The 46,747-nt window shown below is 73.2% G+C and carries 41 protein-coding genes and 1 pseudogene; 33 read left to right on the top strand and 9 right to left on the bottom strand.

Annotated elements, in window-relative coordinates; all coding sequences use genetic code 11:
• From F9B16_RS21790 to F9B16_RS21765, 6 genes and pseudogenes are all read left to right on the top strand, one after another.
• A pseudogene (locus F9B16_RS21790) lies at positions 1–419 on the top strand (ABC transporter); the annotation flags it as partial.
• A complete protein-coding gene (locus F9B16_RS21785) occupies positions 416–1,189 on the top strand; it encodes an ABC transporter permease (RefSeq protein WP_151541953.1) in 774 nt (257 codons plus the stop codon). The pseudogene F9B16_RS21790 and the gene F9B16_RS21785, both read left to right, overlap by 4 nt.
• A 164-nt stretch (positions 1,190–1,353) precedes the next feature.
• Entirely contained in the window at positions 1,354–2,112 is a 759-nt protein-coding gene (locus F9B16_RS21780) for an SDR family oxidoreductase (protein ID WP_151541952.1), read from the top strand.
• A gap of 67 nt (positions 2,113–2,179) precedes the next feature.
• Complete coding sequence (locus tag F9B16_RS21775; RefSeq protein WP_151541951.1) at positions 2,180–4,171, top strand: ferritin-like domain-containing protein; 1,992 nt, start codon at positions 2,180–2,182, stop codon at positions 4,169–4,171.
• A 47-nt stretch (positions 4,172–4,218) separates the two neighbouring features.
• The gene (locus F9B16_RS21770) at positions 4,219–5,166 is read left to right on the top strand and encodes an RNA polymerase sigma-70 factor (RefSeq protein ID WP_151541950.1); all 948 of its coding nucleotides are present in this window, start codon (positions 4,219–4,221) and stop codon (positions 5,164–5,166) included.
• Positions 5,163–5,906, top strand: coding sequence for a nuclear transport factor 2 family protein (locus F9B16_RS21765; RefSeq protein WP_151541949.1), 744 nt, complete (start codon positions 5,163–5,165; stop codon positions 5,904–5,906). Before F9B16_RS21770 ends, F9B16_RS21765 begins: the two co-directional genes overlap by 4 nt.
• Here F9B16_RS21765 and F9B16_RS21760 read toward each other — a convergent pair.
• On the bottom strand, positions 5,884–7,470 hold the full coding sequence (locus F9B16_RS21760; protein ID WP_225991834.1) for a serine/threonine-protein kinase: 1,587 nt from the start codon (positions 7,468–7,470) through the stop codon (positions 5,884–5,886). The two genes, F9B16_RS21765 and F9B16_RS21760, sit on opposite strands and share 23 nt — an antisense overlap.
• Before the next feature lie 139 nt (positions 7,471–7,609).
• On the opposite strand from F9B16_RS21760, the gene F9B16_RS21755 reads away from it, so the two are divergent.
• A complete protein-coding gene (locus tag F9B16_RS21755) occupies positions 7,610–8,419 on the top strand; it encodes a class I SAM-dependent methyltransferase (RefSeq protein WP_151541947.1) in 810 nt (269 codons plus the stop codon).
• Here F9B16_RS21755 and F9B16_RS21750 read toward each other — a convergent pair.
• Together F9B16_RS21750 and F9B16_RS21745 are read right to left on the bottom strand one after the other, a co-directional pair.
• On the bottom strand, positions 8,416–9,435 hold the full coding sequence (locus F9B16_RS21750; RefSeq protein WP_151541946.1) for an NADPH:quinone reductase: 1,020 nt from the start codon (positions 9,433–9,435) through the stop codon (positions 8,416–8,418). The two genes, F9B16_RS21755 and F9B16_RS21750, sit on opposite strands and share 4 nt — an antisense overlap.
• Entirely contained in the window at positions 9,432–10,316 is an 885-nt protein-coding gene (locus F9B16_RS21745; protein WP_225991833.1) for an aldo/keto reductase, read from the bottom strand. The genes F9B16_RS21750 and F9B16_RS21745 overlap by 4 nt, the downstream gene beginning before the upstream one ends.
• A gap of 264 nt (positions 10,317–10,580) precedes the next feature.
• On the opposite strand from F9B16_RS21745, the gene F9B16_RS21740 reads away from it, so the two are divergent.
• The 3 genes from F9B16_RS21740 to F9B16_RS21730 all read left to right on the top strand — a co-directional run bounded on the left by F9B16_RS21740 (position 10,581) and on the right by F9B16_RS21730 (position 12,821).
• Positions 10,581–11,168 carry a TetR family transcriptional regulator gene (locus F9B16_RS21740; RefSeq protein WP_151541945.1) on the top strand — a complete coding sequence of 196 codons (588 nt, stop codon included), beginning with the start codon at positions 10,581–10,583 and terminating at the stop codon, positions 11,166–11,168.
• A 48-nt stretch (positions 11,169–11,216) separates the two neighbouring features.
• Positions 11,217–11,459 carry a hypothetical protein gene (locus tag F9B16_RS21735; RefSeq protein WP_151541944.1) on the top strand — a complete coding sequence of 81 codons (243 nt, stop codon included), beginning with the start codon at positions 11,217–11,219 and terminating at the stop codon, positions 11,457–11,459.
• A 174-nt stretch (positions 11,460–11,633) separates the two neighbouring features.
• On the top strand, positions 11,634–12,821 hold the full coding sequence (locus F9B16_RS21730; protein ID WP_151541943.1) for a beta-1,3-glucanase family protein: 1,188 nt from the start codon (positions 11,634–11,636) through the stop codon (positions 12,819–12,821).
• Here the strand turns inward: F9B16_RS21730 and F9B16_RS21725 are convergent.
• Positions 12,808–13,752 carry a LysR family transcriptional regulator gene (locus tag F9B16_RS21725; protein WP_151541942.1) on the bottom strand — a complete coding sequence of 315 codons (945 nt, stop codon included), beginning with the start codon at positions 13,750–13,752 and terminating at the stop codon, positions 12,808–12,810. The two genes, F9B16_RS21730 and F9B16_RS21725, sit on opposite strands and share 14 nt — an antisense overlap.
• Before the next feature lie 24 nt (positions 13,753–13,776).
• Here F9B16_RS21725 and F9B16_RS21720 point away from each other — a divergent pair, with 24 nt between their 5' ends.
• From F9B16_RS21720 to F9B16_RS21710, 3 genes are all read left to right on the top strand, one after another.
• Positions 13,777–14,181: a tetratricopeptide repeat protein gene (locus tag F9B16_RS21720; protein ID WP_151541955.1), complete on the top strand. Its 405-nt coding sequence runs from the start codon at positions 13,777–13,779 to the stop codon at positions 14,179–14,181.
• Positions 14,182–14,253: 72 nt separating this feature from the next.
• Positions 14,254–14,694 (top strand): SRPBCC family protein, encoded by a 441-nt coding sequence (locus F9B16_RS21715; RefSeq protein WP_151541941.1) that lies wholly within the window; start codon positions 14,254–14,256, stop codon positions 14,692–14,694.
• Between the two features lie 960 nt (positions 14,695–15,654).
• Positions 15,655–16,626 carry a ParB/RepB/Spo0J family partition protein gene (locus F9B16_RS21710; RefSeq protein WP_151541940.1) on the top strand — a complete coding sequence of 324 codons (972 nt, stop codon included), beginning with the start codon at positions 15,655–15,657 and terminating at the stop codon, positions 16,624–16,626.
• Positions 16,627–16,725: 99 nt separating this feature from the next.
• Here F9B16_RS21710 and F9B16_RS21705 read toward each other — a convergent pair whose 3' ends face one another.
• The gene (locus tag F9B16_RS21705; RefSeq protein WP_151541939.1) at positions 16,726–18,882 is read right to left on the bottom strand and encodes an MMPL family transporter; all 2,157 of its coding nucleotides are present in this window, start codon (positions 18,880–18,882) and stop codon (positions 16,726–16,728) included.
• 155 nt (positions 18,883–19,037) lie between these two features.
• On the opposite strand from F9B16_RS21705, the gene F9B16_RS21700 reads away from it, so the two are divergent.
• The 6 genes from F9B16_RS21700 (at position 19,038) to F9B16_RS21675 (ending at position 26,231) form a co-directional block, all read left to right on the top strand.
• Positions 19,038–19,652, top strand: a complete 615-nt coding sequence (locus tag F9B16_RS21700) for a TetR/AcrR family transcriptional regulator (protein ID WP_151541938.1) — start codon at positions 19,038–19,040, stop codon at positions 19,650–19,652.
• A gap of 344 nt (positions 19,653–19,996) precedes the next feature.
• On the top strand, positions 19,997–21,244 hold the full coding sequence (locus F9B16_RS21695; protein ID WP_151541937.1) for a cation:proton antiporter: 1,248 nt from the start codon (positions 19,997–19,999) through the stop codon (positions 21,242–21,244).
• Positions 21,245–21,707: 463 nt separating this feature from the next.
• Positions 21,708–22,307 (top strand): DJ-1/PfpI family protein, encoded by a 600-nt coding sequence (locus F9B16_RS21690; RefSeq protein ID WP_151541936.1) that lies wholly within the window; start codon positions 21,708–21,710, stop codon positions 22,305–22,307.
• Between the two features lie 80 nt (positions 22,308–22,387).
• A complete protein-coding gene (locus F9B16_RS21685; protein ID WP_151541935.1) occupies positions 22,388–23,119 on the top strand; it encodes an antibiotic biosynthesis monooxygenase family protein in 732 nt (243 codons plus the stop codon).
• Positions 23,120–23,203: 84 nt separating this feature from the next.
• Positions 23,204–24,436 carry an NAD(P)/FAD-dependent oxidoreductase gene (locus F9B16_RS21680; protein ID WP_151541934.1) on the top strand — a complete coding sequence of 411 codons (1,233 nt, stop codon included), beginning with the start codon at positions 23,204–23,206 and terminating at the stop codon, positions 24,434–24,436.
• 130 nt (positions 24,437–24,566) lie between these two features.
• Positions 24,567–26,231: an FAD-dependent oxidoreductase gene (locus F9B16_RS21675; RefSeq protein ID WP_151541933.1), complete on the top strand. Its 1,665-nt coding sequence runs from the start codon at positions 24,567–24,569 to the stop codon at positions 26,229–26,231.
• Positions 26,232–26,326: 95 nt separating this feature from the next.
• Here the strand turns inward: F9B16_RS21675 and F9B16_RS21670 are convergent, their stop codons facing one another.
• Together F9B16_RS21670 and F9B16_RS21665 are read right to left on the bottom strand one after the other, a co-directional pair.
• Positions 26,327–27,814 carry an MFS transporter gene (locus tag F9B16_RS21670; protein WP_225991832.1) on the bottom strand — a complete coding sequence of 496 codons (1,488 nt, stop codon included), beginning with the start codon at positions 27,812–27,814 and terminating at the stop codon, positions 26,327–26,329.
• A 207-nt stretch (positions 27,815–28,021) separates the two neighbouring features.
• The gene (locus F9B16_RS21665) at positions 28,022–28,279 is read right to left on the bottom strand and encodes a hypothetical protein (RefSeq protein WP_151541932.1); all 258 of its coding nucleotides are present in this window, start codon (positions 28,277–28,279) and stop codon (positions 28,022–28,024) included.
• Positions 28,280–28,601: 322 nt separating this feature from the next.
• Between F9B16_RS21665 and F9B16_RS21660 the strand changes: the two genes are divergently transcribed.
• Genes F9B16_RS21660 through F9B16_RS21600 form a run of 13 tightly spaced genes read left to right on the top strand, consistent with a single transcriptional unit; the run spans position 28,602 to position 41,666 of the window.
• Positions 28,602–30,065 (top strand): FAD-dependent monooxygenase, encoded by a 1,464-nt coding sequence (locus F9B16_RS21660; RefSeq protein WP_151541931.1) that lies wholly within the window; start codon positions 28,602–28,604, stop codon positions 30,063–30,065.
• Between the two features lie 14 nt (positions 30,066–30,079).
• Positions 30,080–30,400: a TcmI family type II polyketide cyclase gene (locus F9B16_RS21655; RefSeq protein ID WP_151541930.1), complete on the top strand. Its 321-nt coding sequence runs from the start codon at positions 30,080–30,082 to the stop codon at positions 30,398–30,400.
• The gene (locus tag F9B16_RS21650) at positions 30,388–31,779 is read left to right on the top strand and encodes an FAD-dependent monooxygenase (RefSeq protein ID WP_151541929.1); all 1,392 of its coding nucleotides are present in this window, start codon (positions 30,388–30,390) and stop codon (positions 31,777–31,779) included. The genes F9B16_RS21655 and F9B16_RS21650 overlap by 13 nt, the downstream gene beginning before the upstream one ends.
• Entirely contained in the window at positions 31,772–33,046 is a 1,275-nt protein-coding gene (locus F9B16_RS21645; RefSeq protein WP_225991831.1) for a beta-ketoacyl-[acyl-carrier-protein] synthase family protein, read from the top strand. The genes F9B16_RS21650 and F9B16_RS21645 overlap by 8 nt, the downstream gene beginning before the upstream one ends.
• Positions 33,043–34,323, top strand: coding sequence for a ketosynthase chain-length factor (locus F9B16_RS21640; protein ID WP_151541927.1), 1,281 nt, complete (start codon positions 33,043–33,045; stop codon positions 34,321–34,323). The genes F9B16_RS21645 and F9B16_RS21640 overlap by 4 nt, the downstream gene beginning before the upstream one ends.
• The gene (locus F9B16_RS21635) at positions 34,320–34,574 is read left to right on the top strand and encodes an acyl carrier protein (protein ID WP_151541926.1); all 255 of its coding nucleotides are present in this window, start codon (positions 34,320–34,322) and stop codon (positions 34,572–34,574) included. The genes F9B16_RS21640 and F9B16_RS21635 overlap by 4 nt, the downstream gene beginning before the upstream one ends.
• Positions 34,571–35,554, top strand: a complete 984-nt coding sequence (locus tag F9B16_RS21630; protein WP_151541925.1) for a beta-ketoacyl-ACP synthase 3 — start codon at positions 34,571–34,573, stop codon at positions 35,552–35,554. The genes F9B16_RS21635 and F9B16_RS21630 overlap by 4 nt, the downstream gene beginning before the upstream one ends.
• A 9-nt stretch (positions 35,555–35,563) precedes the next feature.
• Positions 35,564–36,349, top strand: a complete 786-nt coding sequence (locus tag F9B16_RS21625) for an SDR family NAD(P)-dependent oxidoreductase (RefSeq protein WP_151541924.1) — start codon at positions 35,564–35,566, stop codon at positions 36,347–36,349.
• A 9-nt stretch (positions 36,350–36,358) separates the two neighbouring features.
• A complete protein-coding gene (locus tag F9B16_RS21620) occupies positions 36,359–37,276 on the top strand; it encodes an aromatase/cyclase (protein ID WP_151541923.1) in 918 nt (305 codons plus the stop codon).
• Entirely contained in the window at positions 37,273–38,046 is a 774-nt protein-coding gene (gene fabI, locus F9B16_RS21615; RefSeq protein WP_151541922.1) for an enoyl-ACP reductase FabI, read from the top strand. Before F9B16_RS21620 ends, fabI begins: the two co-directional genes overlap by 4 nt.
• A gap of 22 nt (positions 38,047–38,068) precedes the next feature.
• The gene (gene accD, locus F9B16_RS21610; RefSeq protein ID WP_151541921.1) at positions 38,069–39,781 is read left to right on the top strand and encodes an acetyl-CoA carboxylase, carboxyltransferase subunit beta; all 1,713 of its coding nucleotides are present in this window, start codon (positions 38,069–38,071) and stop codon (positions 39,779–39,781) included.
• Complete coding sequence (locus F9B16_RS21605; RefSeq protein WP_151541920.1) at positions 39,778–40,317, top strand: acetyl-CoA carboxylase biotin carboxyl carrier protein; 540 nt, start codon at positions 39,778–39,780, stop codon at positions 40,315–40,317. The genes accD and F9B16_RS21605 overlap by 4 nt, the downstream gene beginning before the upstream one ends.
• A gap of 2 nt (positions 40,318–40,319) precedes the next feature.
• The gene (locus F9B16_RS21600) at positions 40,320–41,666 is read left to right on the top strand and encodes an acetyl-CoA carboxylase biotin carboxylase subunit (protein ID WP_151541919.1); all 1,347 of its coding nucleotides are present in this window, start codon (positions 40,320–40,322) and stop codon (positions 41,664–41,666) included.
• 214 nt (positions 41,667–41,880) lie between these two features.
• Here F9B16_RS21600 and F9B16_RS21595 read toward each other — a convergent pair whose 3' ends face one another.
• Positions 41,881–42,768 (bottom strand): TauD/TfdA family dioxygenase, encoded by an 888-nt coding sequence (locus F9B16_RS21595; RefSeq protein WP_151541918.1) that lies wholly within the window; start codon positions 42,766–42,768, stop codon positions 41,881–41,883.
• A gap of 495 nt (positions 42,769–43,263) precedes the next feature.
• On the opposite strand from F9B16_RS21595, the gene F9B16_RS21590 reads away from it, so the two are divergent.
• A complete protein-coding gene (locus F9B16_RS21590) occupies positions 43,264–44,103 on the top strand; it encodes a nitroreductase/quinone reductase family protein (protein ID WP_151541917.1) in 840 nt (279 codons plus the stop codon).
• Between the two features lie 21 nt (positions 44,104–44,124).
• On the opposite strand, the gene F9B16_RS21585 is transcribed toward F9B16_RS21590, so the two are convergent.
• Positions 44,125–46,587, bottom strand: coding sequence for a BTAD domain-containing putative transcriptional regulator (locus F9B16_RS21585; RefSeq protein WP_151541916.1), 2,463 nt, complete (start codon positions 46,585–46,587; stop codon positions 44,125–44,127).
• Positions 46,588–46,747: the final 160 nt, after the last annotated feature.

Raw genomic sequence — 46,747 nt, 5'->3', positions numbered from 1 at the left:
CCATCTTCCTCACCACCCAATACCTCGAAGAAGCCGACGAACTCGCCGACCACATCGCCCTCCTCGACCACGGCCACCTCATCGCCGAAGGCACCGCCGACGACCTCAAACGCCTCATCCCCGGCGGGCACGTGTCGCTGCGCTTCACCGACGACGACACCCTCAAGGGCGCCCTCACCGCGCTCGGCCAGGGCTTCATCGACCCCTGCGACGACGACCGGCTCACCCTGCAGGTCCCCTCCGACGGCGGCGTCGCCTCCCTGCGTGATCTGCTCACCCGCCTCGACACCGCCGGCATCGAACCCGCCGACCTCAGCGTCCACACCCCCGACCTCGACGACGTCTTCCTCACCCTCACCGGCCAACCCCACCACCACCACGACGACCGCGACGAGCAGAAGCAGGAGACCGCGCGATGAACACCCTCTCCCTCGCGGCGCGCGATTCGCGCACCATGGTCCGCCGGCAGCTCAAGCGCCTGATCCGCTACCCGTCCATGACCGTCCAGCTGATCGTCACCCCGGTGATCATCCTGCTGCTGTTCGTCTACGTCCTCGGCGGCACCCTCGGCAGCGGGCTCGGCGGTGGACGCGACGCCTACATCGACTACGTCCTGCCCGGCATCCTGCTCATGGCGGTCGCCACCGGCGCCACCGGAACCGCCGTGATGGTCGCCACCGACATGACCGAAGGCATCATCGCCCGGTTCCGCACCATGCGGATCTCCCGCGCCTCCGTCCTGACCGGCCACGTCGTCGCCGCCGTCATCCAGCAGATCATCGGCATGGCCGTCGTGACCGCCATCGCCCTGGCGATCGGGTTCCGGCCCCACGCCACCGCGCTGGACTGGGTCGCCGCCGTCGCCATGCTGACTCTGTTCGCCCTGGCCATCACCTGGCTGTCGGTCGCGCTCGGCCTGAAGTCCTCCACCCCCGAGGCCGCCAGCAACGCCCCCATGCCCCTGGTGCTGCTGCCCTTCCTGGGCAGCGGGTTCGTCCCCACCGACTCCATGCCCACCGCCCTGCGCTGGTTCGCCGAATACCAGCCCTTCACCCCCATCATGCAAACCCTCCGCGGACTCCTCCTCGACACCCCCATCGGCAACAACGCCGCCATCGCCACCGCCTGGTGCGCCGGCATCGCCGTCGTGTCCTACCTGTGGGCCAAGCACACCTTCAACAAGGCATAACCCCCGATGAACCGGCCGAACAGGGCCGCCAGACCACCCGGTCCGGCGGCCCTACGCCATTTCCGGAAAATCTTTCGCGGGGCTGTCACAGGTGGATGGGGTGGCGTGTCTTAGCTGGCGACCGGGTGGTGACCGACGGCCCGGCGGACGAGAGGGGCTTTGTGATGAAGGTCGTGGTGATCGGTGGTACGGGGCTGATCGGGTCGAAGGCGGTGCGGCTGCTGCGCGAGCACGGGCATGAGGCGGTGCCGGCGGCGCCGAACACGGGGGTGAACACCCTGACCGGTGAGGGGCTGGCGGAGGTGCTGGAGGGCGCGTCGGTGGTGGTGGACGTGTCCAACTCGCCGTCGTTCGAGGACGAGGCGGTGCTGAACTTCTTCACCACCTCGACCGGCAACCTGCTGGCGGCCGAGCGCAAGGCGGGTGTGGGTCATCACGTGGCGTTGACGATCGTGAACACCGATCGGCGGCCCGACATCGGCTACTTCCGGGCCAAGGTCGCCCAGGAGCGGTTGATCGAGGCGTCGCCGGTCCCGTTCTCGCTGGTACACGCGACGCAGTTCTTCGAGTTCGGGCGGCGGATCGCCGACGAGGCGGCGGCCGGGGGCGGCACCGTTCCGATGCCGCCGGTGCTGTTCCAGCCGATCGCGGGCGAGGAGGTGTCGGCGGTGGTGGCGCGGACGGCGGCGGGCGCGCCGCTGAACGGGCGGATCCAGATCGCCGGTCCGGAGGTGTCGCGGATGGATGAGTTCTTCCGCAAGGCGCTGGCGGCGTGGGGGGATCCGCGCGAGGTGGTCACCGACCCGCACGCGCACTACTTCGGCGCCGAGATGCACGAGCGCGACCTCGTCCCGGACGAGGGCGCCGCGACCCTCGGTGAGATCACCTACGCCGACTGGCTGGCGGCCAACCCCGCCAAGTGACACCCCGCCGGCGCCGCGACGGCGTCCGGCCGGGCGGCCATCCCGACGAACCGTGTGCGGAGGACAGATGAGCACGCCGACCGGCGACGAGTTCGAGATCGAGTTCGAGGCGGAGGTCGAGGCCGAGCTCGACCTGGCCGAGTCGAGCGACCCGGGCCGGGCGGCGGAGCTGCCGGCCGAGGAGTGGCTGTTCGACCCGGCCGACGTCGAGCGGGAGGAGGTCGAGCTCCGCAACCTCCTCGGCGCCGCCCGCGTGCCCGGGCGGCGGCGGGACACTGCTGCCGTCCCGCCGCCAAGGATCGCCACGATCGGCGATCTCCGCGAGCACCTGCAGTGGGCGGTCGAGCTGGAGCACGCGACCCTGCCGCCGTACCTGTGTGCGCTCTATTCGCTCGACCCGGAGCGCAACCCTGAGGCCGTCGAGGCGGTGGCGGGTGTGTTCATCGAGGAGATGCTGCATCTGACGCTGGCGGCGAATCTGCTCAATGCCGTCGGCGGGAGCCCGCGGCTGGACGCGCCGGAGCTGCTGCCGCCGCATCCCCGGCGGTTGCCGCACGCGGCGCCGTCGCTGGAGCTGTCGCTGCTGCCGTTCGGTGACGAGGCACTGGACATGTTCCTGCGTCTGGAGCGGCCGGCGCCGCCCGGCGCCCCCGCCGAGGACACCGGCTACGAGACGATCGGGCAGTTCTACGACGCGATCGAGGCGGGGCTGCGCGGCCTGTGCGCCCGGCTCGGCGAGGCGGAGATCTTCACCGGCGACCCGGCCCGCCAGATCGGCGCCGCGCATTTCCAGCACACCGCCGGACGGATGATCGCCGTCACCGGCCTGGCCTCGGCGCTGGCCGCGCTGGAGGAGATCGTCGAGGAGGGCGAGGGCACGTCCCGCGGCGCGGTCTGGGACGGCGACCCCGACGTCCACCACCCCGACCGGGACGAGGTCGCCCACTACTACCGCTTCCAGGAGCTGCGGGCCGGCCGCCGCTACCGTCGCGGCGACACCCCGCGGTCGGGGCCGACCGGCGAGCCGGTCGGGGTGGACTTCGGCGGCGTTCTGCCGATGCGGCCCAACCCGAGGATTGCCGACCATGCGCCGGGCAGCGCGATCCGGACCGCGCAGGAGGAGTTCAACCGGACGTACTGCACCCTGCTGCACCTGCTGGAGCAGGCGTTCAACGGCAGCCCGCGGCTGCTCGCGGTCGCCGTCGCCACGATGTACAAGCTCAAGGCGCAGGCTCAGGCGCTGATGCGCATGCCCGACGGCGAGGGCACCACGGCCGGTCCGACGTTCGAGTACGTCCCGCTGCAGGAGCGCGGATGGAGCATCGGTGACGAGCCGCAGCGCGTCAACGTGCTGCCCGACGGCCCGTACCTGGTCTACGGCGGCGTCCCGCTCCGCCGCAAACGCAAGATCGTCTCCTCCGACAACAATGCCGCGCTCACCTGGCAGACCGGCGACGCCCTGCCGACCGAGCCCGTCTACGCGCTGTGCCGCTGCGGCCATTCGCGGTCCAAGCCGTTCTGCGACGGGACGCACGGCCGGATCGGGTTCGACGGTACCGAGACCGCCGACGTCCGGCCCTACAAGGAGCTGCAGCACGTGCATGACGGGGTGGACATCTCGGCGCAGCGGGTCGGTGAGCTGTGCATTCACGCCGCGTTCTGCATCGGGCGCACCCGGCCGATCGCGGAGATGCTCGCCGAGACCGGCGACAGCGACGTCCGCTCCAACGTCATGGGACGGATCGATCACTGCCCGTCCGGCTCCTACAGCTACGCCCTGCGGCGCGGCGGCGAGACCATCGAGCCCGACCTGCCGCCTGCCATCTCCGTCCTCGAAGAGGAGGACGGCCTGGCCAGCGCCCTGTGGGTGACCGGCGGCGTGCCGGTCCACCGCGCCGACGGGCGGCCCCTGGAGACCCGCAACCGCATGACCCTGTGCCGCTGCGGGCATTCCTCCGGCAAGCCGCTCTGCGACGGGACCCACCGCAAGATCGACTTCCGCGAGGAGGCGTCCGGCCCGGCCGGGACCGCCCCGCTCGCGGGACGCGGCGACGCATGATGGGCGGGCGCGACCGGACCGCCCCGCGATCCGGAACGGGGGCGAGCATGGTGGCGGACGGCGGACCGGCGGGCGACGCGGAGGCCCCTGGCGACGTGCAGGCGGCGGGCGATCTCGAGTGCGCCGCGGCGGTCTTCGCCGAGGTGCGGCCGCGCCTGTTCGGCATCGCGTACCGGATGCTCGGCAGCGTCGCCGAGGCCGAGGACCTGGTGCAGGACGTCTGGCTGCGCTGGCAGACCTACGACCGCGCCGCCGTGGCCGACCCCGCGGCGTTCCTCGCCACGACGGCGACGCGGCTGGCGATCAACGTCCTGCGGTCCGCGCGGGTCCGGCGCGAGACCTACATCGGACCCTGGCTGCCCGAGCCCGTCGACACCGGCGCCGACCCGCACCTCGGCGCCGAGCGGGGCGAGGCGCTCAACCTCGCGGTGCTGATGCTGCTGGAGCGGCTGTCGCCGACGGAGCGCGCCGCCTACGTCCTGCGGGAGGCGTTCGACTACCCGTACCCGCAGATCGCCGCCATCGTGCAGGTGGGTGAGGCGGCGGCGCGGCAGCTCGTCAGCCGGGCCCGCAAGCACCTGCGGTCCGAGCGGCGGGCGCCGGTGACGGGCGCGGAGCAGCGGCGGCTGCTGGCCGCCTTCGTCGCCGCCGCGCGCGCCGGCGACCTCGCCGCCCTGGAGGACCTCCTTGCGGCGGACGCGGTCAGCTACTCCGACGGCGGCGGCGCGGCCCGGGCGTCCCGCTTCCCCGTGGTGGGGGCGTTCCGCGTCGCCAAGTACGTCAGGGCGTTCGCGGACCGGTTCTGGGACGGCGTCGAGGTGGAATGGGCCACCGTCAACGGGCAGGCCGCCGCCCTGCTCCGGCGCGACGGCGCGACCTTCACCGTCCTGACCGTCGACGCGTCCGAGCAGGGCATCGGCCGGATCCTGTGGATGATGAACCCCGCCAAGATCACCGCCGCGTCCGGCGGCCGCTCCCCGGACGGGCGGCGGTGACCGGCCCGGACGGGACGGTGTCGCTGGCGGAGATGCTCGACGAGCGGCGGCACCTGCTGGACATCGCGGAGGGGATGTTCGGCGCGGACGCGGCCGACCGGATCGTCCACGAGACGTACCGCCGCTGGTACGCGCTCGACGACGACGAACGCGCGGCCATCGCGGTGCCCCGGGCGTGGCTGACGCGGGTGGCGGCCGGGATCTGCCTGGGCCTGCTCACCGGCGGCGTCCGCGACGGCGACGACGCCGTGCCCATGCCCGAGGAAACGGTTCGCCGGGCGCCGTCCGGGCGCCCCGCGGCCGATCCCGTCACCGCGTGGCTGCGGCGCCACCCCGAGAGCGACCATTCCGACGCGGCCCTGCTCGCGCGGCACGACCGCGTGGTGCGCCGGTTCGCCGCCGCGTGCGGCGCCGGGGACACGGCGGCGTTGATGGACGTCCTGGCCGGCGACGCGATGGTGGTCAGCGACGGCGGCGGCAAGGTCCGCGCCGCCGCCCGCCCGGCCCACGGCGCGGACGCCGTCGCCCGCTTCATGACGGCCCTGCTGGCCGGGGAGCCCCGGACCGGCGTGACCGTCCGGTCCGTGAACGGCCGCACGGGACTCCTCCTGCACCGGACGGGACGGGCCGTGGCGGTGGTGGGCGTCAGCACCGCCGGCCCGGTGGTCACCGCCGTGTGGATCACCCTGAACCCGGACAAGCTGCGGCGCTGGCACGCTAGTCGGCCGGGACGGTCGTGACGACCTTGCCCTGCGTGTTCGCCGCGAGGTAGCCGCCCCCGTAGTCGTCGGTGAGGTACACCATCATGGTCGGCCGGTCCCCGTTGAAGGCCCAGGACGCCCTGATGATCACGTACTTGTTCGTCGGCTTCGGCACCTTCAGTGTGCGCGCGGCGCGGCTCATGAGCGCCGGGAGAGCGTCCCAGTTGAAGCCGTTCAGATTCACCTTGGCGTCGTCGGTGACGCCGATGCTGGGGCGCGCCTTGACGGCGGCGTCGGCGCCCTTCTCGTAGGTGTAGTTGTCGAACGCGCCGCGGCGGCCGCGGACCGGCGCGTCGGCGTTCGCGCGGTCCGCGTAGACGGTCATGCCCGCGAACTGCCGGGACCCCGACGCCGCCTCGAACTTCTTGATCACGTTGCGGACGGCGGCCGGGGTGAGCAGGGTCTTCGGCCCGGCGGCGGCCTTGCCCGGGCCCTGCGCGTCGTAGGGGGTGACGGTGCCGGACGGCAGGCCCGCGCCGGCGTCCGCGCCCCCGGCCTCCTTGAGCAGCCTGGGGACGAAGATGACGGCCGTCACGAGCAGCACCGCCGCCACGCAGGCCACGGGCACGACGATCGCGCCGACGATCAGCCCGGTCCGGCGCCGCCGCGCGGGCACCGAGGCCGCGGTCCCCGAGAACCCGTTCGGGTTCGTCCCGGGGCCTGCCGGGTGGACGGGCGGCGGGGGCGGCGGGGGAGGCGCCGGGGTCTGCCGGGCGTCCGCCGCCTGGGCCAGGAGATCGTCCAACTCGGACGCCGTCGGCCGGGCCGCCGGGTCGGGTACCAGCAGCGCCTGCAGTGCGCGCGCGAGCGGACCGGCGTGCTGCGGCGGCGGGATCCGGGCGGCCATCACCGCCGCCAGCGTCGCCACGGCCGTCGTCCGGCGCAGCGGGTTGCGGCCCTCGACCGCCACGTACAGCAGCAGGCCGAGCGACCACAGGTCCGAGGCCGGGTCCCCCTCGCGTCCGTGCAGCCGCTCCGGCGCGATGTACTCCGGCGAGCCCACCAGCCCGCCGGTGGCCGTGACCCGCGACGCCTCCTCCAGCACCGCGATCCCGAAGTCGGTCAGCACCGCCGTGCCGTCCGCGCGCAGCAGGACGTTCGCGGGCTTCACGTCGCGGTGGCAGATGCCCGCCGCGTGCGCGGCGCGCAGGGCCGCGAGGATCCCGCGCCCGATCGCCGCCGCCTCCGCGGGAGGCAGCGGCCCGCCCGCCAGCCGGTCCTGCAGGGACCGCCCCGGGACGAGCTCCATCACGAGCCACGGGTGCGGCATGTCGGGCGAGTCCACGATGTGATGGATGGTCACCACGTTCGGATGGTGGAGGCGGGCCAGCGCGCGCGCCTCGCGCATCACCCGCTCGCGCATCATCTCCGCGACCGACGGGTCGCCCTCCGCCGCGTCGCTTCCGGCGAGCCGCACCTCCTTCAGCGCGACCTCGCGGTGCAGGGCCAGGTCGAACGCGCGCCAGACCGTCCCCATCCCGCCGCTGCCGAGCCGTCCCCGCAGCTCGAAGCGCCCGTCGATCACCGTCTGCCCAGAGGTCACGCCGGACAGCCTAGAACCACTGATCGCCAGGAAACGGTCGAACCGGACGACATCTCGCGCGCCCGTCCCGCTCGTGCCCGCCCGCCGGGGGAGCGCGGCGGGCATTCACCGCCCGGTGCGTTCGGCGGACAATGGCGGGATGGCGGTGAACTTCGGTCCGACGGCGCACGACTACGCGAGATACCGGACGGAATTCCCGTCCGACCTGTTCGCCAGGCTGGCCGCCCTGGGGGTGGGGCTGCCCGGCCAGCGCGTCGTGGACGTCGGGACCGGGACCGGAGTGCTCGCGCGCGGCTTCGCCGCGGCCGGCTGCACGGTGGTCGGGGTCGACGTCGCCCCGGAACTGCTCGCGAAGGCCGAGCGGCACGGCGCCGGGGCGTCCGAGCGGCCCGGCGCCGGGGCGTCCGAGCGGCACAGCGGCGGCGTGTCCTACCGGCGGGCGCCGGCGGAGGACACCGGGCTGCCCGGCCAGGCGTGGGACGTGGTCAGCGCGGGTCAGTGCTGGCACTGGTTCGACCGGCCGCGCGCCGTCGCCGAGGCGCGTCGCCTGCTCGTCCCCGGCGGCGCGCTGGTCATCTGCTACCGCGACTTCTCCACCGGACCCGGCAGCGTCGGCGCCGCCAGCCTCGACCTGGCCCGCGCCTACAACCCCGACTGGCCCGAGGCCGGCGGCCTGGCCGAGAACCCGCACTGGCGCGACGAGCTGGCTGCCGCCGGCTTCGAGGGCCTGCACGGGTTCGCCTTCGACACCGTCGTCCCCTTCACCCATCGCGCCTGGCGGGGACGCATGCGCAGCGCCAGCGGCATCGGCGCCACCCTGCCGCCGGACCGGATCGCCGCGTTCGACACCGACCTGGCCGAGCTGCTCCGCGCGCGGTTCCCGCAGGAACCCCTCCAGATCGCTCACCGCATCGATGCGCTCGTCGCCCGGCGCCCTGCGGATCACTAGTCCGGTACCGGGACGTCCACCAGGATCTTGCCGACCGCGCCGCCCTCCACCTCACGGTGCGCGTCGGCGGTGCGGTCGAGCGGGAAGCGGAGCAGCGGCAGGCCGTGCTCCTCGCCGACCGGCAGGGCACCGTCGCGGACGGCGGCGGCGACGTCTTCGGCAGCGGCAGCGCGCACGTCCGGGCCGGCCGTGTAGAGCACCAGGAACTGCAGGCGCGCGTTCAGGACCATGGTCCGCAGCACGTCCAGTTCGACCGGCTTGCCGCCGTCGTTGGCGTAGGTCGAGATCGTGCCGCGCGTCCGCAGCACCGCCAGGTCGAGGGCGAGGTTCGCGCCGAGCGCCACCTCCGCGACGATGTCGACGCCGTCCGGGGCGATCGCGCGGATCCCGGCCGCCGGGTCGCCCGCGCGATAGTTGACCACGTGATGGGCGCCGGCGGCGGCCGCCAGCCGGGCCTTCTCCGGGCCGCTGACCGTCGCGATCACGGTGGCGCCGGCCCAGCGGGCGAGCTGGATCACCGCGTGCCCGACCGCCCCGGCCCCGCCCGCCGCGAGCACCACCCGGCCGTCGAGCGCGCCGGGCCGCAGGCGGCGCGGGCCGTCCTCGGCGACGGTGAGCGCGCGGTGCGCGGTGAGCGCGGGGACGCCGAGCGAGGCGCCGACCTCGAACCCGATCCCGTCCGGCAGCGGCACGGCCTGCTCGGCGGGCACGACGGTGAACTCGGCGGCGGTGCCGGTGGACCGTCCGGCCGCGGCCAGGAACACCCAGACCCGCTGCCCGGCCCGGCCCCGATCGACCCCGTCGCCGACGGCGTCGATCACGCCCGCGCCGTCCAGGTGCGGGGTGACCTCCGGGAACCGCAAGGCGGCCCCGGAGCGGGCCTGCACGTCGGCCGGGTTCACCCCGGACACGGCGACCCGCACCCGGACCTCCCCCGGACCGGGCGCGGGCAGGTCGCGGTCGACGAGCCGGAGAACGCCGGGGCCGCCGTTGCCGCGGTAGACGACCGCCTTCACGACGCCCGTCCCGGCTCGCCGATCGGGACCTCGCTGGAGCGGGACTCGACGGCGTCGAGGGCGGCGAGGGCGCCGTCGGCGGCGTCGTCGAACGCGATGTCGCCGACCGCCATGTTGGCCTCCAGATGGGCGAGGTCGGCGGTGCCGGGGATCAGCAGCACGTTCGGGGCGTGCCGCAGCAGCCAGGCGAGCCCGACCTGGGACGGCGTGACGCCCAGCGCCCCGGCCACGGCGTGGACGGCCGGCTCCTCGGTGACCTTGGGCAGGCCGGGGAAGGCCCCGCCGAGCGGGAAGAACGGCACCCAGGCGATGCCCTCGGCCGCGCACAGCCGCAGCATGTCCTCGTCGTCGCGGGAGACGAGGCTGTAGGCGTTCTGCACGCAGGCGATCCCGGCGGGCAGGGCGCGGCGGAGGCCGTCGAGGGTGACGCTGCTCAGCCCGATCGCGCCGATCTTGCCCTCGTCGCGCAGGGCCGTCATCACCGCGAGCTGGTCGTCGAGGTCGACCACCTGGTCGCCCTCGGCGCGCAGGCCAGGACCGGAGTCGAGGCGCCGGAGGTTCACCACCGGCAGCCGGTCGACGCCGAGGCCGCGCAGGTTGTCCTCGACGCTGGCCCGGAGCTGCTCCGGCCGCTGCGCGATCCGCAGCGGCAGGCGCCCGCCCGGGTCGGGATCCGCGCCGACCTTGGTGACGACCAGGACGCCGTCGCCTGGACGGAGGGCTTCCCGGATCACGGCGTTGGCGAAGCCGAAGCCGTAGAACTCGGCGGTGTCCACGTGGTTCACGCCGAGCTCGACCGCGCGGCGCAGCAGCGCGACGGCCTCGCCGCGCCGGTCGCGCAGCCGGTCGAGCTGGGCCGCGCCGTAGCCGATCCGGGACACGGTGCGGCCGGCGAACGTGGCTGTGGGGGTGCTGATGGGTTCTCCTCGTGTCGGGGACGTCGCCGCGGCCCAGGAGAGCGCGGGCGGAACGCGCCGCGGTCCGGTGCGCTCGCCGCCCACCGTACAAGCAGCGAATGACAGATTTCAATAATTGTCATCCAGATGACGGTCGACGGGGTTTGGCTTCCGTTAGTCCCGTGCCGTACGTTCCGCCGTGGAGGCCCGCCCGGCGCCGGCCTCCGGCGAGCCCGATGAGGAGGCCTGATGCGCGGGGAGCCACTCGACGCGGAGACGATCGTGTCGGCCACCGAGGAGGTGCTGCGCCGCCACGGCCCGGAGAAGACCACGGTCCTCGACGTCGCGCGGCTCCTCGGAGTGAGCCACGGGAGCGTGTACCGGCACTTCCCGTCCAAGGCGGCGCTGCGCGAGGCCGTGATCCGCCGCTGGCTCGACCGGGTGCGGGACGACTTCGCCGCAGCGGCCCAGGACTCCGGCCCGACCCCGCCCGACCGGCTGCGCCGCCTCCTCACCGCCATGTTCGCCGCGAAATGGGCCAAGGCCAGGGAGGACCCGGAACTGTTCGCCACCTTCCGGGTCCTCGCGGCGGAGCACAGCAGCGTGTCGTCCGGCCACGTCGAGTTCCTGGTCGGCCTGATCCGCGCGATCGTCGCCGACGGGATCGCCGGCGGCGACTTCGCGGCCGGCGAACCGGCGGCGATCGCGCGGGCCGTCCTCAACGCGACCAGCCGCTACCACGATCCGATGCACGCCGCCGAATGGAGCTCCCCGGAGACCGCGGCCGAGTCCGAGGACGTCATCGCGCTCATCCTCGACGGCATCCGCGCCCGCTGAGCACGATCGGGCCTGGTGGGATCGCGCCGGCTGGTGCACACTTCCCCCATGCCTCACGCCGGCCACCTCGAAGGGCCGGACGGGCTGCGCGTCGAGGCCGTCCGGCTCGGCGACGCCGACGTGGCCTTCGCCCGCGCCCGCCATCCCGATGCGCGCGCCGGCCAGACCTGGTTCCTCCTCACCCGCCGCGGGCGCCTGGTCGCCTACTGCCGCGACGTCGAGGAGGTCGCCGAGCACGTCGACCTCTCCGACCTGCACGGCCCCGGCGACGCGGCCGAAGACGCCTGCTGAAGGCCGTCGGCGAATTCCGGGACGGGCTGGCGGGCGCCGTGTCCGGGCCTAATTGGAAAGACTCTTGACAGTAATGGTGCCGTCCGCGACCGTGAAGACCGTCGACATCTCTTCCTGAGACGCGCGTGTCATCACAACGGCGAACCGTCCCCACCCCCGCCAGGAGAGTCTCCGTTGGTCACCCGCAGATCGTTCCTCGCAGCGGCCGGAACGGCCGCGCTCACCGTCCCGTTCGGACGCGGCCTGCTCGGCGGGCCCGCCCTCGCGGCACCCTCGACGTGCGGGCTCACGCTCGCCAACCACGGCGCGGCTCCCGTCAACGCCTACATCACCGGCCGTGAACAGGGCACCGACCGGCTGATGCTGCTCCGCGCCGACAGCACGCCGTACTATCCCGCGTCGCCCTCCGCGCCGCAGACCCCGCTCCCCGACTGCTCGATCCCGGTCGCCGCCGGCGGCGAGGCGAACCTCACCCTCGGCCAGATGTACGCCGCCCGCATCTACTTCGTGAAGAACGACAGGCTCGACTTCTTCGTCAATCCCGGGCCCGCGCTCGTCGAGCCCGCGTTCGCCAACCCGTCCGACCCCAACTACCTGAAGACCTGGTCGTTCTGCGAATTCACGTTCAACCCGACGCAGCTGTTCGCGAACGTCTCCTACGTCGACCTGCTCACCGCCCTGCCGATCGGGCTCGACCTCGCCGGCGACTCCACGCACACGGTCGCGCCCGCGCCCGCCGGAGCGGTCGACGCGGTCGCGAACGCCCTCGCCGCCCAGGCGAACGTCGACGGGCAGCCGTGGGACCAGCTCGTCATCCGCAAGGGCGGCGGCGTCCCGCGGGTCGTCGCGCCGCAGGACCACATGGCGAGCCACCCCGGCGCCTTCTCCTCGTACTGGGACGCCTACGTCGGCCGGGTGTGGGACAAGTACGCCGGAACCGACCTCCGCGTGGACGTCCAGGGCGGACGCGGCGTCTACACCGGGCGCGTCAACGGCGGCGTGCTCACCTTCAACGACGGGAGCACGTTCGCGCGGCCCGCGTCCAAGGACATCTTCACCTGCAACGACGGGCCGTTCGCCAACAACCCCGGCGACTCCGACATCAAGAAGGGCCTGCTCGCCCGCATCGCCGCCGCGTTCAACCGCAGCACGATCCTCAGCAGCGCCGACCAGCCGAACGGCACCCGCGAGCCGGACTACTACCAGGACCCGACCACCAACCACTGGGCCCGGATCCTGCACGCCAACACCCCGATCGGATACGCCTTCCCCTACGACGACGTCTGCCCGGACGGGCAACCGGACGTGTCCGGCGCCGCAAGCGACGGCAACCCGAAACGCCTCACCGTCACCGTCGGCTAGAGCGGCTCGCCCAGCCGGGGATCCAGGTCCCGGCGGCGTCGTGGCCGGGCGCGGCGGCGGCGAGATGGGCGCGGAGCACGGCGAGCGCCGGATGGCCGTTGTCGCGGTGCCACAGGATCGAGTGCGGGTAGACGGGCATCGGGTCCGTCACCGGGATGCGGCGCAGGCCGTGCCCGGCGGGCCAGACGAGACGGGTCCGCGCGCCCATGAACGTCGCCAGCGCCGGGGTGTCGGCGACCGTGTCGAGGAGCGCGTCGGAGCCGAAGTTGGGCCCGGTCGCCTCGATGGTGAGGCCGAACTCGGCGACGAGGTCGTCGTAGTACGCGGCCCACTCGGTTCCGGGGACGATGCCGGGCATCCAGATCCGGTGCCCGACGAGTTGCGCGAGGGTCAGCGACCGCGCGGACGCCAGCGCGTGCGCGGGGCCGGTGAGGAGTTCGAGCGGCTCGTCCAGCACCCGGACGGATTCGATGTCCTTCGGCAGGGGCCGTCCGGGCGCCGCGACGGCCCGGAACGACGCGTCGATCTCGCCGGACCGGATGGCGTCGACGGCCGTCTCGATGCCGAACAGCATCACCACGTCGAGGTCGATCTCGGGGTGCGCGCGGTGGAACCCGCGCATGAGGCCCGACGCCGCGCCGCGCGAGCTGATGATGTCGACGCGCAGCGGCCGCCGTCCGGCGCGCACGGACGCGACGGCCCGGTCGGCGGCCCGCAGCAGCTCCCGCGCGTGCGGAAGGAACGCCTGCCCGTCGATGCTGAGCTCGACACCGCGCGGCGTGCGGGTGAACAGCCGCACCTCGAGGGCGCGTTCCAGCGCGGCGATGCGCTTGGACACGGCCTGCTGGGTGACCGCCAGCTCGGCGGCGGCCTCCTGGAACTGCCCCGCGTCGGCGGCGGCCACGAACGTCCGGACAGCATCGAAATCCATGCACGCACCCTAGAGTTCCGGATCATGCAGGACACGTACGAAGAGGGTGAGGCCCTGTACTTCGGCGGGGATTACGCCGAAGCCGAACCCCTTCTCCGCCGCGCCGCCGAGGCGGATCACGCGCATGCGGCGTACCTGCTGGGGCGCTGCTGCGAAGAGCTCGGCCGCCCTCAGGAGGCCACGCGCGGCACCTTCCTTGAGGAGGACGGGGAATTGCAGGAGGCGGAGACCTGGTACCGGACGGCCCTGGAGGAGATGGCCGCGCACGAGGACCCCGACGATCGGGATGAGGACTACGAGGCCAACAGCCAGGTCATGGTCAACCTGGCCGACCTGGCCGACCTGCTGGAACGCACCGGCCGGCCGGACGAGGCCCGTGAACTGCGCAGGTGTGCGGCGGGACGGGTGGCGGCGGGCGGGGGCGAATAGCGTCGCCCCGTTCCGGTCGTGGGGTGGGGTGTCGTGCGGCGTCCGTGGAGGGGGTGCGGCAGGATTGGGGGCATGGGACAGGTCGTGGTCACCGCGGAGAAGACGTTCAAGGCGAGCCCGGAGCAGGTGTTCGCAGCGCTCGCGGACTACACGGGCGTGCGTTCGAGGATGCTGACCGAGCATTACAGCGAGTACGACGTGCGTGAGGGCGGGCAGGGCGAGGGCACGGTGGTGCACTGGAAGCTCGCCGCCACGAGCAAGCGGGTGCGCGACTGCCTCTTCTCGGTCAGCGCCCCCGGCGCCGACACTCTCGTGGAGAAGGACGCCAACTCCTCGATGGTCACCACCTGGAAGGTGTCGCCCGCCACCGGGGGCGCTCGGGTCCAGGTGAGGACGACCTGGGACGGGGCCGGCGGCGTGGGCGGCTTCTTCGAGCGCACCTTCGCCCCGAAGGGGCTGCGAAGCATCTACGACGCGCAGTTGGCGAAGCTGGACGCCGAGCTGGGCGCCTGACCGGGCGTCTCGGATCGCGCCGCCGGAAGGGGCGCCCGGCAATGCTCTCTTTGTAGCGGTCCAGATTGGCACGGTCCCATCTTCGGGGCGCTGCGGAACGGAGCCCGGTGCATTCCCCGTCTCCGCCGTGGGCGGGCTTCCGGGACGGTCGGCTTGGACCTGGGGAGCGCGTTGTAGCAGGTCACGCCACCTGAGTCGGGAGGTCGCCCGCCGGTTCGGGTGGTTGTCATCTGTGGATTTCGGGCGCGGGGCGGCTTGTTTCGAGTCGCTTGAATTCTGCGACTTCTGCGTTGGCATTCCGCGCGCGTAAAGGTCGTCGGAGTTCTGTCTGCGACGTTCTCATGTGTTATAAAAATGGTGTGTTACGACGGTTTTCTGATGGTTATCCGCTTGTTTGGCGGCGGGTGGTTGAAAGATTAAGTAGTTGTGCTGCTTGATATCGTTCGAGGGTCGATGTCAAGGGGGTTGTCCGGACGTGGGCCGGGGTGGCGGTGGAGATCAACGTCACTATCAGAGATTTCGCTGATGGGGCGGGTCGGATGCCCGGTTTCAGGAGCGGGCCATCAAAGGGTTACCCTGTGGTAAGGTGCGCTTCCATTAAGGGCTTCATGTTCTTGTATTTCAGTCATGCCGCCCTTCTGATTCATCCCCGTCCACTTGTCGCAAGCGGTCGCCGGTGTGAAAATCGCCACCTAACTATCCGTGCAAAGCGGGTTCTTTGCCGTGTACGCCGACCGTACTACGGCAGTTAGCGGACGGCGCCGCACCGGGGCACTCTCCTGATCAGGAAGAACGGTCATGCCGCGATTGCCGGGTACGGCAGTTCTCTGTCAGCAGAGCCACCAGCGGAAGGCAAAGCGCGGGAGTGAGACTGTTCTATGGCGCCCATTCCAGAGGGGAGCAGTCATGACCCGCCCAGGTGATCATCCGCATCATTCGGGATACCGAGATCAGAGCTCGATGGAAACCGTGCCGATCGTCTCGCTCCGGGCCGGCGACTCGCCGCGGTTGAACGGTGTGGACCGTGCCCACGTCGCGCGGCTCGCCGAGATGGAGACACCGCTCCCGCCCATCCTGGTGGACCGGCGCACCATGCGCGTCATCGACGGGATGCACCGTCTGATGGTGGCGTCGCTGCAGGGCCGCGAGACCATCGAGGTGGTGTTCACCGAGGACAGCGAGGCGGACATGTTCCTGCGCGCCGTCCAGGAGAACATCGCGCACGGGCTTCCGCTGCGGCAGGCCGACCGCCGGGCCGCCGCCGAGCGGATCATCTCCACGCATCCGCACCTGTCGGACCGTGCCATCGCCGAGGTCGCCGGTCTGGCGCCGAAGACCATCGCGTCCATTCGGCGCCGGTCGGCGAAACAGTCGAAGCAGGCGGACGCGCGCGTCGGAAGGGATGGAAAGGTCCGGCCGCTGGACACCAGCGAGGCCAGGAAGCGCGCCGCGGAATTGCTCACCGAGCAGCCGGAGGCGTCGCTGCGGGATGTGGCCCGTGCGGTCGGGATGTCCCCGGCGACGGTCCTCGATGTGCGCAAGCGCCTGGAACGCGGCGAGCCGCCGGTACGGAAAAAGCCGGCCGCGGCCCGCGGCACCGAACCCGGAAATAGGAGTGCGTCAGCGGTGCGCGCGGCCGGCCGTCCGGCCCGGGGTCCGCGTACCGCCGGGGGCGCCAATCCGTCCGTCATCGTGGAGCGGCTTTCCCGCGACCCGTCGCTGCATAGCAGCGAACGCGGGCGGGGCATGCTCCGCCTGCTGCACATCAATGCGGTCAGCCTCGCCCACCCGGATCCGGCCGCGGCGGTTCCGCCGCATTGTGTCGCGACCGTCCTGCAGCTCGCCCGTCACTACTCGCAAATGTGGAGCGACTTCGCCCAGGAACTCGATTCGCGGGCCCAGGTGATCAACCCGTCCGCCTCCGGCCTGTGAAAGGAAAAAGGATCCGCGGTCCCGGTGAGGTCGCGGGTCCCGGTGAGGCCCGCGGTCCCGGTGAGGTCGCGGGTCCCGGCGGCCGGCCGGCCGCCGGGATCAGGCGGCGGTCGGCTTCGGGGCGGGCTCCGGGGCGAGCGGCTCCTCGACCCGCGGCAGGACGCGGTCCAGCCAGGACGGCATCCACCAGTTCGCCCGGCCCAGCAGTTCCATCACCGCGGGCACGAGGACGAGCCGCACGACCGTCGCGTCGATGAGGACCGCCACCCCGAGGCCGAGGCCGATCTGCTTCACCGCGACGTCGGCGGTCGCGACGAACCCGAAGAACACCACGACCATGATCGCGGCGGCGGCGGAGATGACGCGGGCGGTGACCGACAGGCCGCGGGACACCGCCGCCGAGTTGGTGTCGCCGTCCAGCCAGGACTCCCGGATCCGGGACAGCAGGAACACCTGGTAGTCCATCGAGAGCCCGAAGAGGATCACGAACAGGAAGACCGGGACCCAGGTGGTGACCGGCATCTTCTCCGGGAAGCCGACGAGCCCGCCGCCCCAGCCCCACTGGGTCACGGCGGTCAGCACCCCGTACGAGGCCATGATCGACAGCAGGTTCATCACCGCCGCGGTGACCATGATCACCGCGGACCGGAACATCGCGAGGACCAGCAGCATCGACAGCACCAGGACGATCGCGATGACCCACGGCAGCCGCTGCCCGATGAAGTTCGTGAACCTGATGTTCCCCGCGTTCGGGCCGGTCAGGTAGGCGCGCACCCCGGTGCCGGCGGTGGCCCGCGGCAGCGTGTCCGAGGTCAGGGTCTTCACCAGCGCGTTCGTCGCCGCGGCCTGCTCCTGGGTGGTCGGGTAGGCGATGATCATCAGGGCCCGGCCGTCGGCCGCGACGACGGGCGGCGCGACCTCGGCGACCCCGGGCCGGGACCGCAGGGCGCCCGCGATCCGGGCGGCGGCGTCCGGCGCGGCGGCCCGCGACGGGAGCTTCGCCGCCACGATCAGCGGCGCGTCGAAGCCGGGGCCGAACCCCTCGGACATCGTCCTGTACGTCGCGTAGCTCATCGACCCGCGCGGCTGCGTCGACTCGTCCGGCATCGACAGGCGCATGGACAGGACGGGCGCGGCGAGGGCCAGGATCACGGCGAGGGCGCTCACCGTCGCGACCACCGGTCGCCGCTGGATGAACGAGGCCCACCGTCCGGCGGCGTTCGGTTCGCCGGCGGCGTCCGTGCCCGTGCGCCGCCGCCGGAACGTGAACCGGGACGGCTTCGCCAGCCGCGTGCCGGTGAAGCCGAGGAAGGCGGGCAGCAGCGTCATCGAGGCCAGCACGGTCATCGCGACCGTCGCGGCGGCGGCCACCGCGACGCCGTTCATCAGCGACTCGCGCAGCGCCAGCAGGCCCAGCATCGCGATCACGACGGTGATCCCGGCGGTGAGCACGGAGCGTCCGGCGGTGCGCATCGTGGTGACCGTGGCGGTCTCCGGATCGGCGCCCGCCCGCAGCTCGTCGCGGAACCGGGTGACGATGAACAGCGCGTAGTCCACGCCGACGCCGAGGCCGATGCCGGTGGCGATGATGGGGGAGTAGGACGGCGCCGGGAACAGGTGCCCGAGCAGCTTGAGCAGCGACAGCCCGGTGCCGATGCCGAACAGCGCGGTCGCGACCGGGAGCCCCATCGCGAGGAACGACCCGAACGCGATGAGCAGCACGATCATGGCGGCCGCGACGCCGATCCCGTCGGAGGACCCGCCGGACGGTGCGTCGATCTTGTCGACGACGTCGCCGCCCAGCGTGAACGTCACGCCGTGCCCGGACGCCTCGGTCGCCTGCTTCATCAGCTTCTTGATCTCGCTGGTCGGCAGGGACGTGCCCGGTTCGGTGAACTGCACGGTCGCGAACGCGATGTGCCCGTTGCGGGACACGTGCGCGTACGGATCACTGACCCCAGAGACGTGCGGCGCGGTGCGCAGCGGCGCCAGCGCGGCCTCCACCCGGGGGCGCACGGCGGCGTCGGTGACCGGCGCCGCGGACTTGATCGCGACGGTGAGCCGGTCGCCGGACTGCTGGGGGAAGTGCCGGTCGAGCAGGGTCTGGCCGGGGTCGCTGGTGTTGACGTCGTTGTCGGGGCTGGCCCCGTAGAGCTGCCACAGCGTCACCAGGCAGGCCAGGCCGGCGATCCAGGCCAGCAAGGTGGTCCAGCGGTGACGGAAGCAGGCGCGGCCGGCCGTTCCGAGTATCGACATCGTGACCTCGCTAGGAGCCTGGGGTTCGCTGCACGCCGCACCGCGGGCCGTCGCGGCACGGCACGAACGTACGACGGGCCAAAATTTATGTCAAGGCAAGGACACTGGTCAGACCTAGAATTCTGGTCTGACATATTTTGTGTTACGGTGCTGCCATGGCCATGGGACTGCGGGAGCGTCGCAAGCAGGAGACGCGCCAGGCCCTCTCGAACGTCGCGATGCGGCTGTTCGAGGCCAAGGGCTTCGACGAAGTGAAGATCATCGAGGTCGCCGACGCGGCCGGCGTGTCCAAGATGACCGTGACGAACTACTTCCCCCGCAAGGAGGACCTGGTCTTCGACCGGGCCGAGGTGATCATCCGCAGCCTGGCCGACACCGTCACCGCGCGCCCCGCCGGGGAGAACGCGCTCACCGCGATCCGCCGCGACTTCACCGCCCGGATCGCCGCGGAGGACGCCGTCCCCACCCCGGCGTTCGCCCAGATGGTGCAGAACAGCCGCATCCTCACCGCGCGGGTGCGCGAGATCGCCGACCTGCGCGAGCAGGCGCTCGGCGACGCCATCGCCGCCGAGACCGGGCAGGACGACCCGCTGCAGCGGATCGTCGTCGCGCAGCTCGCGTCGGTCCACCGCGTGCTGTTCGGGGAGGCCTTCCGGCGCGTGCTGGACGGCCGGCCGCGCGACGAGATCGTCCGCATGCTCGCGACGGCCGCCGACCAGGCCTTCGACCGGCTCGAGGCGTCGCTGGGGGACTGCTTCATCAAGGCCTGAGCGAATCGGCCTTTCCCGTCGCCGTCCGCCCTCCCTTTCACCGCGCCGCCCTGGCGAATCCTCTTCGTGACCGATGGTGGCCCGCGCACGCCGAATGGCTCCTGAACGCGCGGACGCCACCAGGCGAGGCGCCGCCGGCGGACGCGCACAATCCGGTGGCACCGATCCGCCGAAATGACCGCGGCGTTCACCGCCCGCCCGCACCGGCGGGCACGAAATGGACAGTGCCGAATCCCCTGCCTAGCCTTCCGGTGAAATCGCGAGGAGTGTCGTTCACCCGGAATTCACCACCGTTTCCGAACGTGCTCCCGGCAATTCGTCGAGATGCGAGACGAGGTCGTCCATTGGAACCGGTAGTGGCCGTGGTCATCGGCGATATCGCACTGGTCTTCGTGACCGCCACGCTGCTCGGCGCGGCGGCGCGCAGGTGCGGTCAGCCGGCCGTCGTCGGGCAGATCATCGCGGGGATCCTGCTGGGCCCGAGCCTGCTCGGACGATTGCCCGGCCATCTCGACGGCCGGCTGTTCCCGAGCGACGCGCTGCCCTACCTGACCATGCTTTCGCAGGTCGCCATCGTGGTCTTCATGTTCTCGGTCGGGTACGAGCTGGAACTCGGCGCGATCCGCGGGCACGGCCGGGTCGTGCCGCTGCTCGCGCTGGGCGCGCTCCTGGTGCCGATGGCGCTCGGGATGGGGTGCGTGCTGCTCCTGCACCCGGAGTTCGCCGACCTCGGCATGCGCGGCCACGGCCGCTCCTTCCTGCTGTTCATGGGCGTGGCGACGTCCATCACCGCGCTGCCCGTCCTCGCGGCGATCGTGCGCGAGCGCGGCCTCGCCAGGACGACCGCCGGCGTCGTCGCGACCGCCGCGGCCGGGATCATGGACGCGCTGGCCTGGCTGGTGCTGGCCGCGGCGCTGATCGGTGGCGGCCGCACCGGCCGGTTCCCGCTCCCGGTGACGATCCTGCTGGTCGGCGGGTTCGTGGTGGTGATGCTGGCGGTCGTGCGTCCCGCGCTGGCGTGGTGGACGGACCGGGGCCGGTCGGTGCTGTCCAGCCCGGCGCCGGTCGCGTTCGCGCTGGCCATGGGGAGCGCCTGGGTGACCGCCTCGCTCGGCCTGCACCCGGTGTTCGGCGCGTTCCTCGCCGGCCTGGCGATGCACGGCCGGAAGCGGGCGCCCGACGCGGACGTGCTGCGCGCGATGGACCAGGTGGGGAGCCTGCTGCTGCCGCTCTTCTTCGTGGTCACGGGCCTGTCGCTGAACATCGGCGCGGTCCGCGGGAAGGCCCTCCTGCTGCTCGGGGTCGTGGTGGTCGTCGCCTGCGCCGGGAAGCTGGTGCCCTCCTACGGGATCTCCCGGCTCTGCGGGCTGCCGCCGCGCGAGTCCGCCACGATCGCGGCGCTCATGAACACGCGGGGCCTGACCGAGCTGATCGCGCTCAACGTGGGGCTCGCCGACGGGATCATCGACCGGCGGCTCTTCACCGTCCTGGTGCTGATGGCGCTGATCACGACGTTCGCCACCTGGCCCTTGCTGTCGCTCATTCGGCCGACCCGGGAGCCGGAGGCGGCCGTGCAGGAATACGTCGGCTGACTTCGGCCCCGCCCCCCGCACTTCGACCCCCGCCCATCACACTTAGGCCCCGCCCATCGCACTTCCACGCTGCCCATCGCACGGTTTTCTGTGAAAGTCCACCCCGCAATGACGCGGGCGTGGGCGGGTTCACGTGCTCGGCTTCACGTGCTCGGCCATGCCGTTCAACCGATGCCGTGTGCGCACTTGAACGCGCGCCCTCGCGATGACCCTTGCCTATTCGCGGCGGCGGCCGACACATTTGACACTCCGGCGGCCGCGACGCACGCTTGGGATGCACGGGAAATACGGACCAATTCGTCGACTGTGCGGGGTTTCAGAAAACGACCTGGAATCCATAAAGCGTGTTCTCTGGACGGTTCACCGCCCCGGTCGGCGATGCCGCCGGCCGGGGCCGGACGGGCACGGCGTCCCCCACCGAACACCGCGATCGATTCCGGTCCACGACGGAAGGCAGGCGCACATGACCGGCTACGGGCTGCTGATCTTCGACGGCGCGGACGAGCTGGACTTCACCGGTCCGTGGGAGGTGTTCGCCGTCTCCTCGATCCTGCGCGACGGGGCCGACTCCTCCGCGCTGATCGCCGAAAGGCCCGGCCCCGTGAGCTGCCAGAAGGGCATGCGGGTCGTCCCGAGCCACACCCTGGACGACCACCCGCCGCTGGACGTCCTGGTGGTCCCCGGCGGCGCCGGCGTGCTGCGCGAGCTCGGCAACTCGGCGATCAAGGACTGGATCCGGAAGACCGCCGCGAGCGCCGCGTGGACCGCCAGCGTGAGCACCGGCGCGTTCCTGCTGCACGAGGCCGGGCCGATGCGCGGCCACCGGGCGACGACCCACCACGCCTACACCGAGCGCCTCCAGGCCCTCGACGACGTCACCGTGGTCCCGAACGCGCGGTACGTCGTCGACGGCGACCTGATCACCAGCCAGGGGATCTCCGCGGGCATCGACATGGCGCTGTGGATCGTGGGCCGCCTGCACGGCCGGGACCACGCCCGGGAGGTGCAGTGGCGGCTGCAGTACTACCCCGCGCCGCCCTACCAGGCCGACGAGCCCCTCTGACGCACGGCCGCGCGGACCGGCCGCGGCCGCCCGCGGCCGGCGAGCGCGCTGACATCCCCCGGTGGAAAGGCGAGGAGACCATGCCGTTCATCAATCCCGAGGACGGATACCTGACCGTCATCAACCTGTTCAAGACCGACACCACGGAGAAGCGGGACCGCCTGCTCAAGGAGACGATGGAGGTGGTCGACAGTGTCGGCTACCCCGGCTGGATCTCCAGCACCGTCCACCTGGGCGAGGACAGGCTCGGCACGCTGAACTTCATCCAGTGGCGCGCCGTCGAGGACCTCCAGTCGTGGTACGCGGGCGAGGTCTTCAAGCACCGCGACATGTCGGTCTTCCTGGAGATCATGACCTACGGCCGGCTGCTGCAGGCCGAGGTCGAGCTGAGCCAGTGCCACCCGGACGCGGGGAAGGTCCCCGAGATCTCCCCGGAGCGCGAGGACTACACGGTCGTCGAGATCTTCGACGTGCAGCCGGAGCGGCAGGGCGCGCTGATCTCCTCGATCAGCGCCGCGCACGAATGGCTCGTCGACACCCCCGGCTACCGGTCGCAGAGCGTCCTGCGCGGTGTGCGCGCGCGGGGCCCCAAGGGGGTCGGCGAGCTGGAGACGCTCGGCCCCGACAACTCCTTCGTCGTCGTCTACTCGCAGTGGTCCGGCAAGGAGGCCTACGACGCGTTCCGCTCCGTCCCCGACGACGCGCGGCCGGCCGCCCGCCGCGCGACCGACATCGAGCGGTACGCGCTGACGACCTCCGCCGACTGGAACACCTACCGGGTCGTGCACGCCGGTTCTGCCGACCGGCCGTGAACGCCACCGAATTCCGCACGGTAACGCCATCCGAGGAGCCGCGGCGCAAGGCGCTCGCCATCCGGGAACAATGGAGGTTCGTCAATGCCTGACACGTACGATGCCGTCGTCGTCGGCGGGGGCCCGGCCGGAGCCACGGCCTCGGCGCTGCTGGCCAAGCGCGGCCGGCGGGTGCTGCTGCTGGAGAAGGAGAAGTTCCCCCGCTACCACATCGGGGAGTCGCTCATCCCCGGCGTGATGCCGATCGTCCAGGAGCTCGGCGCCGGCCAGGCGCTCGCCGACCTCGGCGCCACCCCGAAGCGCGGCGTGACGCTCGTGTGGGGCGCCACCCCGGAGCCGTGGACGGTCCGGTTCGACGAGCTGTACGCCGGCGTCATCGAGCCCGGCGAGTTCGACCCGCCCGCCTACCAGGTGAAGCGGGCGGAGTTCGACAACATGCTGCTCATGCACTCGCGGCGGCTCGGCACGACCGTCATCGAGGAGGCCCAGGCGCGCAAGGCCGTGTTCAGCAACGGCCGCTGCACGGGCCTGCTGTACAGCGCGTCCCGCGACGACGAGCTCGTCGAGGTGCGCGCGCCGCTGGTGCTGGACGCGTCCGGCCAGGCGAAGTTCATGGCCCGCAACCGGGACACGGTCATCTGGCACGAGGACCTGAAGAACCTCGCCGTCTGGACCTACTTCCAGGGCGGCGGCCGGCTGGAGGGCAACGACGCCGGCAACATCCTCGTCGAGGCCGTCCCACCCGGATGGCTGTGGATGATCCCGTTCAGCGACGGCACGTGCAGCGTCGGGTTCGTCGCGCCGAGCGCGGTGTTCGCGGCGTCCGAGCTCACCCCGGAGCGGTTCCTGCACCGGCAGCTGGAGGAGACCGGCTTCATGAAGAAGCTGCTCCAGGACGCCACGCAGGTGGCGCAGGTGCGCACCGCCAAGGACTGGTCGTACAGCTCCACCGAGATGAGCGGGCCCGGGTTCCTGCAGGTCGGGGACGCGGCGGCGTTCGTCGACCCGCTGTTCTCCACCGGCTGCATGCTCGCCATGAAGGGCGGGTCGCTCGCCGCGGAGGCCGCCGACCGCATCCTCGCCGACCCCGGTTCCGAGGAGCAGGTGCGCGCGGTCTACGAGAAGGAGTACCACGCCGTCCTGGACGTGGTGCTCGCGTTCGTCCGCATCTTCTACGACCAGACGCAGAAGGCCGAGGAGTACTTCGACCAGGCGCAGGGGCTCGTCGACCCGGACATGTTCCACAAGGCCCGGCAGGACTTCATCGCGCTCATCTCCGGCCTGGCCAAGGCCGTCGACGGCTGGCAGATCGGATAGCGACCGCACGGTCCCCGAAACGGGCGGGCAGGGCGTCCCAGGCGGACGCCCTGCCCGCCCGCGGATTCACCGGGCCCGCGACGAGCGGCGCCCGCCCCGTCCCCCCACCCGAACGCGAGAGCGAGCCGCAATGACCCCAACCGCTCCCACCTGTGACGTGCTGGTCGTCGGGGCCGGCCCGGTCGGCCTGGCCGCCGCCCACGAGCTGGCCCGGCACGGCCTGTCCGTGCGCCTGGTCGACGCGGCCGGCGGCCCCGCCGCCACCAGCCGCGCCCTCGGCGTCCACGCCCGCACCCTGGAGACCTACGACCAGATGGGCGTCCTCGGCGCCATGCTCGCCCGGGCCCGCAGGGTCGAGCACCTCACGCTGCACCAGGGCGGCCGCCTCCTGGTGCGGTTCGACGCCGACTACGACCGGCTGCCGACCCGGCACCCCTACTCCGTCATGATCGACCAGACCCGCACCGAGCAGGTGCTGCGGGACGCGGCCGCCCGCCGCGGCGTCCAGGTCGAGTGGGGGACGCGGCTCACCGGCTTCTCCGACGACGGGGACGCCGTCACCGCGGAGCTCGTCCGCGCCGGCGGGGCCGCCGAGACCGTCCGCGCCGCCTGGCTGGTCGGCGCCGACGGCGGCCACTCGACCGTCCGCAAGGAGCTGGGGCTGCGGCTCCGCGGCGACCAGACCGAGACGTGGCTGATCGCCGACGCCGCGGTGCGCTGCGACCTGCCGACCGACTCCATCCACTGGATGCGCACCCGCGAGGGCGCCGTGATGATGGTGCCGTTCGCGGAGGACGGGCGGTGGCGGCTGGTCGACACCCGCGACACCGACCACGAGGGGGACACCGGCGACGCGGCCCTCGCCGCCCGCTTCGCCCGCAAGATCCGGGCCGGCTGCGGCGCCGCGGTCACCGTCGAGCCCCCGACGTGGGTCTCGGTGTTCACCATCCAGCAGCGCATGGTGCCGGCCATGCGGTCCGGGCGCTGCTTCGTCGCGGGCGACGCGGCGCACGTGCACAGCCCCGCGTCCGGGCAGGGCCTCAACACCGGCATCCAGGAGGCGTGCAACCTGGCCTGGAAGCTCGCCGACGTGCATCACGGCCGTGCCGACGCCCGGCTGCTCGACAGCTACGACGCCGAACGCGTCCCCGTCGGCGCGGAGCTGCTGCGCTCCACCCGCCGCACCACCACGATGATCCAGGCGAGCGGCCCGGTCGCGCGGGCCGCGCTGCGGACGCTGTTCGCGGTGGTCCGCACCGTCCGGCCGCTGAAGTCGCGGATCGAACGGAAGATCATGGGCGGCACGTCGGCGCTGGGCCTGCGCTCCCCGGCCGGGCCGCTCGCCGCCGCGTCCGGCGGCGCGCTCGCCGTGGCGGCCGGCGAGCGCGTCGCCCGGGTGACGTCCGCCGAGGAGGGCGAGTCCGCCGGCTGGCGCTCGCTGCTGGCGGAGCTGCGGCGGCCCGGCTGGTCGCTGCTGGCGTTCGCCGGGGACGGCGACGGCCCCGCGCTGGTGCGGCTGGCGGAGGCGTGCGAGGGCGTCGTCCGGGTCCGCACCGTCCCGGGCCCGGGGGCGGCGGACAGGGAAGGCGCCCTTCCCGGGCCGCTCCGGGACCCGGGCGGGCTGCTGGCGAAGGGCCTCGGCGCGCGTCCGGGCGACTGGCTGCTGATCCGCCCGGACGGCTACCTCGCCGCGTCGGGACGGCTGCCCGGCACCGACCCGGCCGCCGTGGCGGAGTCGCTCGGGCTGCGGCTCGGATCCCGGAAACCGGCGCGGCCCTCGACCGCCCGGTCCTGACCGTCGCAGTCGGCGCTCCGCGAGGCGTCCCGGCCGCGAAACGTCGAAGCCGGGCCCGTTCCGAGGAACGGGCCCGGCTTCATGTGCCGCCCCGGCTACGCCCTGGTGCTGGGGATCCGCCGGGGGAGGGCGATGACCAGCACCAGCGCGACGAGGACGAGGGCGGTGTTGGCCAGCAGCGCGTACTGCGAGCCGTGGCTGAACGCGGCGGCGGCCGCGTGCGGACCCGGGTGGAAGTGCAGGTTCCCGAACAGCACGGTCCCGATGATCGCGATGCCGAGCGCGCTGCCGACCCGCTGGGCGGTGCCGAGGACGGCGCTCGCCGTCCCCGCGTCCTCCGCGGGCACCCGCGCGAGGACGAAGTCCTGGTTGGGGGCGATGACCATCCCGCTGCCGAGCCCGGCGAGCAGCAGCGGGCCGGCGAGCGTCCAGCCGCTCGGGGCGGGTGCGTCGAGGTGGACGACCAGCGCCGCGAGCGCGAGCCCGGCCGCCACCATCACCGAGCCGGTGACCAGCACCATCCGGCCCATCCGCGCCGAGAGCCTGTCGCTGATCGCGGCGGAGACCAGGCTGCCGAACGAGAACGGGACGACGGCGAGGCCCGTCATCAGGGCGCTGCGGCCCAGCCCCTCCTGCCAGAGGATGGAGAGGGTGAAGAACACGCTGGTGAACCCGGCGAAGTAGACGACCGCGAAGGCCGCGCCCGCGGAGAACGACGTCTGCGCGAGCAGGCCGGGCTTGAGCAGCGGGTCCGCTCCGCGCCGTTCGGCGCGCGCCTCCCACACGGCGAGCAGCGCGAACGTGACCGCGCAGGCGCCGAAGCAGGCGTAGCACCAGGCGGGCCAGCCCCTCTCCTGGCCCTCCACGAGGGGGATGAGCAGCAGGAGCAGCCCGGCCGACAGGAGGACCACGCCGACCGGGTCGAACCGGCGGCGGACGAGCGACCGCGCGCGGGGCAGCTGCTTCGCGGCGACCGGCAGCGCGATCGCGCCGATGGCGAGGTTCACCAGGAACACCCACCGCCAGCCGTTCCGCGCGCCCCCGCCGGCGATGATCAGGCCGCCGAGCACCGGCCCGAGCGCGATCGACACGCCGATGGTGGCGCCGAGGGCGCCGAACGCCTTCGAGCGCGCCCGGCCGGTGAACGTCAGCTGGATGGTGGCGGCGATGGCCGGGTAGAACGTCCCGGCGCCGAGGCCCTGGACCGCCCGGGCGGCGACGATCTCGGCCTGGTTCTGCGACACCCCGCAGGCCACGCTGGCGAGCGTGAAGACGGCCAGGCCGATGATGAACACGGGCTTGTGCCCGAAGCGGTCGCCGGCGCGCCCGGCCGGGACCAGCGCGAGGCCGAGCGCGAGGGCGTAGGCGGAGACGACCCATTCGAGGCCGGCGGACGAGGCGTGCAGGCCGGTGCGGATCGTGGGCAGGGCGACGGTCACGACCGTGGTGTCGAGCAGGGCCATGAACGCTCCGACGAGCACGACGGTGACGGCCCGCCAGCCGCGGCCCTCGGACGCGCCCGGTCCGCCGGGCGGGGGCGGGAGCTCCGCGTCCGGCCGGGGGCGGGCACCGCGCGCGCTCACCGACTGCTCCTGGGCTGGGTTGCGTCGGCGCGGCCGGCTTTGCGGGCCGCTGCTGGATGCTGTGGGGTCACGCCTTCGACCTTAGTCCGACATAAATTTATGTCAAGTAAAGAAAGTTGGTCCGGTAGAGACGGCGGTGCCCGCCCGGCGACGGGGTGCCCCGCCGCGCCGCGCACCGCCCCGCCTCGCGCCGTGCTGCGCCGCGTTCTAGGGCCGCGCGGATTCGTCCGGTCCGGCGTGCGGCTTCTGCCGGCGGACGTGCCACTCGAGACCGGCCCACGTCAGCCGCTCCGCGAACGTCAGGGACGGTTCGGGCGGCGCCGGCCCGGGCTCGTCCCGCCTCAGCGCGGACGGGACGCACCAGGCGCTGAGGCCGGCGGCCCTGAGGCCGGCGAGCAGGAACCTGCCCGCCGACAGCAGGACCCCCGGCAGCAGGAACCGCGGCGGCGCTTCCTCGTCGGCCATCGCACCCTCCGTTCCGTCGATCCCGGCTTTTCCGGCCGCACCGGCTCCGCGCCATTCTTGGAGATTTCCGCACAACCGGCGACGGGGGCGGCCGACAGTACCCGGGCGAACCACAGCACCGCCCGGCGTTCAACAGACGCGAATAGGCAGTTGAACAACTCGCGGCGACGGCGCACCACCCGGCGGATTTCGCCACTCCGCCAGGTGCGTTCGTTTCGGCTAATGCCCGGAAGGCTGTTCAACCGGGGTGCCGGGAACTGGCTTCGCGTCACCCTCCTGTGGATCCTTGGGAACGCACGAACGACCCCTAGGCGAGGTGCCCATGAGCGATCTTCAGTCCGTTCCGGCGCAGATACCCGTGGTCATCGTCGGAATGGGCCCGACCGGTCTCATGCTGGCGGGCGAGCTGCGGCTGTGCGGCGTCGACTGCCTGGTGCTGGGCGCCTCGGCGATGCCGCAGAACGAGTCGCGCGCCCTCGGCTTCACGCCCAGCACCCTCGAAATATTCGCGCACCGCGACATGCTCGGCGAGTTCGGTCCGCTGGAGCATGTCAAGGCCGTTCATTTCGCCGGAATCGTGATCTCCGCCGATCATCTCTCGTCCCCCCATCTGCCGGTCATGCGCTATCCGCAGTACAAGACGGAAGCCGTTCTGCGGGAGCGGGCCGCGCGGTTGGGAGCGACCGTCAGGCCGGGTTACACGGTGACCGGAATCCAGGAATGCGGGGAAAGTCTCGAGACGATCGCGAACGGCCCGGACGGAACGGTCAGGGTGCGCTCCCAATACGTCGTCGGGTGTGACGGGGCGCACAGCACGGTGCGGAGAATGGCGGGCCTCGCCTATCCGCTCACGCCGCCGAGCGTGCAGATGCTGCTGGCGGACATCGAGCACGCCGGCCTGCCGAACAACCAGTTCGGCAAGAAGACGCCCACCGGCATGGTCATGTCCGGGCCGCTCGACGACACCATCGACCGGCTGATCGTCTGCGACTTCACCGCGGAACCCCTCGAACGGGGCACCCGGGTCGAGGCGAAGCACCTGGAGCAGGCGTACCGCAACGTCACCGGCGATGCCCTCCCGCCCGGGAGGATCCGCTGGGCGAGCTCGTTCAACGACGCGTCCGGGATGGCGCCGTCCTTCCGCGCGGGGCGGGTGTTCCTCGCCGGCGACGCCGCCCACACCCACCTCCCGGCGGGCGGGCAGGGGATGAACGTGTCCATCCAGGACGCGGTGAACCTGGGCTGGAAGCTCGCCGCCGCCGTCCACGGCTGGGCCCCCGCGGACCTGCTCGACACCTACGACACCGAGCGGCGCCAGGCGGCCGCGGAGCTGCTCGCGAACACCCAGGCGCAGGGGCAGGTCTTCCTCCGCGGCGCCGAGGTCGACCCGGTCCGCGGGCTGCTGGAGCGGCTGTTCACCGTCCCGGAGGCGGCGTCGCTGGCCGCCGACGAGGTGACCGGCATGGCGCTGCGCTACGACCCGGGCGGCGACGCGCCCGAGCCCGTCGGCCGCCTGCTGCCCACCAAGGACCTCCGGCTGCCGGGCGGCGACGGCCCGCCCCGCGGGCTGCTCCGCCACGGGCGCGGGCTCCTCCTGACGTCCCGCGAGGACGGGGAGAGCGCGTCCCTCGCCCGCCCGTGGAACGACCGCGTGGACGTCGTCGCCGTCCCGCGGCCGGACGAGCCCGACCTCCTCGTCCGCCCCGATGGGCACGTGGCGTGGACCTCGCGCGCGGCCGAGCCGCTCGCCACCGCACTCGCACGCTGGTTCGGCTCCGAGAGCTAGAGAAAGGGCAGGTCATGTTCACCACACTGATCATCGCGCGGTTCAGGCGCCCCGACCTCGACGAGATTTCCGGGCTGTTCAAGGAATTCGACGAGACGGACATGCCGCAGCGCATGGGGACCCTGCGGCGGCAGCTCTTCAACTACCGCGACCTCTACATCCACGCCCAGGACTTCGCCGAGGACCACGGCCCCGAGCAGGTGGAGCAGGCCCGGGAGGACCCCCGCTTCGTCCAGATCAGCGCGGACCTGCGCCCGTTCTTCGAGCCCTACGACCCGAGCTGGCAGGGCCCGAAGGACGCCATGGCGTCGTGCTTCTACCGATGGCAGCGATGATGGCCGAGCGCTGGGACGTGATCGTCGCGGGCGGCGGCCCGGTGGGGAGCCTCCTCGCCGCCGCCCTGGCCGGGCAGGGGGTCTCCGTCCTCGTCCTGGAGCGGGACGTCGAGATCTCCGGCCAGACCCGCGCCAGCACGCTGAACTCGCGGTCGATGGAGATCCTGTCCGCGCTGGACGTTCCCGGTCTGGACCGCCTGCCGCACGCCATGACGGGCCACTACGCGGGCTTCCCCGTCGACCTCGACGGGATCGACAGCCCCTGGGCGGGGCTGTGGAAGTTGCCGCAGCCCGACCTCGTGCGCGTGCTGCGGGACCGGGCGGTCGACGCCGGGGCCACCGTGCGGACCGGCGTGGCCGTCACCCGGGCGCAGGCCAGGTCGTCGGGCGTCGTCGCGTACGACGCGGCCGGCCGGACGTACGAGAGCGTCTACCTCGTCGGCGCGGACGGGGCCGAGAGCACGGTCCGCGCGGGCCTCGGGCAGGCGCCGCTGCGCGTCCCGGCCGACCGGCACATGATCCGGTGCGACGTCACCGGGGTCGCCGTCGCGCCCCGCCGGTTCGAACGGCACGGGGACATGGTCGCCACGGCCGGGCCGATCACTTCGGAGATCACCCGGCTGATGCTCTTCTCGCCCCGCTACCGCGCCACCGGCGAGTTCACCTTCGAGGACGTCTGCCGCGACTGGCACGAGGCCACCGGCGAGCGCGTCGACGAGGGCGAGTGCGTCTGGCTCGACCGGTTCTCGAACGGCTGCACGACGGTCCGGGAATGGAGCGCGGGCAACGTCTTCCTCGCCGGGGACGCCGCCCACGACCAGCCACCGGTGGGCGGCAGCTCGCTGAACGCCGGCCTGCAGGACGCGCACAACCTGGCCTGGAAGCTGGCGGCCCTGCTCGGCGGCGCGCCGCGCGAGCTGGCGGCCACCTACGGCCTCGAACGCGCGGAGGCGACGGCCCGGATGCAGCGGAGCGTCCGGGAGCAGGAGGCGCTGATCTTCGGCCCCGACCTGGACCGCCGCGCCGCCGCGCGCGACCGCCTGGAGCGATCCGCCGGGTTCCGCCGGCAGGTCGCGCGGTCCATCGCGGGCCTCGACGCCCACTACATGGGCAGCACCCTGACCGGACCGCGGCTGTCGCCCCGGCAGCTCGCCCGGGCGCTGCGCCGGAGCCCGCTGCCGAGCGAGGAGGCCGCGCTCGGCCGGCAGGGCGTCATCGTCACCGGCGACCGCACCGGGGACCCGCTCCTGGTCGTCCGCCCGGACGGCCACGTCGCCTGGGTCGCCGGGCATCCGAGCACGGGGCCGTCGACCGCCGTCGACCGCTGGTTCGGGGACTTCGTGAAACCGATCGTGATGAATGCGAGGAGCAGTGACTAGTCGAGCACGGCGCGCCGTGATCACCGGGCTCGGGGTGGTGGCGCCGGGCGGCATCGGCACCAAGGCGTTCTGGGAGACGCTGAGCGCCGGCCGCACCGCCACCCGTCCCATCACGCTGTTCGACGCCGAGCCGTTCCGCTGCCGGATCGCCGCCGAGGTGGACTTCGATCCGGCCCGCGAGGGGCTGTCGCCGAAGGAGGCCCGCCGCCTGGACCGGGCCGGCCAGTTCGCGCTGGTGGCCGTCCGGGAGGCGCTGGCCGACAGCGGGATCGCCGACACCGTCGACCGCACCCGCCTCGGCGTCAGCCTGGGCAGCGCCATCGGCAGTTCGACCCGCATGGAGGAGGAGTACGTCGCGGTCAGCGACCGCGGCCGCGACTGGCTGGTGGACCACCGGTTCGCCGTGCCCTACTCCTACCCGTACATCACCGTCAGCTCGCTGGCGACGGAGGTCGCGTGGGCGGCGCGGTGCGAGGGACCCGTCGTGGTCGTCTCCGCGGGCTGCACGTCGGGGCTCGACGCCGTCGGGCACGCGGTGCAGCTCGTCGAGGACGGCACCGCCGACGTGATGATCACCGGGGCGACCGACGCCCCGCTGACCCCGATCACCCTCGCCTGCTTCGACGCGCTGAAGGCCACCACGCCGCGCAACGACGACCCGGCCGGCGGCTGCCGGCCCTTCCACCGCGACCGCAACGGCATCGTGCTCGGCGAGGGCGCGACCGTCCTCGTCGTCGAGGAGTACGAGCACGCCCGCCGCCGCGGCGCCGACATCCGCGCCGAGGTGCTCGGGTACGCCAACCGCGCCAACGCCTACCACATGACCGGCCTGCGCCCCGACGGGCTGGAGCTCGCCGAGGCGATCCGCGCCGCGCTCGCCAAGGCCGAGGTGAGCCCGTCCGACGTCCAGTACGTCAACGCCCACGGCTCCGGCACCCGGCAGAACGACCTGCACGAGACGTCCGCCGTCAAGCGCGCGCTGGGCGCGCACGCCTACGACATCCCGATGAGCTCCATCAAGTCGATGATCGGCCACTCGCTCGGCGCGATCGGCGCGATCGAGATCGCCGCCTGCGTGCTGACCATCCGGAACGGGGTCATCCCGCCCACCGCCAACCTCACCGAGCAGGACCCGCAGTGCGACCTCGACTACGTGCCGCTGGTCGCGCGGCCGCAGCGGACCGACACCGTCCTCACCATCGGCAGCGGCTTCGGCGGCTTCCAGTCGGCGATGGTGCTCGGCGCGGCCGACCTGGAGGCGGCATGACCGGCGCGGTCGTCACCGGGCTCGGCGTCGCCTCGCCGAACGGGGTGGGCACGGAGGAGTACTGGCGGGCGACCCTGGAGGGGCGCAGCGGGATCCGCCCGATCCGGCTGTTCGACGCCGCGCCGTACCCGGTCCGGCTCGCCGGCGAGGTCGACTTCGACGCCGAGGCGTACATCCCCGGCAAGTTCCGGGCGCAGACCGACCAGATGACGCAGCTCGCCATGGCCGCGACCGTGATGGCGTTCGCGGACGCCGGCCTCGACCCCGCCGGCATGCCGGCGTTCGAGATGGGCGTCACGGTGGCGAACTCGTCCGGCGGGATCATGTTCGGGCAGCGCGAGCTGCAGCAGCTGTGGTCGCAGGGGCCCACCTACGTGTCGGCGTACATGTCGGTCGCGTGGTTCTACGCGTCGACCGCCGGGCAGCTGTCGATCCGGCACGGCATGAAGGGGCCCGCGCTGGTGCTGGCCTCCGAGCAGGCCGGCGGCCTGGACGCGGTCGGCCACGCCCGGCGGCAGATCCGGTGCGGCACCCCGCTGATGGTGACCGGCGGCAGCGACGCCTCCCTGGCGCCGGTCGGGCTGGCCTTCCAGATCGCCACCGGCATGCTCAGCACCCGCCGCGACCCGTCCCGCGCCTACCTGCCCTTCGACCGCGACGCCAACGGCTACCTGCCCGGCAACGGCGGCGCCATCCTCGTCCTGGAGGACGCGGACGCGGCCGAGGCCCGGGGCGTGCCGGGCGTCTACGGCGAGATCGCCGGGTACGCCGCGACGTTCGACCCGCCCCTCGACGACGGCGAACCCGGCCCGGACACCGCCGCCTACGACCCGCCGCGCGGCTCCGGGCGCTCGCCCCGGCTGCGGCGCGCCGCGGAACTCGCGCTCGCCGACGCCGGCGTCGCGCCCGGCGACATCGACGTCGTCTTCGCCGACGCCTGGGGATTGCCTGCGCTGGACTGGGAAGAAGCGCGCGCCATCACCGAGCTGTTCGGCCCGCGCGGCGTCCCCGTCACCGCCCCCAAGACCATGACCGGCCGCCTGTACGCGGGCGCCGCGCTCGACCTCGTGACGGCGCTGCTGTCGATCCGGGACGGCGTCATCCCGCCGACCCTCAACGTGACCGAGCCGGCGCCCGGCACCGACCTCGACCTGGTGCTGCGCGAACCCCGCCGCCGCACCGTCCGCCACGCCCTCGTCCTGGCGCGGGGGCTCGGCGGGTTCAACTCCGCGATCGTCGTCTCCGCACCCACCACTCACGCAAGGAGCAGCACATGACCGAGTTCACCGTCGCCGACCTCAAGGACATCATGCTGAAGGCCGCGGACGGCACCGCCCCGGCCCTGGACGGCGACTTCCTCGACACCCCGTTCCCGGAGCTGGAGTTCGACTCGCTGGCCGTGCTGGAGATCGCGACCCTGCTCCAGCAGAACTACCACCTGGTCATCCCGGACGAGGCCGTCGCCGAGCTGACCTCGCCGCGGGTCGTCCTCGACTACGTCACGGCGCGGCTCCGCGAGAGCGAATGATGGCCCGGCACAGCCGCATCATCGGCCTCGGCGCCTACCGGCCGAGGCGCTCGGTCGGCAACGCCGAGATCGCCTCCCGGCTCGGGCTCAGCGAGGACTGGATCGTCAAGCGGTCCGGCATCCGGCACCGGGGCTACGCGGGCCCCGACGAGCCGCTGTCCATGATGGCGCGCGAGGCGGCGGCGAAGGCGCTGGCGGACGCGGGGCTCGACCCCGCGCGGATCGGCGCCGTCGTCGTCGCGACCGTCACGCACCTGTCCCAGATGCCGTCGCTGGCCTCGCAGGTCGCGCACGAGCTGGGCGCGGTCAACGCCGCCGCGTTCGACATGCTGGCCGCCTGCGCCGGCTTCCCGTACGCGCTGGCCGTCGCGTCCGACCTGGTCAAGGCGGGGACGGCGGACCACGCCCTGATCATCGGCGCGGAGCGGATGACCGACATCGTCGACCCCGACGACGCCGCCACCGCGTTCCTGTTCGCCGACGGCGCGGGCGCGGTCGTCGTCGGCCCGTCCGAGCGGCCGGGCATCGGGCCCGTCGCGTGGGGCTGCGACGGGTCCCGCGCCGACGCGGTCGGGATGACCGGCCACTGGCGGCCCGAGCTGCACGGCGACCCGTCCGTGCCGTGGCCGCGCCTCGGCATGATCGGGTGGCGCGTCTACCGGTGGGCCAGGGACGACCTGGCCACCGCCGCGCGCCGGGCGATCGAGGCCGCCGGTCTGGCGCCCGGCGACCTCGACGCGCTCATCCCCCACCAGGCCAACCTCCTGATCATCGACGAGCTGGCCCGGCAGCTCGGGCTGCGCGACGGCGCGGTGGTCGCCCGCGACATCGCCGAGAGCGGCAACACCTCCGCCGCGTCCATCCCGATGGCGATGGAACGGCTGCTGGCCGCGGGCGAGGTGACCAGCGGGATGACCGCGCTCACCATCGGCTTCGGTTCCGGCCTGGCCTACGCCGGCCAGGTCATCGAGATTCCCTGAGGAGCGGCAATGACGGACGTCAGTACCCGGGTGGCGCTGGTCACCGGGGCCACCAGCGGCATCGGCCTGGAGACGGCCCGGGCCCTCGGCAGGGCCGGCCACCCGGTGTTCCTGTGCGCGCGCAACGCGGACCGGGTCACCGCGACGGTCAAGGACCTGATCGGCGAGGGGATCGAGGCGGACGGCGCCGCCGCCGACGTGTCGTCCGGCGCGGACGTGAAGGCGCTCGTGGAGGCGGCGGTGCGCCGCTTCGGCACGATCGACATCCTGGTCAACAACGCCGGCCGCGGCGGCGGCGGGATCACCGCCGACCTCACCGACGAGGTGTGGCAGGCGGTCATCGACACCAACCTCACCGGCACGTTCCGCGTCACCCGCGAGGTGCTCGCGGCCGGCGGGCTCGCCGGGCGCCCGTGGGGCCGGATCATCAACATCGCCTCGACCGGCGGCAAGCAGGGGGTCGTGTACGCGGCCCCGTACTCCGCCTCGAAGCACGGCGTGGTCGGCTTCACCAAGGCGCTCGGCCTGGAGCTGGCCGGGACCGGGATCACCGTCAACGCCGTCTGCCCCGGATACGTGGAGACGCCCATGGCCGTCACGGTGCGGCAGGGCTACGCCGCGGGCCTGGACATCACCGAGGACGAGGTGCTGAAGCGCTTCCTCGCCAAGATCCCGCTGGGCCGGTACTCGACCCCGCAGGAGGTGGCGGGCCTGGTCGGCTACCTCGCCACCGACACCGCGGACTCCATCACCGCGCAGGCGATCAACGTCTGCGGCGGACTCGGCAACTACTGAGAGGCACCGATGCAGATCCGGCAGACCGAGCACGCCATCACGGTCCCGGCCCCGGCCGGCACCGTGTACCGCCTGATCGCGGACGCCGAGCGGTGGCCCGCGATCTTCACCCCGACCGTCCACGTCGAGTACCTGCCCGGGGAGGCCGGGGCCGAGCAGCGGCTGCGGATCTGGGCCTTCGCCGGCGACGCCGTCCGCAGCTGGGTCTCGCACCGCACCCTGGACCCGGTGGCCCGGCGCGTCGCGTTCCGGCAGACGAGCCCGGCGCGGCCCGTCGCGGCGATGCGCGGCGAGTGGCACGTCGTCCCGTCCGGCGAGGGGAGCGAGGTCGTCTTCCGGCACTGGTTCTCCGCCGAGAACGACGACGCGGACGTCCTGGACAGGATCGAGGAGGTCGTGGAGCACAACAGCCGCGCCGAGCTGGACTCGCTGCGCGACGCCGCGAACCGCGCGCACCTCCTCGTCGACTGGGAGGACGAGGTGGCCGTCGGCCCCGGGCAGGAGCGGGTCTTCCGGTTCCTCGCCGACGCCGCGCAGTGGCCGACGCTGATCCCGCACGTGGCGAGGGTCGACCTGCACGAGGACGCCGCCGGCGTCCAGCGGCTGGAGATGGACACCGTGCCGAGCACCGGCGGCGACGTCCACACCACCGTCTCGGTCCGCGTCCTGCTGCCGCCGGAGACGATCGTCTACAAGCAGACGACGCTGCCCGACTTCCTCCACGCGCACGTGGGCTCCTGGCACGTCCGCGAGGACGGCGGCGCGGTCGCGAAGCACACGGTGGTGCTCAAGGAGGAGGCCATCACCGCGATCCTCGGGCCGGAGGGCACGGTCGAGCAGGCCGCCGCGCTGGTCCGCCGGTCGATCGGCGGCAACAGCATGGCGACGCTCCGCCGCGCCCGCGAGCTCGCCCCGACGGCGCCGTGACCGGGATCCTCGAGGGCCGGAGCCTCCTGGTGACGGGGGTGCTCACCGAGTCCTCCATCGCCTACGCGGTCGCGCGCCGCGCCCAGCTGGAGGGCGCGCAGGTCGTGCTGTCCTCCTACGGCCGGGCCGCCCGCATCACCCGGCACATCGCCGCGCGCCTGCCGGACAAGGCCCCGGTCATCGAGCTGGACGTGACCAGCGAGGACGACCTCGCGGCCCTGCCCGACCGGGTCACCGCGCACTGCCCGAGGCTCGACGGGGTGCTGCACGCCGTCGCGTTCGCGCCGCGGTCCGCGCTCGGCGGCGAGTTCCTCAATACCGGGTGGCCGGACGTCGCGACGACGATGCACGTCTCGGCGTACTCGCTGAAGGCGCTCGCGACGGCCTGCCTGCCCGTGCTGGCCGCGCCCGCGTCCGTCGTCGGGCTGGACTTCGACGCCTCGACCGCCTGGCCCGGCTACGACTGGATGGGGGTGGCGAAGGCCGCGCTGGAGTCCGCCACCCGCTACCTGTGCCGCGAGCTCGGCCCGCGCGGCGTCCGGGTCAACCTGGTCGCCGCCGGGCCGCTGCGGACCAAGGCGGCCACCAGCATCCCCGGCTTCGCCGGCTTCGAGGCCGCCTGGCACGGCGGCGCCCCGCTCGGCTGGGACGTGACCGACGCCGAGCCCGCGGCGCGCGCCTGCGTCGCCCTGCTGTCGGACTGGTTCCCCAGTACCAGCGGCGAGATCGTCCACGTCGACGGCGGCTTCCACGCCACCGGCGGCCGATGAACCGAAGAGGAGACCGACTCCGATGACCACCTCGCTGTGGCACATCTGCGAAGGCTGCCAGACGATCCTGTACCAGCCTCGCTTCGCCCGCGCGCTCGGCGTCTGCCCGGACTGCGGCCGCCATGCCAGGGTCGGCGCCACCGACCGGCTGGCGCAGCTCCTCGACCCGGGCTCCGCCGAGCTGCTGCCCATGCCGGACGTCCTGGCCGACCCGCTGGAGTTCACCGACTCCAAGCCCTATCCCGCGCGCCTTAAGGAGGCCCGCCGCGCGACCGGCCAGGACGAGGCCATCGTGTGCGCGCGCGGGCTGATCGACGGCCGTCCCGTCATCGCCGCCGTGATGGACTTCGCGTTCCTCGGCGGCAGCCTCGGGTCGGCCGTCGGGGAGGCCATCACCACCGCGGCCGAGACGGCGCTGGAGGAGCGCACCCCGCTGCTGATCGTCTCGGCGTCCGGCGGCGCCAGGATGCAGGAGGGCGCGCTGTCCCTCATGCAGATGGCCAAGACCAGCGGCGCGCTCGCGCGGCTCGACGAGGCCGGCGTCCTGACGGTCTCGCTGGTCACCGACCCGACCTACGGCGGCGTCGCCGCGTCCTACGCGACGCTCTGCGACGTCATCCTCGCCGAGCCGGGCGCCCGGCTCGGCTTCGCGGGCCCCCGCGTCATCGCGCAGACCATCCGGCAGTCGCTCCCGCCCGGCTTCCAGACCGCGGAGTTCCTGCTGGAGCACGGCCTGATCGACGGGATCGTGCCGCGCGCCGCCGTCCGGCCGACGCTGGCCAGGCTGCTGCGCATGGGCACGCCCGCCCGGGACGGCGGGCCGGCCGTCCGCGATGCCGTCGCCGTCCGCGAGGCCCCGGTCGTCCGCGACCCCGGCCGGCTGCCCGAGCACGACCCGTGGGAGACCGTCCGGCTCGGCCGCCACCTGGACCGCCCGACGGCCCTGGACCACCTGGCGTCGGTGTTCGACGACTTCCTGGAGCTGCGCGGCGACCGCCTCGGCGGCGACTGCCCGGCGATCGTCGGCGGGTTCGCCCAGCTCGGCGACGTCCCCGTCATGGCCGTCGGCACCCAGAAGGGCCACGACCCCCGGGAGCTGACCGCGCGCGGGTTCGGCATGGCGACGCCCGCCGGCTACCGCAAGGCGGCGCGGCTGATGCGGCTCGCCGCCAAGCTCGGCCTGCCGATCGTGACGCTCGTGGACACCCCGGGCGCCTTCCCCGGCCTGGCCGCCGAGGAGCACGGCCAGGCGATGGCGATCGCCGAGAACATCCGGCTGATGGCGTCCCTGCCGGTGCCGATCGTCACGGTCATCACCGGGGAGGGCGGCAGCGGCGGGGCGCTCGCGCTGGCGGTGGCGAACCGGGTCCTGATCTTCTCCAACGGCACCTACTCGGTCATCAGCCCGGAGGGGTGCGCGTCGATCCTGTGGAAGGACACGGCGGCGGCCCCGAAGGCCGCGCGGAACCTGCGCATCGACGCGCGGGAGCTGCTGCGGCTCGGCATCGTGGACGGGGTGATCCCGGAGCCGCCCGGCGGCGCGCACCTGGCGCCGGGCGAGGCGTCCCGCACCCTGCGGGCCGCGCTGACCGGTGAACTCGCGGCCCTGCTGGGCCGCCCGGCGGGGGAGCTGCTGGCGCAGCGCCACGAGCGGTTCCGCAGCTTCGGCACCCCGCCCGACATGGACGATCCACGCGTCGAGCGCGACGTTCAGACGACGAGGGCAGGACGATGACCGCAGACGAGACCGCCGCGGAAGAGACGGCCACCGGGGGGACCGCCGCGGAGGAGGCTTTCGAAGAGGTCCGGGTGGGGCTGGCGAGGCTGCTCGCCGACCTGCCCCGGCTGCCGTCGGCGCTGCGGGTGCAGGCCCGGGACGTGGCCATCGAGGTCACCTGGGACGCCCCCGCGGCCCCCGAGGTCGCCGCAGGCGCGGAGGTCGCCGCGGGCGCGGAGGTCGCCGCGGGCGCGGAGGTCGCCGCGCCGCCGGCCTTGCCGTCGGCGCCCCAGCAGAGCGACGCCGGGCTCCTCCACGTGGTCGCGCCCACGGTCGGGGTCTTCTACCGGGCGCCGGAACCCGGCGCCGCCCCGTTCGTGGACGTCGGCACCGTCGTCGAGTCCGGGGAGCAGGTCGCGATCGTGGAGGCCATGAAGCTGTTCCTGCCGGTCGAGGCCGAGCGGCGCGGGCGCGTCGCGGCGGTGCTCGTGCAGGACGGCGCGTCGGTGGAGTACGGCGAGCCGCTGCTCGCGCTGGAACCGATCGAGGCGTGACCATGTTCCGCACCGTGCTCATCGCCAACCGCGGCGAGATCGCGCTCCGGGTCGCCCGCACCTGCCGGGAGCTCGGCGTCCGGGTCGTCGCGGTCCACTCGACCGAGGACCGCGACAGCCTGCTGGTCCGCTTCGCCGACGAGGCCGTCGCGATCGGGCCCGCCCCCGCCAGGCGCAGCTACATGTACGCGCCGGCCATCCTGGAGGCCGCCCGGCGGACGGGCGCCGAGGCGATCCACCCCGGCTACGGCTTCCTGTCCGAGGACCCGGACTTCGCCGCCGCCGTCGCGAGCGAGGGGCTCACCTTCATCGGGCCGCCGAGCGGCGTCGTGGCGGCGCTCGGCGACAAGACCCACGCCCGCGAGCTGCTCAGCGCCGCCGGGATGCCGCTGCTGCCCGGCAGCCTCAAGCCGCTCGCGGACGCGGCCGCCGCCCACCGGCTGGCCGACGAGATCGGCTACCCGGTGATCATCAAGGCGGCGATGGGCGGCGGCGGCCGCGGGCTGCGGGTGGTGCGCGCCTCCGCGGACTTCGCGGAGGCCTACCGCGAGACCCGGGCGCAGGCGCTGTCGCTGTTCGGCGACTCGCGCGTCTACGTCGAACGCTACGTCGCGGCGGCCCGGCACGTGGAGATCCAGATCCTCGCCGACTCCTACGGCAACGTCGTCCACCTCGGCGAGCGCGACTGCACCGTGCAGCGCCGCCACCAGAAGCTGATCGAGGAGACCCCCGCGCCCGGCCTGCCGCGCGAGACGGTCGAGCGGATGGGCCGCGCGGCCGTCGAGGGCGCGCGTGCGGCCGGGTACGTCGGCGCCGGCACGTTCGAGTTCATCGTCGACGACGCGGGCGACTTCCACTTCCTGGAGGTCAACTGCCGGATCCAGGTGGAGCACCCGGTGACGGAGCTGGTGACGGGCATCGACCTGGTCGCCGAGCAGCTCCGCGTCGCGGCGGGCGAACCGCTGGCCCTCGGCGAGGTGGAGCGGCGCGGCGCCGCGATCGAATGCCGGATCAACGCCGAGGACCCGGCGCGCGACTTCGCGCCCGCGCCGGGCACGCTCACCGAGTTCGTCCCGCCCGGCGGGCCGTTCGTCCGCGTGGACACCGCCGCCTACCAGGGCGGACGCGTGTCGCCGGCGTACGACTCGCTCATCGCCAAGCTGATCGTGTGGGCGCCCGACCGGGAGCAGGCGATCGCCAGGTCCGCGCGGGCGCTCTCCGAGTTCCGGATCGGCGGGCCCGGCATCGCCACGACGGCGGGGTTCCTCGCCGAGACGGTGACGAGCCCGGCGTTCCGCGTCGGCACCCACACGACCTCGTCCCTCACGCCCCCGGCGCCGGGGAACTGAGCGACGCCCGCCCCGCGGAGCCCGCATCGGGTGATGGAGAAGTCCGCCATCGCCCGATGCGGGCTTTCGGTGCTCGGCCCGGGGGCCGCGCAGGCGCTCCATTCCGCCGTGGTCATGCGTACGCCCCGCCCGTTGAGGCGATCCACCTGATCGGTGGCGCTCCACGGGCAGGGCGTCGGCGGGGCGGCCGTGCGGTCGGTCGAAGACCGTGCGGTCAGTCGAAGTTGGCGTAGGCGAAGCGGGTGTAGATCTCGCGGTCGCCGGTGAACGGGCGCCGGCCGTGCATGACGCGCGAGTTGTCGACCATGACGACGTCGCCGGGCCGCCAGGGGATCGCGATCTCCACGCGCTCCGCGGCGTCGATGATGTCCTGCCGCAGCTCGTCCGGGATCGGCGTGCCGTCGGCGAACGCGCACGCCACGCGGTCGTGCTCGTAGCCGCGGGCGATGGAGCCGGCGTAGACGGGCTCGCCGCCCGAGCGCGGCCGGGTGAACGCCGGGATCGTGTACTCCAGCGACAGCATGTCGCCGTCGAAGCTGAAGGCGTGCTCGGCCTCCGGGACCTTCGGGTCCGGGCCGGACAGCTTCGCGGTGGCCTCCTCCACCGACGACACCTCGAGGAAGCGGGTCCAGATCCGCGGAGGGGCGGTGAAGCTGTACTTCAGCGGCTTGGCGGAGAATGCCTCCCGCGAGTCGGGCTTGAGCCCCTCCACCGTCCGCGCGCCGTCGTAGAGCGTCGTCTCGCCGCCCTCGTCGGCCGGACGGACGCAGTAGAACCACAGGACGTCGGGCGAGAACGGCATGTACCGGAGCTCCGAGTGCGGGCCGATGCGCTCGGTGCCCGCGACGACCGTCTGCAGGGTGTCCTTGCCGTCGATCTTGTCGCGGTTCGACCCGCCGTGGCTGCGGAAGCGGGTGCTGAACCGCTCCGCGAACGAGCAGAAGCTCTCCACCCCGCCGGTGAATCCGCGGAACATCAGCGCCCCGGACTCCCGGAAGGCGGCGAGCACGTCGTCGCGGGAGAGGTCGAGCAGATCCTCGCCGTTCCCGGAGACCAGGGTCCCCCCGTTTTCGGTCAGTGGCGCCGTGTCGAGCTTTGGCATGGGTTTCCTTTCCCGGATCGGATGAATTCAGGTATGCGGAATGACGCAGAGTCCTGTGGAAACCGGGCCGCCGAAGACCCGCATAAAGCCGACTTTCGCAGCCTCCCCGGTAAAGGTCAACGCCGCCGGCGGGCGCCTCGCCCGGGCGCGGGCATTGACAGCCGTCCGGTGGTGCGCCGGCGCGGATGTCGCACTGCGGGCACGGCTCGGCGATCATGAACAATGATCGCTCGACGCCTTGGGATCCGCTTGGATCATGGGCAATGACCTGCGGGAACGTCTGAACGGCATTCGCGTGAGACAGTAGGCCGGTGATGACGTAGTCGGCTGTTCAACTGCTTTCCTGCATCAGTTGAGCGTCCTCCACGGCCTCCGCCAGTTCGCCGGACGGAACGGGATCGGGCGGTCTCGCGGCCGCACATCTACACTCGGCACGGCGACCTTCCCGCTCAATTCGCCGGCGTCCGCCCGGCCATCCCGTGAGGAGTCCCGACAATGGCGCTCGACGACAATGAGCGGGCCGTGGCGGAGTTCCGGGCGAGCCGGGGCGGCCTCGGCGGGCCGTTCGCAGGCGCCCGGATCGTCGTCCTCACCACCGGCCGCGGCGCGGCCGGCGGGAAACTCGTGCAGCCCGTCGCCTTCCATTACGGCGAAAAGGGGAGCCTGCTGCTCGCCGCCGTTCCCGCCGATGACGGCACCCTGCCGGAATGGTACGGAAACGTGCTCGCGGACCCGCGGGTCTCGGTGGAGACCGGCACGGCCGTCATCGAGGCCGACGCCCGCCCCCTCACCGGATGGGAGCGCGACACGGTGTACGCCCAGCTGGCCGAGGTGACCCCGGGGCTCCACGAGAAGCAGAGGCTCCTGGCCGAGCCCGTCCCGATCGTGGCGCTGCGGACCCGCTCCCGCGCGCGGCTCGCCGCGGAACCGTGGGGAGACGAGCTGAAGGCCGTGCACGACGGGTTCCGCCGGGAACTCGCGCTGATCCGCGAGGAGATCGCGGCGGGCGGGCCGAAGCTCGCCGCGCAGCTGCGGGTCAACTGCCTGACCGCCTGCGCGATGCTGCACCGCCACCACGTCACCGAGGACGACGAGGTCTTCCCGAAGATCGACCGGCTCCACCCGGAACTCGCCGCCGCGGTGCGGGGCCTGCGGGAGGAGCATCGCCGGCTGGCGGAGCTGGTCGGCCGGCTTCAGGACCTCGCCGCCGACGAGACGAGCGGTTCCGCGGCGGTCCTCGCCGAGGTGGACGGGCTCACCGCGGAGATCGAGGCGCACCTCGACCGCGAAGAGGAACGGCTCGTCCCCGTCCTGAACGCGCTGAAGACGAAGTAGCGGTGGCCTCCGGCGCGCGGCTCACTGCGGGCCGCTCAGGTTCTCCCAGTGCTCCTCGCTGTTGAAGAACCACGCCGCCGCCCGCGACAGCTGCCACGCGTGCGGGTAGTAGCTGCCCTTCACGGCCAGTTCGATGGCGGCGCGCAGGGTGGGCCGCTCGTCCAGGGCCCACTGCACCGCCTGCTGCGCGTCGCCGATGCTCTCGGGGACGACGCCCGGCCGGGGCTCGTCCAGCTTCTGCTGGGCGAGGTGGGGGAAGAGCAGGGCCGACACGGAGCTCGCACTGTGCAGGTAGTAGTCGAGCAGCCGGTAGACGGCGGCGCGCCGGTCGGCGATGCCGAGGCTTCGCTCGGCGGCCTCCGCCGCGTAGACGCGCACTAACTCGTGGCAGGCGTAGCGGCCGGGGGCGTGCCCGGTGAGCAGATGCACGTCGCACAGGTCGTCCAGGGCCGCCTGCGCCTGCGACCAGCCCGACCCGCACAGGGCGGCGACGGCGGGGACCGAGAAGTCGGGGCCCGGATGCAGTCCGAGCAGCGGGAACACCTTCGCGGCGGTGTCGCTCAGCTTGGCCTGCGACAGCGAGAACGCGGCCCGGATGCTCGTCGCGGGCTCGCCCGTTTCCAGCGCGTCCAGGCGGCCTTGCTCGTCCCTCATCTCGGCGACCAGCGCGCCCAGCGGAAGGTCGGGATGTGCCGCGGCGTAGGCGGTCGCGTTGCACAGGGCGAGGGGCAGCCGGGCGCACAGCGCGATCAGCTCCCCGGCGGCGCCCGGATCGGCGGCCACCCGCTCGGTGCCGAGCGCCCTCGCGAGCAGGCGGTGGGACTCCTCGTCCGTCAGGCCGGGCACGGTGACCAGGTGCGCGCCGTTCCCGGCGGCCAGGCCGATGAGCCGGTGCCGGCTGGTGACGAGCACCAGGCAGCCGGGGGAGCCGGGCAGCAGCGGGCGCACCTGCTCGGCGTCCCGCGCGTTGTCCAGCACGATGAGCATTCGCCTGCCCGCGAGCGTGCTGCGGTAGAGGGCGGCGAGCCGGGCGGTGTCCGCGTGGGTCTCGGACGGCGGGACCCCGAGCGCGGTCAGGAAGCCGCTCAGCACCTCGGCGGGATCCACCGGCGGCCCCGAGGAGGAGAACCCGCGCAGGTCGGCGAACAGCTGCCCGCCGGGGAACCGGTCGGCGACCTCGTGCGCCCAGCTGATCGCCAGCGCCGTCTTCCCGATGCCCGCCATCCCGGTCAGCGCGGCCACCGCCACCCTGCCCGCCTCGGGCGAGTCCTCGCCCAGCAGGCCGGACAGCAGCCCCCGCTCGCGGTCGCGGCCGGTGAAGTACCGCGCCGACGCGGGCAGCTGCCTCGGCACCGCCGGGACGAGCGCCGGCGGCTCGTACGCGAGCCGCGCGCGCGGGATGTCCTGGCGGAGGACGCGCAGGTGCGCGCTGGTGAGCTCCTCGCCGGGGTAGATCGCGAACTCGCGGTCCAGGCGGGTGCGGAGGTCCTCGTAGATGTGCAGGGCCGCCGCCTGCTGGCCGCTCCCGGCGAGCGCGATCATCAGCCGGGCGTGTACCCGCTCGTTCAGCGGCTCCGCCGCGGCGAGCGCGTGCAGCCGCGGCAGGACCCGGTCGTGGAGCCCGAGGCCGCAGGCGATCTCGGCGCTGCGCACGAGCACGTCGGACAGCTCCCGCCGGTACATCGCCACGCAGGGCTGGTTGTGCAGGACCTCCAGGTCCGCCAGCGGGTCGCCGCGCCATAGCCGGAGGGCCTGCTCGTACAGGTCGCACGCCCGGTGGTCGTCGCCGGCCGCGTGCGCCGCGTCGGCCCGGGCGACCAGGGCCCTGAAGGTGAGCAGGTCGAGCTGCTCGGGACGCACCTGGAGGCGGTAGCCGCCGACGGCGGAGGCGATGACCTTGGTGCCGTTGCCGTCCGGCACGAGCAGCTTCCGGAGCCGGCTGACGTGCGCCTGGATCAGGCTCGGTGCGGTGCTCGGCGCCGACTGCCCCCACAGCACCTCCATGATGGTGCCGCGCCGCACCACGCTGCCCGGTTCCAGCGCCAGCAGGCCGAGCAGCGCGCACCGGCTGGGCGGCCCGAGGTTCAGCGGCCTCCCGTCGAGCGAGGTCTCCAGCGGACCGAGGACGCCGAGCCACAGCCCCTGCTGCGGCCGTCCCGGACGCGGCTGCCTGACCGGCTCCTGCGGCGGCGGGTCGTGCTCGATCCGGGCGGGGGCGGCCGGACGCGCGGCCGGGCGCACCGGCGAGGCTGAGCTGAAGGCCAGCTCGGCGGCCTGGCTGGAGTCGAGGCCGAGCGCCTCGGCCAGTGCCGACACCGAGCCGGGGCGCGGGCGCGAATGGCGGCCCTGCTCCAGGTCGCGGAGGGCGGCGACGCTGATGCCCGCCTTCCTGGCGAGCTCCTGCTGCGTCAGGCCGGCTCTGTTGCGGTGGGTGCGCACCAGGTCGGCCAGCGGGATGGTCGACTCGCCGTTTCCTCGGCTCATGAGCTAATTCCCTCTTCGTTCGGCCTGGTGTTGAGGGGTGAGGACGGTCGGGGGCGGGTGCGTCGCCGACCCGCCGGGCGAGCGGACCCGGGCATGCCGCCGCGCCGCCGGGAGCGATCCAAGGCCCGGCCGTGGGCGCGGGCCCGCGGCCCTGCCGGGC

The organism is Actinomadura montaniterrae (genome assembly GCF_008923365.1).
In the GTDB taxonomy this organism is placed as follows: Bacteria; Actinomycetota; Actinomycetes; order Streptosporangiales; family Streptosporangiaceae; genus Spirillospora; species Spirillospora montaniterrae.
Note: the sequence above shows the minus strand (reverse complement) of the source record. Positions and strands in the feature narration are given on the sequence as shown.

Excerpts from the sequence above, each read along its gene's own strand:
- F9B16_RS21785 (WP_151541953.1), top strand. The coding sequence starts at position 416 with ATGAACACCCTCTCCCTCGCGGCGCGCGATTCGCGCACCATGGTCCGC.
- F9B16_RS21780 (WP_151541952.1), top strand. The coding sequence starts at position 1,354 with ATGAAGGTCGTGGTGATCGGTGGTACGGGGCTGATCGGGTCGAAGGCG.
- F9B16_RS21775 (WP_151541951.1), top strand. The coding sequence starts at position 2,180 with ATGAGCACGCCGACCGGCGACGAGTTCGAGATCGAGTTCGAGGCGGAG.
- F9B16_RS21770 (WP_151541950.1), top strand. The coding sequence starts at position 4,219 with ATGGTGGCGGACGGCGGACCGGCGGGCGACGCGGAGGCCCCTGGCGAC.
- F9B16_RS21755 (WP_151541947.1), top strand. The coding sequence starts at position 7,610 with ATGGCGGTGAACTTCGGTCCGACGGCGCACGACTACGCGAGATACCGG.
- F9B16_RS21740 (WP_151541945.1), top strand. The coding sequence starts at position 10,581 with ATGCGCGGGGAGCCACTCGACGCGGAGACGATCGTGTCGGCCACCGAG.
- F9B16_RS21735 (WP_151541944.1), top strand. The coding sequence starts at position 11,217 with ATGCCTCACGCCGGCCACCTCGAAGGGCCGGACGGGCTGCGCGTCGAG.
- F9B16_RS21725 (WP_151541942.1), bottom strand. The coding sequence starts at position 13,752 with ATGGATTTCGATGCTGTCCGGACGTTCGTGGCCGCCGCCGACGCGGGG.
- F9B16_RS21720 (WP_151541955.1), top strand. The coding sequence starts at position 13,777 with ATGCAGGACACGTACGAAGAGGGTGAGGCCCTGTACTTCGGCGGGGAT.
- F9B16_RS21715 (WP_151541941.1), top strand. The coding sequence starts at position 14,254 with ATGGGACAGGTCGTGGTCACCGCGGAGAAGACGTTCAAGGCGAGCCCG.
- F9B16_RS21710 (WP_151541940.1), top strand. The coding sequence starts at position 15,655 with ATGGAAACCGTGCCGATCGTCTCGCTCCGGGCCGGCGACTCGCCGCGG.
- F9B16_RS21705 (WP_151541939.1), bottom strand. The coding sequence starts at position 18,882 with ATGTCGATACTCGGAACGGCCGGCCGCGCCTGCTTCCGTCACCGCTGG.
- F9B16_RS21700 (WP_151541938.1), top strand. The coding sequence starts at position 19,038 with ATGGCCATGGGACTGCGGGAGCGTCGCAAGCAGGAGACGCGCCAGGCC.
- F9B16_RS21690 (WP_151541936.1), top strand. The coding sequence starts at position 21,708 with ATGACCGGCTACGGGCTGCTGATCTTCGACGGCGCGGACGAGCTGGAC.
- F9B16_RS21685 (WP_151541935.1), top strand. The coding sequence starts at position 22,388 with ATGCCGTTCATCAATCCCGAGGACGGATACCTGACCGTCATCAACCTG.
- F9B16_RS21680 (WP_151541934.1), top strand. The coding sequence starts at position 23,204 with ATGCCTGACACGTACGATGCCGTCGTCGTCGGCGGGGGCCCGGCCGGA.
- F9B16_RS21675 (WP_151541933.1), top strand. The coding sequence starts at position 24,567 with ATGACCCCAACCGCTCCCACCTGTGACGTGCTGGTCGTCGGGGCCGGC.
- F9B16_RS21665 (WP_151541932.1), bottom strand. The coding sequence starts at position 28,279 with ATGGCCGACGAGGAAGCGCCGCCGCGGTTCCTGCTGCCGGGGGTCCTG.
- F9B16_RS21660 (WP_151541931.1), top strand. The coding sequence starts at position 28,602 with ATGAGCGATCTTCAGTCCGTTCCGGCGCAGATACCCGTGGTCATCGTC.
- F9B16_RS21655 (WP_151541930.1), top strand. The coding sequence starts at position 30,080 with ATGTTCACCACACTGATCATCGCGCGGTTCAGGCGCCCCGACCTCGAC.
- F9B16_RS21650 (WP_151541929.1), top strand. The coding sequence starts at position 30,388 with ATGGCAGCGATGATGGCCGAGCGCTGGGACGTGATCGTCGCGGGCGGC.
- F9B16_RS21640 (WP_151541927.1), top strand. The coding sequence starts at position 33,043 with ATGACCGGCGCGGTCGTCACCGGGCTCGGCGTCGCCTCGCCGAACGGG.
- F9B16_RS21635 (WP_151541926.1), top strand. The coding sequence starts at position 34,320 with ATGACCGAGTTCACCGTCGCCGACCTCAAGGACATCATGCTGAAGGCC.
- F9B16_RS21630 (WP_151541925.1), top strand. The coding sequence starts at position 34,571 with ATGATGGCCCGGCACAGCCGCATCATCGGCCTCGGCGCCTACCGGCCG.
- F9B16_RS21625 (WP_151541924.1), top strand. The coding sequence starts at position 35,564 with ATGACGGACGTCAGTACCCGGGTGGCGCTGGTCACCGGGGCCACCAGC.
- F9B16_RS21620 (WP_151541923.1), top strand. The coding sequence starts at position 36,359 with ATGCAGATCCGGCAGACCGAGCACGCCATCACGGTCCCGGCCCCGGCC.
- accD (WP_151541921.1), top strand. The coding sequence starts at position 38,069 with ATGACCACCTCGCTGTGGCACATCTGCGAAGGCTGCCAGACGATCCTG.
- F9B16_RS21605 (WP_151541920.1), top strand. The coding sequence starts at position 39,778 with ATGACCGCAGACGAGACCGCCGCGGAAGAGACGGCCACCGGGGGGACC.
- F9B16_RS21600 (WP_151541919.1), top strand. The coding sequence starts at position 40,320 with ATGTTCCGCACCGTGCTCATCGCCAACCGCGGCGAGATCGCGCTCCGG.
- F9B16_RS21595 (WP_151541918.1), bottom strand. The coding sequence starts at position 42,768 with ATGCCAAAGCTCGACACGGCGCCACTGACCGAAAACGGGGGGACCCTG.
- F9B16_RS21590 (WP_151541917.1), top strand. The coding sequence starts at position 43,264 with ATGGCGCTCGACGACAATGAGCGGGCCGTGGCGGAGTTCCGGGCGAGC.
- F9B16_RS21585 (WP_151541916.1), bottom strand. The coding sequence starts at position 46,587 with ATGAGCCGAGGAAACGGCGAGTCGACCATCCCGCTGGCCGACCTGGTG.